Source organism: Halodesulfovibrio spirochaetisodalis (assembly GCF_001672295.1).
Lineage (GTDB): Bacteria > Desulfobacterota > Desulfovibrionia > Desulfovibrionales > Desulfovibrionaceae > Halodesulfovibrio > Halodesulfovibrio spirochaetisodalis.
The window spans coordinates 57672-115342 of record NZ_JXMS01000007.1 but is presented as its reverse complement, the minus strand read 5'-3'; the positions used below and the strand labels follow the sequence as shown (position 1 = coordinate 115342).

Annotated in this window: 39 protein-coding genes and 6 tRNA genes (1 of these 45 only partly in view); 7 read left to right on the top strand and 38 right to left on the bottom strand. The window is 47.8% G+C overall.

The annotated features are described in order from the left end of the window. The 3 genes from SP90_RS05755 to SP90_RS05745 all read left to right on the top strand — a co-directional run. Nucleotides 1-2745, top strand: partial view of an AIR synthase-related protein gene (locus SP90_RS05755; RefSeq protein ID WP_066853501.1) — the 3' portion only. The gene continues 237 nt to the left of window position 1, outside the view; the window shows 2745 of its 2982 coding nt (coding positions 238-2982); the start codon falls outside the window, past its left edge; its stop codon occupies nucleotides 2743-2745. A gap of 294 nt (nucleotides 2746-3039) precedes the next feature. Further along, nucleotides 3040-4098 (top strand): threonine aldolase family protein, encoded by a 1059-nt coding sequence (locus tag SP90_RS05750; protein ID WP_066853499.1) that lies wholly within the window; start codon nucleotides 3040-3042, stop codon nucleotides 4096-4098. A 59-nt stretch (nucleotides 4099-4157) separates the two neighbouring features. Next, nucleotides 4158-4961, top strand: a complete 804-nt coding sequence (locus tag SP90_RS05745; protein ID WP_066853497.1) for an AraC family transcriptional regulator — start codon at nucleotides 4158-4160, stop codon at nucleotides 4959-4961. A gap of 334 nt (nucleotides 4962-5295) precedes the next feature. Here SP90_RS05745 and SP90_RS05740 read toward each other — a convergent pair whose 3' ends face one another. The 15 genes from SP90_RS05740 to SP90_RS05665 form a co-directional block, all read right to left on the bottom strand. Then, nucleotides 5296-7020 (bottom strand): methyl-accepting chemotaxis protein, encoded by a 1725-nt coding sequence (locus tag SP90_RS05740; RefSeq protein ID WP_066853496.1) that lies wholly within the window; start codon nucleotides 7018-7020, stop codon nucleotides 5296-5298. Nucleotides 7021-7356: 336 nt separating this feature from the next. Beyond that, complete coding sequence (gene trpA, locus SP90_RS05735; protein WP_066853494.1) at nucleotides 7357-8118, bottom strand: tryptophan synthase subunit alpha; 762 nt, start codon at nucleotides 8116-8118, stop codon at nucleotides 7357-7359. Nucleotides 8119-8127: 9 nt separating this feature from the next. Then, the gene (gene trpB, locus SP90_RS05730) at nucleotides 8128-9303 is read right to left on the bottom strand and encodes a tryptophan synthase subunit beta (RefSeq protein ID WP_066853492.1); all 1176 of its coding nucleotides are present in this window, start codon (nucleotides 9301-9303) and stop codon (nucleotides 8128-8130) included. A gap of 45 nt (nucleotides 9304-9348) precedes the next feature. Further along, complete coding sequence (locus tag SP90_RS05725; protein ID WP_066853489.1) at nucleotides 9349-9984, bottom strand: phosphoribosylanthranilate isomerase; 636 nt, start codon at nucleotides 9982-9984, stop codon at nucleotides 9349-9351. Between the two features lie 17 nt (nucleotides 9985-10001). After that, nucleotides 10002-10763, bottom strand: coding sequence for an indole-3-glycerol-phosphate synthase (locus tag SP90_RS05720; protein WP_066853487.1), 762 nt, complete (start codon nucleotides 10761-10763; stop codon nucleotides 10002-10004). Then, complete coding sequence (gene trpD, locus SP90_RS05715) at nucleotides 10756-11748, bottom strand: anthranilate phosphoribosyltransferase (RefSeq protein WP_066853485.1); 993 nt, start codon at nucleotides 11746-11748, stop codon at nucleotides 10756-10758. Before trpD ends, SP90_RS05720 begins: the two co-directional genes overlap by 8 nt. Before the next feature lie 292 nt (nucleotides 11749-12040). Further along, on the bottom strand, nucleotides 12041-12634 hold the full coding sequence (locus SP90_RS05710; protein WP_066853483.1) for an anthranilate synthase component II: 594 nt from the start codon (nucleotides 12632-12634) through the stop codon (nucleotides 12041-12043). A gap of 149 nt (nucleotides 12635-12783) precedes the next feature. Continuing rightward, complete coding sequence (locus SP90_RS05705) at nucleotides 12784-14199, bottom strand: anthranilate synthase component I family protein (RefSeq protein ID WP_066853481.1); 1416 nt, start codon at nucleotides 14197-14199, stop codon at nucleotides 12784-12786. A 104-nt stretch (nucleotides 14200-14303) separates the two neighbouring features. Beyond that, entirely contained in the window at nucleotides 14304-15113 is an 810-nt protein-coding gene (locus tag SP90_RS05700) for a prephenate dehydrogenase/arogenate dehydrogenase family protein (protein WP_231895535.1), read from the bottom strand. Then, entirely contained in the window at nucleotides 15083-16405 is a 1323-nt protein-coding gene (gene aroA, locus SP90_RS05695; protein WP_066853479.1) for a 3-phosphoshikimate 1-carboxyvinyltransferase, read from the bottom strand. Before aroA ends, SP90_RS05700 begins: the two co-directional genes overlap by 31 nt. Before the next feature lie 30 nt (nucleotides 16406-16435). After that, entirely contained in the window at nucleotides 16436-17605 is a 1170-nt protein-coding gene (gene pheA / locus SP90_RS05690) for a prephenate dehydratase (protein ID WP_066853477.1), read from the bottom strand. Nucleotide 17606: 1 nt separating this feature from the next. After that, nucleotides 17607-18578, bottom strand: coding sequence for a 3-dehydroquinate synthase II family protein (locus SP90_RS05685; RefSeq protein WP_066853474.1), 972 nt, complete (start codon nucleotides 18576-18578; stop codon nucleotides 17607-17609). A 24-nt stretch (nucleotides 18579-18602) separates the two neighbouring features. Further along, nucleotides 18603-19403 (bottom strand): 2-amino-3,7-dideoxy-D-threo-hept-6-ulosonate synthase, encoded by an 801-nt coding sequence (locus SP90_RS05680; protein WP_066853472.1) that lies wholly within the window; start codon nucleotides 19401-19403, stop codon nucleotides 18603-18605. Between the two features lie 638 nt (nucleotides 19404-20041). Beyond that, a complete protein-coding gene (locus tag SP90_RS05670) occupies nucleotides 20042-20551 on the bottom strand; it encodes a nitroreductase family protein (RefSeq protein WP_066853468.1) in 510 nt (169 codons plus the stop codon). A 71-nt stretch (nucleotides 20552-20622) separates the two neighbouring features. Next, on the bottom strand, nucleotides 20623-21126 hold the full coding sequence (locus SP90_RS05665; protein ID WP_066853466.1) for a lactoylglutathione lyase family protein: 504 nt from the start codon (nucleotides 21124-21126) through the stop codon (nucleotides 20623-20625). Between the two features lie 144 nt (nucleotides 21127-21270). On the opposite strand from SP90_RS05665, the gene SP90_RS05660 reads away from it, so the two are divergent. Then, nucleotides 21271-21615 carry a winged helix-turn-helix transcriptional regulator gene (locus SP90_RS05660; protein WP_066853464.1) on the top strand — a complete coding sequence of 115 codons (345 nt, stop codon included), beginning with the start codon at nucleotides 21271-21273 and terminating at the stop codon, nucleotides 21613-21615. A 74-nt stretch (nucleotides 21616-21689) separates the two neighbouring features. Next, nucleotides 21690-23090 carry a class II fumarate hydratase gene (locus SP90_RS05655; protein WP_066853462.1) on the top strand — a complete coding sequence of 467 codons (1401 nt, stop codon included), beginning with the start codon at nucleotides 21690-21692 and terminating at the stop codon, nucleotides 23088-23090. Between the two features lie 72 nt (nucleotides 23091-23162). Here the strand turns inward: SP90_RS05655 and SP90_RS05650 are convergent. The 10 genes from SP90_RS05650 to SP90_RS05605 all read right to left on the bottom strand — a co-directional run bounded on the left by SP90_RS05650 (nucleotide 23163) and on the right by SP90_RS05605 (nucleotide 30740). Next, a tRNA-Phe gene (locus SP90_RS05650) sits at nucleotides 23163-23238 on the bottom strand. A 70-nt stretch (nucleotides 23239-23308) separates the two neighbouring features. Continuing rightward, nucleotides 23309-23384: transfer RNA gene (locus SP90_RS05645), tRNA-Phe, on the bottom strand. Nucleotides 23385-23454: 70 nt separating this feature from the next. Further along, nucleotides 23455-23530 (bottom strand) — tRNA-Phe (locus SP90_RS05640). Nucleotides 23531-23600: 70 nt separating this feature from the next. Further along, nucleotides 23601-23676: transfer RNA gene (locus SP90_RS05635), tRNA-Phe, on the bottom strand. Between the two features lie 70 nt (nucleotides 23677-23746). Then, nucleotides 23747-23822, bottom strand: a tRNA-Phe gene (locus tag SP90_RS05630). A gap of 70 nt (nucleotides 23823-23892) precedes the next feature. Next, nucleotides 23893-23968 (bottom strand) — tRNA-Phe (locus SP90_RS05625). A 146-nt stretch (nucleotides 23969-24114) separates the two neighbouring features. Beyond that, entirely contained in the window at nucleotides 24115-26178 is a 2064-nt protein-coding gene (locus SP90_RS05620; RefSeq protein WP_066853537.1) for an HD-GYP domain-containing protein, read from the bottom strand. Between the two features lie 14 nt (nucleotides 26179-26192). Then, nucleotides 26193-27059, bottom strand: a complete 867-nt coding sequence (locus tag SP90_RS05615) for a transglutaminase-like cysteine peptidase (RefSeq protein ID WP_231895534.1) — start codon at nucleotides 27057-27059, stop codon at nucleotides 26193-26195. Continuing rightward, nucleotides 27060-28388 carry an HlyD family type I secretion periplasmic adaptor subunit gene (locus tag SP90_RS05610; RefSeq protein ID WP_066853460.1) on the bottom strand — a complete coding sequence of 443 codons (1329 nt, stop codon included), beginning with the start codon at nucleotides 28386-28388 and terminating at the stop codon, nucleotides 27060-27062. A 12-nt stretch (nucleotides 28389-28400) separates the two neighbouring features. Then, nucleotides 28401-30740 (bottom strand): type I secretion system permease/ATPase, encoded by a 2340-nt coding sequence (locus SP90_RS05605; protein ID WP_066853458.1) that lies wholly within the window; start codon nucleotides 30738-30740, stop codon nucleotides 28401-28403. 580 nt (nucleotides 30741-31320) lie between these two features. Between SP90_RS05605 and SP90_RS05600 the strand changes: the two genes are divergently transcribed. Next, complete coding sequence (locus tag SP90_RS05600; protein WP_066853456.1) at nucleotides 31321-32637, top strand: TolC family outer membrane protein; 1317 nt, start codon at nucleotides 31321-31323, stop codon at nucleotides 32635-32637. Between the two features lie 83 nt (nucleotides 32638-32720). Here the strand turns inward: SP90_RS05600 and SP90_RS05595 are convergent, their stop codons facing one another. Together SP90_RS05595 and SP90_RS05590 are read right to left on the bottom strand one after the other, a co-directional pair. After that, the gene (locus SP90_RS05595; RefSeq protein ID WP_066853455.1) at nucleotides 32721-34148 is read right to left on the bottom strand and encodes a HAMP domain-containing sensor histidine kinase; all 1428 of its coding nucleotides are present in this window, start codon (nucleotides 34146-34148) and stop codon (nucleotides 32721-32723) included. Then, entirely contained in the window at nucleotides 34148-34837 is a 690-nt protein-coding gene (locus SP90_RS05590; RefSeq protein WP_066853453.1) for a response regulator, read from the bottom strand. Before SP90_RS05590 ends, SP90_RS05595 begins: the two co-directional genes overlap by 1 nt. A gap of 475 nt (nucleotides 34838-35312) precedes the next feature. Here SP90_RS05590 and SP90_RS05585 point away from each other — a divergent pair, with 475 nt between their 5' ends. Continuing rightward, entirely contained in the window at nucleotides 35313-36200 is an 888-nt protein-coding gene (locus tag SP90_RS05585) for an NAD(P)-dependent oxidoreductase (RefSeq protein WP_066853451.1), read from the top strand. A 228-nt stretch (nucleotides 36201-36428) separates the two neighbouring features. On the opposite strand, the gene SP90_RS05580 is transcribed toward SP90_RS05585, so the two are convergent. The 11 genes from SP90_RS05580 to nifJ all read right to left on the bottom strand — a co-directional run bounded on the left by SP90_RS05580 (nucleotide 36429) and on the right by nifJ (nucleotide 57372). Beyond that, entirely contained in the window at nucleotides 36429-38246 is a 1818-nt protein-coding gene (locus SP90_RS05580; RefSeq protein WP_066853449.1) for a methyl-accepting chemotaxis protein, read from the bottom strand. A 737-nt stretch (nucleotides 38247-38983) separates the two neighbouring features. Next, nucleotides 38984-40801 carry a methyl-accepting chemotaxis protein gene (locus tag SP90_RS05575; RefSeq protein WP_066853447.1) on the bottom strand — a complete coding sequence of 606 codons (1818 nt, stop codon included), beginning with the start codon at nucleotides 40799-40801 and terminating at the stop codon, nucleotides 38984-38986. Nucleotides 40802-41178: 377 nt separating this feature from the next. Beyond that, the gene (ldhH, locus tag SP90_RS05570; RefSeq protein ID WP_066853445.1) at nucleotides 41179-43323 is read right to left on the bottom strand and encodes an L-lactate dehydrogenase (quinone) large subunit LdhH; all 2145 of its coding nucleotides are present in this window, start codon (nucleotides 43321-43323) and stop codon (nucleotides 41179-41181) included. 2 nt (nucleotides 43324-43325) lie between these two features. After that, nucleotides 43326-43922, bottom strand: coding sequence for a lactate utilization protein (locus SP90_RS05565; protein WP_066853443.1), 597 nt, complete (start codon nucleotides 43920-43922; stop codon nucleotides 43326-43328). 319 nt (nucleotides 43923-44241) lie between these two features. Continuing rightward, nucleotides 44242-45315 carry a DRTGG domain-containing protein gene (locus tag SP90_RS05560; RefSeq protein ID WP_066853441.1) on the bottom strand — a complete coding sequence of 358 codons (1074 nt, stop codon included), beginning with the start codon at nucleotides 45313-45315 and terminating at the stop codon, nucleotides 44242-44244. A gap of 114 nt (nucleotides 45316-45429) precedes the next feature. Then, nucleotides 45430-46632, bottom strand: a complete 1203-nt coding sequence (locus tag SP90_RS05555) for an acetate kinase (protein ID WP_066853439.1) — start codon at nucleotides 46630-46632, stop codon at nucleotides 45430-45432. A 26-nt stretch (nucleotides 46633-46658) separates the two neighbouring features. Next, nucleotides 46659-48773 (bottom strand): phosphate acetyltransferase, encoded by a 2115-nt coding sequence (gene pta / locus SP90_RS05550; protein WP_066853437.1) that lies wholly within the window; start codon nucleotides 48771-48773, stop codon nucleotides 46659-46661. Nucleotides 48774-49019: 246 nt separating this feature from the next. Then, nucleotides 49020-50315 (bottom strand): (Fe-S)-binding protein, encoded by a 1296-nt coding sequence (locus tag SP90_RS05545; RefSeq protein WP_066853435.1) that lies wholly within the window; start codon nucleotides 50313-50315, stop codon nucleotides 49020-49022. Nucleotides 50316-50319: 4 nt separating this feature from the next. Beyond that, the gene (locus SP90_RS05540) at nucleotides 50320-51705 is read right to left on the bottom strand and encodes an FAD-binding oxidoreductase (protein ID WP_066853433.1); all 1386 of its coding nucleotides are present in this window, start codon (nucleotides 51703-51705) and stop codon (nucleotides 50320-50322) included. Between the two features lie 184 nt (nucleotides 51706-51889). After that, complete coding sequence (locus tag SP90_RS05535) at nucleotides 51890-53575, bottom strand: L-lactate permease (protein ID WP_066853431.1); 1686 nt, start codon at nucleotides 53573-53575, stop codon at nucleotides 51890-51892. Between the two features lie 143 nt (nucleotides 53576-53718). Next, nucleotides 53719-57372 carry a pyruvate:ferredoxin (flavodoxin) oxidoreductase gene (gene nifJ / locus SP90_RS05530; protein WP_066853429.1) on the bottom strand — a complete coding sequence of 1218 codons (3654 nt, stop codon included), beginning with the start codon at nucleotides 57370-57372 and terminating at the stop codon, nucleotides 53719-53721. Nucleotides 57373-57671 lie beyond the last annotated feature (299 nt).

Below are 57671 nucleotides of genomic sequence, written 5' to 3'. Positions count from 1 at the left end.
TGGGTACTCGAAGTTGGGTTCCGTCCGGGTGTAACAGATAACGAAGGCCGCACAGCGCGGGAAACCATTGCTATTGTACTGGAACTTGAAGATCGCGAAAGCGTATCTGTATATGTTGCAGACCAGTACCATATTTATGGTGATTTTTCTGAAGATGCGATTGCCTCCATTGGTCGTGATGTGCTGGCGAACGAGCTGATTCAGCGTTTTGAATACAAAAGCAAAGCAGACTGGCAAAAAGAGCCGGGTTTTGCTGCTGTTGCTGCACGGGTTTCCGGTCAGGCTAATGACGAAGTCGTCAACCTGCCGTTCTCTACTATGTCTGATGATGAACTGATGGCATTTTCCCGTGAGAATACGCTGGCACTGTCTCTGGAAGAACTGCATACCATCCGTGATTACTACGCAAACCCTGATGTGGTTGTAGAGCGTGTAAAAACAGGATTAAGCGCAGAACCAAGCGATGCTGAAGTAGAAGTACTTGCGCAGACTTGGTCAGAGCACTGCAAACATAAAATTTTTGCTTCCAAGATCGACTACACCGACACAGAAACCGGTGAGAATGAGGTTATCGACAGCCTCTACAAAACATATGTCATGGGCTCCACTAAAACTATCCGTGAAAATAAGGGCAAAGAAGATTTCTGTCGCTCTGTGTTTAAGGATAACGCAGGGGTTATTGACTTCAACGAGACCCATGATGTTTGCATCAAGGTGGAGACACACAACTCTCCATCCGCACTTGATCCATACGGTGGAGCGCTTACCGGTATTGTAGGCGTAAACCGTGACCCTATGGGAACAGGTATCGGTGCTGACCTTGTATGTAACACCAACGTATTTTGCTTTGCGTCACCGTTCCATAAAGGAGAACTTCCCCCGCGCCTTTTACACCCGCGTCGTGTTCTTGAAGGCGTTCGCGAAGGTGTTGAACACGGTGGCAATAAATCAGGTGTCCCTACCGTTAACGGCTCCATTGTTTTTGAAGAACGCTACCTCGGTAAACCGCTTGTATACTGCGGTACCGTGGGTATGATTCCGAAAGTTGTTGCAGGCAAACCGGGCTATGAGAAAGCTGCTAAGGTAGGCGACACCATTGTAATGGTCGGCGGACGAATCGGTAAAGACGGCATTCACGGTGCAACCTTCTCTTCTGAAGAGTTGCATGAAGAGTCTCCGGCTACAGCGGTTCAGATTGGTGACCCGATTACACAGCGTAAGGCATATGACTTTATTATGCGTGCGCGTAACAAAGGGCTGTATAACGCAATTACTGATAACGGTGCAGGCGGTCTTTCTTCTTCTGTGGGCGAAATGGCAGAAGATACCAACGGCTGTCGTCTGGACTTGTCCAAAGCTCCGTTAAAGTACGATGGTCTGCGTCCTTGGGAAATTCTTCTTTCTGAGGCACAGGAGCGTATGACTCTTGCAGTTCCTGCTGATAAGCTCGAAGAGTTTATGGCGCTTGCTGAGCGCATGGATGTTGAAGCCTCTGCGCTTGGTGAATTCACAGACAGCGGCTACTTCCATGTGACATATGGTGACAAGCCGGTTGCATTCCTGAGCATGGACTTCCTGCACGACGGTGTTCCGCAGATGCAGCTCAAAGCTGTTTGGGAACGTCCTGAGCATAAGGATGAGTCTGTAACTGTGGCGGATGCTGAGCAGGGCAATTTGCTCAAATCCATGCTTGCACGCCTGAACATCTGCTCTAAAGAATACGTTGTGCGCCAGTATGACCATGAGGTTAAAGGCGGCAGCGTAATCAAGCCGATGGTCGGTGTTAAGTGTGACGGCCCGTCCGATGCTGGCGTTGTGCGTCCTATCCTTGATTCTGACAGTGGTATCGTTCTTTCTCACGGTATTAACCCGACATTGAGCGATTACGACAGTTACTGGATGATGGCGAACGTAATTGACGAAGCTGTCCGTAACGCTGTTGCTGTTGGTGGTGACGTGGACTTCATGTCCGGTGTGGATAACTTCTGCTGGTGTGACCCTGTGCAGTCTGAAAAGACTCCTGATGGTCATTACAAGCTTGCTCAGCTTGTTCGTGCTAACAAGGCACTTGCCGATTTCTGTACCGCGTACGGCGTACCGTGTATTTCCGGTAAGGACTCCATGAAGAACGACTACACCGGCGGTGGTGTAAAGATTTCTATCCCGCCGACTGTTTTGTTCTCAGTCATGGGCGTTGTGAAAGATGTGAATAAAACAACCACATCTGACTTTAAGCAGGACGGCGACAAGATTTATGTTCTCGGTGCAACAGCCAGAGAACTGGCTGGCTCTGAAGTTGCTGAAGAGCTTGGCATCAGCGCTGCTGCATTCCCTAAAGTGGATGCTGAATCTGCACTGGCACGCTACCGTGCTGTTCATAAGGCCATTGGCGCAGGCGCTATCAATGCGTGTCACGATTGTTCTGATGGCGGCCTTGGAGTTGCTCTCGCAGAAATGGCGCTTGCAGGTCGTACCGGTGCACTCATCAATCTTGATGCTGTTCCGGTGACAGAAGAAATGAATGCGACAGAAGTACTGTACTCTGAATCTGCTTCCCGTCTGGTTGTTTCCGTACCGGAAGACAAAGTAGAGGCTTTTGAAGAAATATTTGCCGGACAGGCTTATGGCTGTCTGGGTGAAGTTACAGGCGACGAACAGTTCGTTATTGCTTCCGGTGCAACAGTACTGGTTGCTGACAACTGCGAATCGCTTGCTCAGTCCTTTAAGGGCACACTCAAGTTTTAAGCAATAGCGTTTATGGGAACACTATAGCTTAGGCTTGAGTTCTGGTGCGGCAAGATTATTCGGGACTTGCTGCGCACAGATGGTTTTGGTGAGAAAAGCGGGTGAACTGGAGTTCACCCGCTTTTCTTGTTTTTTGATTCTTCAGTTTGTGCTGTGTCTGTAACTTATTGTTTTATAAGTGGTGTTTTTTTAACGTACAGGTAGAGTGCAATATTTTACAATGCAGAGACAGGAGTATTTTGCATACTCAGGTTCTAATTTCATTTATTTTGGAATCATGAGGAGCAACCCCCCGTGTCTACATATAATACTGCCTTTACCAGCGATAATATCGCAGGTGTTTCCCCGCAAGTTTTAGAAGCTATGGCTCGCTGCAATAACGGACAGGCAGATCCGTACGGCCGTGATGAATGTTCAAAACAGGCAGAGCAGATGTTGTCTGATGTGTTTGAGAAAGATGTCAGTGTCTTTTTTGTCACAACCGGTACTGCTGCTAACTGCTTATCTCTTAGCGCACTCACTCCTCCGTGGGGTGCTGTGCTTTGTCATCATGACGGCCACATCAACCATGACGAATGTGGTGCTCCTGAATTTTTCAACTCCGGCGCTCGCGTACTCACACTCGATGGTGCAGATTCCAAGATTGATCCTGAAGCTCTGAAATGGGGCGTACGCCACAGAGTCGGGGATATGCACTCCTCACAACCGGCAAGCGTAAGCCTTACGCAGGCGACAGAAACCGGCACAATCTACTCTGTGGATGAAATTCTTAGAATAGGCGCTATCACCAAAAACTCCGGTTTACGTATGCATATGGACGGTGCCCGTTTTGCCAATGCTCTGGTCGCACTGGGATGTTCTCCTGCGGAAATGACATGGAGATGCGGTGTCGATATGCTGTCCTTCGGGGCGACGAAAAACGGCACTATGTCCGCAGAGGCTATAATTGTGTTTGATAAAACGCTCGCACACGAAATGGCATTCCGTGTAAAGAGATCAGGACAGCTTGGCTCAAAGATGCGCTTTATGGCAGCCCAGATGCTGGGGTATCTCGAAAATGATCTCTGGCTGAAGAATGCGCGTCAGGCAAACGCCATGGCGGCAATGCTGAAAAACGGGCTGGAGAAAATCTCACAAATTTCAATAATCGGCTCTCCGCAGGCAAACATCATTTTCTGTAATATGCCGCAGTACTGCATCGACAGACTGCTTGAGCAGGGCTTTAGTTTTTACCATGACAGATGGGAACCGGGCGTAGTGCGCTTTGTGACTTCATTTGCGACAACCGAGCAGGATATTCAACACTTTTTATCCGCAGTGCATCAGGCTGCCAGCTTTGCAAAGGCTGTGTAAGGACTGAGCCGATAGAGTTTTGACAGGGACACTGTGTTGCGGGTAGGTAGGCAGACGTTATGCAGGATACTGTTCACTATTTTCGTGCACCGGATGTACCGGGGCTTGTGCTAAGCGACGGGCACTTTTCCACGTTCAGTTTTGAGCGTCACTTCCACTTGGACTATCATATAGGGCTGGTGGTGGAAGGAGTGCAAAAGCAGAGTGCATTCGGAACAACGTCCCTCATTGGGCCTGGGCGGGTCTCTGTCCTGTCTCCGGATGAAATGCATGACGGTTCCGGCTATGAAAATAGTGAATACACCCTGAAAACATTCCGTATTCCTCCTAATATTCTTACAGAAGAAATGGCGGAAGCCGTGGACTCTGCTCACCGGATTGAGTTCGGCAGCACTGTGCTTGATGACAAAACGTTGTGGCACAGAGCGCATACCCTGCATACCGTTCTGCAGCGTGGTGATGCCACATCGATGTTTGTCGAAGAGCAATGGCTCGGACTGATAAAGCAGCTGCTTGGGCATGTGGATGTATTGTCCGTTGATACTTCGAACAATCGCCTTGGTCGCCCTCACTGGAAAGAAGTGCGCGATTACTGCCACGATAATCTTTCGGAAAAAATTACGCTGGAGCAGCTTGCTGCCCTGTGTAATTTGAACCGCTATCAGTTCCTGCGCCGATTCAAATCAACTGTCGGGGTTACACCGTACAACTGGCTTAAACAACTGCGGTTGGAATATGCATGTGCTTTGCTGAGCAAGGGCGAGCGGGTTTCAAGCGTTGCTGCGAGCGTCGGGTTCTATGATCAGAGCCATTTTGTGCACGCATTTCGCAAAGCGTATGGTGTCCCACCTTCTAAATATTAAGGGTCGTTCGGGTAGGTTGCACTGTTTTTCATATTGATGGGAAGACACACAGCGTGATGCGTAAGCCCCTACCCCTTGCATCCCTACTCAGGGGCTAAGTCCTCTTTCAGATTGATGACAATCAGATGATGTGGAGCATCCGCAGGGTAGTGAGCTTCGTGGAATGTGCGTGCGCTGTAGGGCGTGGTGTGTTTTTTTCTGCCCGTAATAATCTGGCAGGGTGCGCTGTTGTCCGCAATCGTAAAGGGGGCTTGGTCCCGTCTGATTCAGTCGTTATAAAATGTAATAAAACCCCGTGTTGAAGTTTTCAGCACGGGGTTTTTGTATGCAGTTATTAGTTTGAAACGACAGCTTCTTGCTGCATATCTGACAGCAGGCTGTCGAGCTTGGCTGTGAGTGAGGAAATCTCTGTGAGCTCTCCCGAAGCCTTTGCCATGCCGTCTGCTGTTTCTTCGGCAATGCCGGTAACAGTATTTACCGCGTGCTCAATCTGGTCAGAAACAGCAGCCTGTTCTTCTGATGCTGTGGCGATGGACGTAATCTGATGTGCTGTATCATATGTCATGGAAACAATTGTCTCCATGGATGTTCCGGCAGCTTCAGCAGCTTTTGTTGATGCTGTAATTTCTACTGCGGCGCTTTCAACCGCTTCAATATTAGTATGAGCTTGTGTTTGTATGAGGGTGATTGCGTCGCCCACATCACGGGTGGCATGCATGGTTTTTTCTGCAAGTTTGCGCACTTCATCCGCAACTACAGCAAAGCCTTTACCTGCTTCGCCAGCTCGTGCTGCTTCAATGGCGGCATTGAGTGCCAACAGGTTTGTCTGATCAGCAATGTCGTTAATGACTTCCATAACCTTTGAGATAGAGTCCGTCTGGCTGCCCAACTCAAGCATGGATTCTTTCAATTCCAGAATGCTCTTCTGGATAAGCTCAATGGAATGCACGGCCTGACGTACGCCAGTTGCCCCTTCTTCCGCATGCTCTTTTGAGTTGTTTGCTAATTCTGCAGCGTTGGAAGCATTGTGCGCTACTTCTGCAACCGTGGAATTCATCTGCGTCATGGCAGTGGCGGTTTCGATCATACGCTCGCGCTGAACATCAACCCCGTTGTTCACCGTATCTACCTGAACGCTGAGATTGCTGATGGACTCATCTACATGTGCAGAAATATCTTTTGCTTTTTCAGCAACAGTGCGGATGGTTCCTACAATGCGGGATATGCGGCGCTCTTTTGTTTGTGCTTCCTTAAGGGCTTCTTCAGTGCGTAATGCACTGTGTCTGGCTTCTTCACTGGCATCTTCCGCCTGCTTCATTAGCGCATTCAGCTTTGTCACCATCGAAACTGTATCATTTTTTAGTTTTTCAAACTCAAGCAGGTAGGTGGCATTAATCGATGCATGAAGATCACCCTGGGAAACCTTGTTTGCGAATGCCCGCAGGTCATCAAGCGGGGCAAACAGGTGTTTTCGCAGGTTCAGAAGAACAAAGTAGAGCAGTGCTGCCCCTAAAATAATAAAGGCGGTTTGCAGCATCAGCAGCATTTGAACTCGCTGGTCTGCTTCGTGCTGCAGCATGCCTACAGCTTTGTTCATAGCTTTAAGCACCATCATGCTTTGTGTTGTGATGGAATGCAGAGCGCTCTCGTTTCCTTTGCGGGCTTTTTCTACAAGCGCTTTGTAATCTTTCCAGATGCTTTCAACATTAAGAAGCTGCTTGCGCACATCTCCTTTAGCCTCAGGAAGATACGCGGTTACTCCGGTAGGACTCAGTGTAAGCGGTGCATAGCCTGAATTGATAAGTGCTCTGAGTGTGAGGTCGAACACTTCCTCCGAAGCACGTAATTCAGTTTCAGCTGCGGCTCTGTCTTTTGCAAAGGAGAGTGTCATGGTCTCTTTTGCTATTTTTTGACTGAGCATTCGTTGTCTGCCGGATAGGTTGATAACAAGTCCGTCACTTTTTTGTAGGCTTGTGACGTAGTAAGTGCTCGAAAACATGGCAACAATAACCATGAAAATAGAAATAAATGACCAAAGCATACGTGCTTTCAAATTCATACGTGATCCCCCCCTGTTAGGATGCAGCGTCGTGTGAGCAGTGAAAACAATAAGAATAGATCGTAAACAACAGAACATGAATGCATGTTCTGCTTGTTGGTAAGTACTATCTTTGTATTGAGTAGGATGGAGTGAAAGACTGGTAGGTAAATTATGCTATGTGATGAAAGCAGTGTCCTCCTCCGTATTATGGGTTCTCTTACTTGTATCTATCGGCACAAGAGTTGAATTCATTATAAGGAAAAATAGCAGTCCATATTTATTCTTGCAGTGTAAATAAAAAAACTCCCTTAGTTTCCTAAAGGAGTTTTACGGTAATGCTTTGTTAAGAAAAGGTTATTTCCAGCGCTCCATAAATGGTACTGCTGTTCCTTTTTCTTCAATGTCCGTGATGAGTGCGCTGCCAAAGACAACCGCGTCAATGGCATCTCCAAACGGCTCGAGCTGCTTTGGTTCTTTGATGCCGAAGCCAAGAGCCAGCGGGATATTAAACACTTCACGTGCTTCCGTAAGCGTTTTTTTCAGCTCAGGGGGAAAGGCAACGGCTGCGCCGGTTGTTCCCATATAGGAGACAACGTATACATAGCCCTCTGCATTGTCGGCGTATTCCTGCATACGTTTTTTAGGAGTGTTCAAACCAATGAGAGAGATAAGCGCAATTCCATGCTGCTTCAGAATTTTTTTGAACTCGCCAGACTCATCCAGAGGCAGGTCAGGAACAATCAATCCGCTGACTCCGGCGTCAGCAGCATCTTTTGCAAATTTTTCAAATCCGTACTGGTAAAATGGGTTAATGTATCCCATGAGAACCAGTTCTGCCTGATACTGCCCTTTGCGTTTCGTCAGTTCTTCAACAATCCATTGCAGGGTTACACCCTGCTCCAAGGCTTTGAGAGAAGCAGCTTCAACCACGGGCCCGTCAGCTGCAGGGTCTGAAAACGGGACACCGATTTCGATGATATCCGCACCATTGGAATCAAGTTCTTCCAAATGCGTGAAAAAGTCATTTTTTGTGGGAAATCCGGCTGTAAGAAACGGGATAATTGCTTTGCGGCCTGCCTGCACAGCTGTGTTAATACGTGTTGTAAGTGATGTCATGACTGCCCCCTAATCAAACAGCTCGGTGTATTGTTCAACAATGTCCATGTCTTTGTCGCCGCGACCGGAAAGGTTTACAATCACATTGCAGCCTTTCGGGAACTTGTCCTTATTTTCAAGAACATACGCAACAGCATGGGAGCTTTCCAGAGCAGGCATAATACCTTCAGCACGGGTAAGCGCTTTGAACGCATGCAGTGTTTGCATATCGTTCACCTTCACATATTCAGCCCTGCCGCAATGGTGCAGGTGTGCATGCTCAGGCCCGACACCCGGGTAATCAAGACCACCAGCAATGGAATGAGACGGCATGATCTGTCCGTCTGCATCCTGTAGAAGCATGGTCTTTTGTCCATGCAGGATACCGGCAGTGCCAAGGCAAAGCGGTGCAGAGTTGGTGCAGCCTTCTTCGCCTGTGCCTGCAGCTTCTACGCCGATCAGGTTTACAGAGCAGTCATCCACAAAGCCTGAGAAAATACCGATGGCATTGGAACCGCCGCCTACGCAGGCAATAACGGAATGAGGCAGTGCGCCTGTGCGTTCAATAATTTGCTTACGGGCTTCTTTGCCTACCACAGACTGGAATTCACGAACCAGTGTCGGGAATGGATGCGGGCCGGCAGCAGTACCGAAACAGTAGTGGTGTGTTGCCTGTTTTTTGATCCAGAAACGAAGTGCTTCGTTAATGGCATCCTTAAGGGTCTTGGAGCCTGCTTCAACTGGCACAACAGTAGCACCAAGCAGTTTCATGCGGCGCACGTTATGGGATTGCCTTTCAACATCCACAGCACCCATAAAGACAATGCAGTCCATATCAAGCGCACGGGCAGCAGTTGCTGTAGCAACCCCGTTCATTCCGGCGCCTGTTTCTGTAAGCAATGCTTTTTTGCCCATGTGCTTTGCAAGCAGAGCCTGTCCGAGCACGTTGTTAATTTTGTGTGAGCCTGTGTGGTTCAAATCTTCACGTTTGAGGTAGAGATTAAAACCAAGGTCAGTAGAAAGTGTAGGACAATGCGTCAGTGGGCTTTCGCGTCCTACATAGTTTTTGAGGTAATCTGAAAATTCTTTCTGGAACGCTTCAGAAGGAACAATGTTTTCTAAAGCGTCTTCCAGTTCTTTAAGGGGCGGAATAAGAAGTTCCGCTACAAATTGGCCACCGAACTCGCCGAAGTATCCTTTGGACATGGTTATTCTCTCTTTCAGCAGCCTTACGCCAAAGGCTGCCGTGACTTATAAAATGGGGGCGGTCAGTGCCTCCATAACGATTCGCAGTTTCACCGGATCTTTTTTGCCCGGTGCGGATTCTACGCCTGAATTAAGATCAATGCCGCAGGGGGCGCACCCTTGAAGCACTTCTTTTACGTTATCAGGGCCTATTCCACCGGCTACAAACCATGATTTGTGGCCGCGCAATCCGTTAAGGAAGCTCCAGTCCTGCGTTTTTCCGTGTCCGCCGCCGGATGTGCCGGCATCCATCAGGAAAAAGCGGGAGCAGTCCGTAAACTTTTTCATTTCTGCCTCAAGTTCTTCCCGTGTGTCGTAACGGGCAGGCCAGAACACTTTCATGACTTTTTGTTTGCCGACTCTGGCAGCAAACGCTGTGTCCTGATCCCCGTGAAGTTGAGCAAGGTGCAGTTTAGCACGCTGCATTATCAGGCGCACTTCGTCTGCGGTATGGTGGGTAAAAACACCTACACGCATGACGTTTTCTGTCTCAATGGCTTTAACTTGTTCCACTGTCATAGCTCTGGGGCTGTTTTCGTCGAATATAAATCCGAGCAAATCTGCACCCAGTTCGATGCATAAATCAGCATCCTGCTGTGAGGTGATGCCACATACTTTCACAAAGGATTCTTTGTGCGCCATTAATGCTCTCCTTGAGGTTATTCGAGTAGCCGGTTAAGCGCCTTTTGCGGGTCTCCACCCTGCATAAGAGCTGTGCCGACCAGCATCGCATCGTATCCCGCCGCTTCAACGTGGCGTCGTTGCGTGGACGACGAAATACCGCTGGCCGCTATCCATACTTCGGCAGTTCTGCGGTGAGGAATCATACGCTCGCATATTGCAAGGTCAGTTTCCAGTGTATCCAGGTTCCTATTGTTTACCTGAATTATTGTAGCGTTTGCAAGCCTGGCTAGCACAAGATCCGAATGGTCAAAGATCTCTACAACGCTTTCAAGTCCAAATGAATTTCCAAGTTCAATTAATTCAGCAAGTTCTGTTGCTGAATTAAACATGCGTGCAATGAGCAGTTGAGCAGATGCAGGAGTCGAAGCCGTTTCAATTACTTGCAAAGGATGTACGATAAAATCTTTGCGCAGCATCGGAAGTCCCACAAATTTCATACGCTCAATATATTCAAGCTTACCTTTAAAGTATTTTTCTTCAGTAAGCACGGAAAGCGCTGTTGCTCCCGCTTTTGCATATTGTTCTGCCACATCTTCAGGAGAAAGGTGTGGCGCGATATCACCGCGTGATGGAGAAGCACGTTTGTATTCCGCAATGCAAGCCAGTCTGTTTGCACGTAATGCTGCAGCAAAAGGAAGTCGTTCCCCTTTGTATGGAGCAGGTAACGCATCTTCTTTCTGGAGTTTTACAAGTCTTGCAATTTCAGCATGTTTTGCCGCGAGAAACTTATTAAGCATGGAGGACTTTCCTTCCGACTCCTGCAGCAACGGCTTCCCTTGCTCGTTCCATACAGGTTTTAAGTGGTTCATTAGTTATAAGGTGTAATGCCATGCCCGTATTTAATGCCAGCATATCCAGCATTGCCTTAGGGCCTTTCCCTTCAAGCAGTTCTCGTAGAACAGCCAGTCCTTCCTCTTTACCGTGTACTGCCAGTTCTTCTTCGGCACACGGCTCAAAGCCGAACTCGGATGGATCAAGCTCCGCATGGCGTATTGATCCGTTCTCAACATAAATAACTTTTGCAATGCCATTGGTGGTCAGCTCATCATATCCACCAGCACCGTAAACCACAGCAGCATGCTCAACGCCTGCCTGTGCGAGTACTTCTGCCATAATTTCCATATACTCTGTCTTGGCAACACCAAGCAGCATATGTGTCGGACGTGCAGGGTTCAGCAGCGGGCCAAGCAAATTAAACAGGGTACGGTAACCAAGCTCTTTGCGTACCGGCATCACATGCTTAAAAGCAGGGTGATAGTCCGGTGCAAACAAAAAGGCGAAGTTACGCTTGGCCAGCTCTGCCGGAACATCTTTGGGTGCAATACGCAGGGGCAGCCCTAATCCCTCAACCGCATCAGCACTGCCGCATGAGGAAGAAACCGCGCGGTTTCCATGCTTCGTTACAGTGTATCCCATACCTGCCAGCGTTAGTGCAGTAGCAGTGGAGCAGTTAAAGGAGTTTTTTCCATCGCCGCCAGTTCCCACCAGATCAATAGTAGCGCCTTTGATAGGCTCAACAGGTGTCGCGCGCTCAAGGCAAACCTGAACAGCAGCATGAATCTCTTCAGCTGTTTCACCCTTCTGGCGAAGCCCCATCAATAAAGAGCCTGCCTGTCCTGAGGTCATTTTCCCGTCCATAAGCTGAGTAAAGACGCAGTGCGCCATGTCTCCACTCAGATGTTTGCCATCCGCAAGCTGGTCTAAAATATGTACTGTATTCATTGAATTGTTCCTTTTTGTCATGGTGTTGTCTCTCCGTTGGCCTGAGTCTGTTTGTTAGCCTCCGGCGGCGCTTGCCAGCGGGGCTTTAAGAACCTTTTTTGAGAAAAAGGTTCTTAAAAATCTCCAAAAACTTTTATTAGGCGAGGTAAGCCCGTTCGTTATGAACCCTGCGGCTTACTAATACTGACTTGAGTGCCCTGTGTTTTTGTGAGTTATGTTTTTCTGTTGGGAGGGATTCTTGTGTTGGAAGAACCCCTCAGCAACTGCGCTACAGGCCTTTTAGGTAAAGAAGTTATGAGCTGCCTGCTGTCACTTTGTCCGGAAAGTTTTTCAGCATGGCCTCACCCTGTGGTGTCAAAATTGATTCGGGATGAAACTGGACACCAACCCAAGGGCGGTCGGCATATGCAATGCTCATAATCTCCTCTTCTCCGTTCGGTGTCTGTGTGGAGGACGTTGGAACAAGTACTGTGTCATCACTGTGTGTGATAATAAGCGAGTGGTAGCGTGCCACTTGCATAGGGGATTTGAGTCCCTCAAAAAGTCCTTTGCCGTTATGAACGATGTCTGAGTGTTTGCCGTGCATGATACGTGGAGCAATATCTACGGTGGCACCGGCAAAATGGGCGAGAACCTGATGCCCTAAGCAGACTCCCAGCACAGGAACTTCTTTAGGGAGCAGGTTGAGAAACTCTAAACACAATCCTGCATTTTCAGGCTTGCCCGGTCCCGGAGAAATGCACACCATTTCCAGTGTTCCGCTTTGTGCAAGCTCCAGCAGTTCCGGATTGTCGTTACGGACAACATGCGGATAACGTCCGGTCTTTTGAAATGCCTGCACCAGATTAAAGGTAAAGGAATCGTAGTTATCGATAAGAAGAAACATATGATCTCCATTGCCAGCCCGTTTTTCCTATGAGGCATTCACCGCCTTGTTGATGAAGAAACGTTCTCGCAAATAAAAGTTTTAGGAAGGGGGTCTGGGGGAGAACCCTTTTCCAAAAGGGTTTCCCCCAGCCGCCGGAGGCAAAAAAATTACCGCCCTGAGAATACGTCCGCTTGCCCTGTTGAATTCAGGGTCACTTTGAGCACGCGGGCTTTATTGTGGCATTCTTCCCATTCTTTTTCCGGAACGGAGTCATGCACTATGCCAGCGCCGCACTGCCATTGGACAGTATTGTCTTTGACCCACATGGTTCTGATAAGGATGCCGGTATCAAGGTTCACGGAGTCCTTATCCAGTCCCAGCCAGCCAATGGTTCCTGCGTAGGCGCCTCTGGAGATTGCTTCTGTTTCTTCAATAATTTCGATTGCACGGATCTTCGGTGCACCGCTTACGGTTCCTGCGGGGAAGGTTGCGCCGAGCACATCCAGTGCGTCGTATCCTTTTTCAAGTTCAGCCTTCACGTATGATGTCATGTGCATGACGTGGCTGAAGCGTTCTACCTGCATAAATTTATCAACGGAGACGGTGCCGGCCTTGGCAAGGCGCCCCACATCGTTTCTTCCAAGGTCGACGAGCATGACATGCTCGGCACGCTCTTTTGGATCAGCGAGCAGATCCTCAGCAAGCTGGGCGTCTTCGGTATCTGTCTTGCCGCGCTTACGGGTTCCCGCAATAGGGCAGACTTCTACAATATTGTCCTGACAGCGCACCATTGTTTCCGGTGAGGAGCCGATAAGCGTGATGTGCGAAAGTCGCATGAAAAACATGTATGGTGACGGGTTAATCTGTCGCAGTCTGCGGTAGAGAATAAACGGGTCACCTTCGAAAGAAGCTTGAAAACGGGTAGAGAGCACTACCTGAATGGCTTCACCTTGCCTGAGCTGTTCTTTTACCTTCTGCACGTTGCGGATGTAGGAAGTCTTATCCGGTATTGTGGTGATTTCCCCGATTGTCGGCGCTTCCGGCTTGCGTTCAACAGCTGTTCTGTCCATTTTGATAGGCAGGTTGTCAGCAAGGTTGAGCATGCAGAGTTTGTTGTAGAGATGGTCGAAAAGAACGATGGTGCCGGGAAGCATGAGACATGCGTCGCTGTTTTCCGGCGGCAGTACCTCTTCCAATTTCTTTTCGAACATGCCGATGGTGGTGTAACCGAAGTAGCCGAAGAGACCGCGGGCAATGGCAGGGAGTTCTTTCATATCCCCTTGCGGTTCAATGTGAATGGCCTCCATTACCTTTCGTGCACCTTCAATAAAATCCATTCCCTCGTATTCTTTAAGCGGGTTGAGTCTGCTGTCACGGGAAGCTACTTCGAGCTTACCGTTTTTACAGCCAAGACGCAGGAGCAGGTTGAAGCCGATAACGCTGTATCTGCCGCGTCTTCCGTCAACCTCTGCGCTTTCGAGGAGAAACCCCTGACTGGTTCCAACGAGTCCTAAAAAGAGGCTTATGGGGGTCTGAATGTCTGCTGCCAACCACTGGCCTGTCTGTTGTAACTTGATGTTCATGGCATTTGATCTCTCGTTTAATGGTTCGGGGTCATAAAAAAAGCCGCACTTCTTGGAGAAGTGCGGCTTAGTACTCAGCTTAGTATAAGGGGTACAATAGTAGTCTATTGATGCACTTCTCCCGTAGAATCCGTAAATCGCCACCACCAAAGAGCACGCTCAACGATAACGTTGATGTCGCCACCAGCAGCAATGTTAAGGATAGAACGATAGGAGCGCACAGCGTCCTGAGAGCTTGGGTTGGCTTCGAACAAGCCTTCAAAGAGTTCAGCATCTTTGGTGATCATTTTTTCAGCAGCTTTCAGGCGGCGTTCAAAAGACGGAGTAAGGTACGGTATCACGTTTTCTTTATCTGCCAGAAGGGCAAGGTAGGAAACGGATGTAACAAAGTTCAGACCTTGGATGAGCGCAGCGGCTTTATCGTGTTCCTCTGCAGAAGAGCAGAAGGGTTCACAGCCGATGCTGGTGAAGAGGTCTTCAACCATGCGTGCAGACTCGGCATCACACCCTTCGGAAGGGGTGATTGCAACGCGTACGTCATCAACTTTCGGCTCAGGGCCGAAAAGTGGATGTGTCCCTACTACGGGACCTGTGTAAGCTTTCTGCATCTGCATCATGGGTTGAACCTTTACTGAAGTAATATCCGCCAGAATCTGAGGCGGTTTCATGTGTGCGGTTACGCGTTTAACTACATCGTTAAATACGGCTGCCGGAACACATACCAGCACAATTTGTGCTTCTGCTATGTTTGCCTGTAAAACGTCGTCTGTCAACGGTTGATCTATTTTTGCAACCTCAAGACCTGCATTGGCAAAGCGGGTGCAGAACATGGCACCCATTTTTCCGGTAGCACCGACAACGGCAACTTTCTTGAGTCTAAAGTCTATCTCCTGCATGGTGATACCTTCTTCCATTCTTCCCAGAATGTCGGGAAGGATTTGGCAACACATGCTTTATTATCAAGCTCAATTTCACCGAGGGCAAATTCAAGCAGTGAAAGGCTCATTGCCATACGGTGGTCGTTGTAGGTGCTGAACACAGTATCCGCAGGTGCTGTGATATTTTTTCTGTCAGGACGGATGATAATTCCGTCTTCTGTAACTTCCGTGTTGACGCCGGCTTTGCGTAATTCCGCTGCCGGTGCTGCAAGGCGGTCACATTCTTTAATTCGCAGATGCGCAACGTTGCGGATGGTGGTTTCACCTTCAGCATATGCGGCAAGTGCGGCAACTGTAGGGACAAGGTCAGGGCAGTTGCCCATATCCACATCAACACCCTTCAGTTTGGATGGATGTACGGTTACGCCGTTGGCATCCATTTCCAGTGTAGCACCCATTTGTTGCAGGATTGTGAACATTGCCTTGTCACCTTGCAAAGAATTTGCACGAAGGTTGGCAATGTGTATCGGCTCAGTGCCGAGAGTGCCTGCAGCAAGGAAGTATGATGCGTTGGACCAGTCGCCTTCTACTGTGTAGTCACCGTGGCGGTACATACCCGGTTTAACAATGAAGCGGGTTTTATTCGGGACGGCGGTTTCAAATGTGCGCCAGTCTTTTTCCACCCATTCGGAACCTTCCAGCATTTCAACGCTGAATGTGATGCCGAACTGCTCCATAGCGTCCAGTGTGAGGCCTACGTATGGCCAGCTCACTGCTTTGTTACCGACCAGATTAATGGTCAATCCGCGGGTGGATGGTGCCGCCAACAGCAGACCGGAAAGGTACTGGCTGGATTCTTCCAGCGAAATGGCTACTTCGGTTCCTTTAAGTCCGTCAGTGTCCAGAACAACAGGTGGGCAACCGTCTTCGCCTTCGTAGGTTACAGCTACGGTAAGGCTCTGGAGTGCGTCTGCCAGTTCTTTAATCGGTCTTTCATGCATACGCGGAGCACCGTGGATACGGAACTTACCGAGGCCTGCCGCCAGTACGGCTGTCAGGAGTCTGCATGTTGTGCCGGATTCATGTACATCGCAGGAAACAGGTTCTTCCATGCCGCCTGCAGGAGTACCGCAGCAGCCGGAGACGGTATATTCGCCTGCGCCCTTACGATAGATTTTTGCGCCGCAGTCGTTAAAAATTCCGATGGTGCGGGCAAGATCTTCACTTTCAAGTACGCCTTTCACTGTAGAGTCTCCGGCTGCCATAGCGGCGCCGATGATCATACGGTGGGATACTGACTTAGAAGCGGGTGCATTGATGGCGATCATTGGGTGTCTCCGATTAACTGTATCTATATATTATTTGTTCTGCTCATCCATAACTGTGGCGATATCGCTGCCTTTGGTGAAGTCCATATACTGTCCGGCAGGATAGCTGCCGAGGATGCGCAGTGACTGACATTCTGCATGCAGCTCGTTCATCAGCTGTTCGTATTCTTCGCTGGAAAGGTCGCTTTCGATATCAACAAAGAATACGTAGCGCCATTTTTCACCGCGCATCGGGCGCGATTCGAGCTTTTTCATGTTCAGGCCTTCGCGTGCCATGATGTTAAGCACATTTGCGAGGGCACCAGGTTTATCCGGTACTGTGAAGAGCAGGGAGGTTTTGTCCTGTCCTTCGCCGTCGCTCGGCTTGGAGCCGATAATGACAAAGCGTGTCCAGTTGTCCTGCATGTCTTCAATGTGTTCAGCCAGAATGTTCAGCTTGAGTAAATCTGCAAGGCTTCCGTGTCCGATGGCTGCTGTACCTTCTTCTTCCTGTACTCTGCGTGCTGCTGCCGCGGTGCTTTCTGTCGGAATGATGCGGGCATTCGGCAAGGTTGCGCGAAGCCAGTGTGAGCATTGTCCAAGAGGCTGCGGGTGAGAGTATACAGTATGAATATCTGCAAGCAGTTTTTCGCGGGTCAGCAGGCTGTGGCTGATGCGGCAAAACACTTCTGCTTCAATATACAGGTTGTGCTCCATAAACAGATCAAGACTTTGTCCGACCGAGCCGTGCAGGGAATTTTCAAGCGGGATTACACCCAGTTCACATTCCTTGTTGGCTACAGCGCGGAACACCGCGTTGAGATCTTTTTGCGGCGTGAAGTCTACAGATCGACCCAGAAATTCAACTCCTGCAAAGTAGGAGAAGGTGCCTTCCGGCCCGAGATACGCAACGCGCTGGGGGCGCTGCAATGCACGGGAGGAAGAAAAAATTTCGCGGTAGATGAAGCGCAGATGCTCAATAGGAATCGGTCCTGTATTGTTGGAGCGAAGATTATCGAGCACTTCCTTTTCACGGAACGGCTTAAATACCACATCCTGTTTGCCGCGCTTGAGCTTTCCAACTTCAAGAGAAAGTGACGCGCGGCGGTTAAGCAGTTCAAGGAGCTCCAAGTCAGTTGCATCGATTTCCTTACGAACCTCTTTGAGGCGCGGCAGATTATCTACGCAGTTTTCTGTGTCTGCTTTTTTTTCTTCAGACATGTTAGCCTTCCTTGATCTCTTCTTCGATACGCATGCCGAAGTGACGGCCTGCAACATCGGTGTGGACGAGAATCTCGTCACCCTTTTTCAAGTTAACAACACTGATCGGGGTACCTTTTGTGTCTACAACACGGATTGTTTCTGCGTTTTGCAGGAACACCGCACCTTCAACACCATTCACTTCAGCTTTAATCAACAGCATTGGACGTACTTCTGTTTTGCAGCGTCCGATAACTGCGATGGAGGTGGAACCGTCGTGGTTGACGATGAGTACTTCGTCGCCGGAAGCGAGTTCTTCAAGGTATGTTGTTTTATCATGCGGCAGCTGTGTGTAGGCATGGACAGCACCAGCATTAATACGGAACGGGCGGGCAGCCACGTACTCGTTGCTTTCTGTTTCAGCATGGACAAGAAAGGTGAACGCGGAAGAATTTCCCACGAGCATTCCCTGACCGCGTTTGAGTACGGAGAGTGTGTCTACACAAACACGGTGACCCAAACCGGATGCACGAACTTCGGTAACGGTTGCCGGAACAAGATCTACGGTGCCCATGGAGAGTTTGCACTCCGCTACTATCTGTTTCAATTGAGTAATTCCGTCTGCTGTTACAACAATGCCGTCAACGCCTCGCTCGAGGATGCCGAATGCAAGGTGCGCTTCTTCAGTCGTGTTGGCTTCTACCAGCACGTTATCTGACTGCGCTAATAAATTTTCTATCGGGATAATTTCCCATCCGTGACCGATAATGATCTGCTCGCCTTTTTTCAGACGTTCTGCTGCCTCTTCTTCGACACTTTTCTCGGTAAGCGTAAGGACAGGCATAGACTCTGCTGCGAGCACGGTGCAGCGGGACAGGCTGGCTACTCCATCCACATTTTTTTCAGGTACGATGATACCGTCAACGCCTGATTCCAGAGCGAGTGTGACGTGATCTTTATTGAACGGTACGCTTGCGAAGAGAACTTTTTTCATTTTTTAGTCCGGATATAAATCGGGTTAATCGTTTCCAACAAGTTCCATTGCCTGTTCAACGTCCCAGTCTTCATGCACTACGCCACGAAGCGCTTTAACGAGCATTGCACTGTTTTTGTGCTGGAAGACGTTACGTCCCACAGAGAGGCCTGCGCCGCCTGCGCGTACAGAATCGTGAACCATGGTGATGAATTCGCGGGTGGAGTTCATTTTTTCGCCGCCTGCGATAACAACAGGAACACAGCATGCTTCCACTACGCGGGAGAAGGAATCAATGTCGCCAGGGTAGGACACTTTTACGATGTCTGCACCTAATTCTACCGCAACACGGGCACAATGGGCTACATTCGCAGCGTCGAAAGAATTATGAATGTGCTGACCGCGTGCGTACATCATGGCGAGAAGCGGGATGCCCCATTCATTTGCGATTGCGGAAACTTTCCCAAGGTCTGCAAGCATCTGGCTTTCAGTTTCATCGCCGAGGTTGACGTGTACTGAAACACCGTCTGCGCCATGCTTGATGGCATCTTCAACGCTTGCAGTTAAAATTTTTGCGTTGGGTGAAGGGGAAAGGGAGGTTGAACTGGACAGATGGACAACAAGTCCAACGTCACGTCCGCCAGCGCGGTGACCGCAGCGTACAAGACCTTTGTGCATAAGTACGGCATCTGCTCCGCCTTCTGCAACATTGCTGACAGCTTCACGCATGTCGACAAGTCCATCAATCGGGCCAACGGAAACGCCGTGGTCCATAGGAACAATAATGGTTCGTCCGGTCACTCGGTTGATGATGCGCTCCATGCGGATCTTCTTGCCAATTTCCATCATATTCTCCTTAGCGTGTACTCGGTAAAGCAATCACCCTGTAGGTTCGAATGCACTGTTGTTAGCATATATGCAGCAAAAAATATCGGTTTGTTTTGCTTGCCCGATCTTTTATCAATCTTTGGGCGTTTGGCATAGTTGCTAAATTGTCATTTTCTTGTGGGATTGCGTACCGTTGTTTCTGGTTAGTCCGCCACAGCTTGCGCAAAAAAAAGAGCCGCAGGCTGTGTGCCCGCGGCTCTATGTTTTCTAGTTGGTGTCGAATCGTTTACTTATCGTAAGGCACCAGAAAACAGGCCACGGGCTTTGCCATAGCTAAAGAAAAACCAAAAATAAAAGTTGGTTTCAAAAGAAGCAGGTTTGGCAAAGATTGCGTTCATGGTGTTTTCTATTTCCTTTACAAGTTTGTTAAATTCGATGCTGAAGCATAGAGACGAGATATGATTTCTGTCAATACGAAATTTAAAAAATGCACAAAATACACAAAGGTTGCACATTAACTTGTTGAATTTGAAAGATATAAAAAAGACTAAGTAATAGGCAGGAGAGTTTTGGGATGGAGTTTTGCGTTAGCCTCCCCTGCCTACTACTCAAACGTTTATTCAGTAGCCGATTACTGAATAAAACGTGTGCTCAGGTTACCATGTATTTTTGCGAACACGGGATGCGTCGAATCTGTCTTGTGGTTTCAAGTCCTGATCAGGGTGCCCAAGTACAATCACAGCGAGTGGAATAACGTTCTGCGGTGCATTCACCAGTTCACGAGCTGCTGCCACTCGGTCTTCTTCCGGCCAAAGGCCGCACCAGACTGCACCGAGTCCTTCACTGTGCGCTGCAAGCAGAAGGTTCTGAATAGCAGCGGAGCAATCCAGCATCCAGTTGCCCGGATATTTTTCCACTTCGCGGTCACCCATTACCATGATGGATAACGGAGATTTGGCTGCCATGCTGATGTACGGGCTGAGTTTTGCAGTTTTTTCAAGAACTGCTTTGTCATCGATAACAATGAACTGCCAAGGCTGTTCGTTGCCGGCACTTGGTGCTGCCATGGCAGCTTTCAGCAACGTTTCAATAGTTTCTTCGCTGACAGCTTCTGAAGTAAATTTGCGGATAGAGCGACGGGTTGCAATGGCTTCAAGTACGTTCATGTTTTCTCCTGAAAATTATCTTTTTACCAGAAAGTTATCTTTTTGATTGAGGCGAAGCGTAAGGACAACTGTTACAACTTGTCCTGATATGCTCCGGCAGAGTAAGTCAGTTCGTAGCTGTGGCTGTAGATTTCAACCAGATTTCCGAACGGATCTTCGCAGTATACCATGCGGTACGGTTTTTCGCCCGGATAGTATTCGCGAACCGGCATACGCTGCTTTCCACCGTGTTCAACGATTTTTGCGGCAAGTCCTTCCACATCAGGGTCTTGCACGCAGTAATGGAAGATGCCTGTTTTCCAGTATTCAAAATTATTTTCGCGGCGTTCAGCCTGCGGAAATTCAAAAATTTCCACACCGATTTTATCACCGGTGGAAAGGTGCGCAATTTTAAAACTGCCCCAGCCCTCACCGAACACGTCGGTGCACATAACGCCGATGGCAGATTCATCCTGTGTAATTTCGGTTGGCGGCATAATAAGGTACCAACCCATAACTTTTGTATAAAATTCAACTGCCTTTTCAAGATCAGTCACGCTGAGACCGATGTGCGAAAAATTTCTTGGATATGTCATAGGGAAACTCCTTTCAATGTCATTTTGCTTCACGCTGAAAGTATAACCTGTTATTTTTTCCGCACAAGAAGGCACTTTTTTCTCCACTGCACACTTTCTGGTAAGTTTTATTGGGAACAGCGGAGTTTCGAGGAATAGTATTGTATGATTAGATGGAATGGAAAAGAATATCGATGCCCTGTGGAAGTGGGCATGGATGTTATAAGCGGAAAATGGAAAAGCCTTATTTTGTGGCATCTGCACGAAGGGGCTAAGCGGTATAAAGAGCTGGAACGGATAGTTCCGGGCGTAAGCCAGAAGATGCTGACCCAGCAGTTAAAGGAAATGGAGCGGGACGGATTGCTTATTCGTACCGTGTATCCTGAAGTCCCCCCGCGTGTGGAGTATGCGCTGACAGAGTTGGGGCACAGTGCGTTTCCGATTTTGAAAATGATGCACGACTGGGCAATCGACGAGCTTGGTTGTGAACATTCGTGTGAGAGAGGATAGTGTTATTCACTGGCTGGATACTGAACTGCTTTTACTGCATGGAATGACATGTACCATTTGAGAAGGGAGTAACCATGACACAGGGTATGCGGATAGAATCTGATTCAATGGGGACTGTTGAAGTGCCGGAAGATTGTTACTGGGGAGCGCAGACCCAGCGTTCCTTGCAGCATTTTGCCATTGGTGTTGAACGCATGCCCCTTGAGGTCATTGTTGCTCTTGCCCATATTAAAAAGGCTGCTGCCCATGCCAATGTAGAGTTGGGTGTGCTTTCAGAAGATATTGGCAGACGTATCATTGAAGTGGCGGATGAAATAACTAACGGCGGACATGATGCCGAATTTCCGCTGAGTGTCTGGCAGACCGGCAGCGGCACTCAGACCAATATGAATATGAACGAAGTCATTGCGAATCGAGCCAATGAACTTGCCGGTTCTTCGCTCGGGAGCAAATCCCCTGTGCATCCCAATGATCATGTAAACCGTTCCCAGTCTTCCAATGATGTTTTCCCGAGCGCCATGAACGTGGCGGCAGCCATTGCCATTGAGTACTATCTTATTCCTTCAGTTGAAGGGCTGATGAATGCTCTGGGAGAAAAGGCTGAACAATGGTCGGACATTCCCAAGCTTGGCAGAACGCACAGGCAGGATGCTGTACCTATGACAGCGGGGCAGGAGTTTTCAGCCTTTGTATCACAGCTTGAGGCGGATGTGCAGCGTTTGGAACAGGCATTACCGCAACTGCATACACTGCCGTTGGGTGGAACAGCCGTCGGAACCGGCTTGAATGCGCCTAAAGGGTTCGCCGAGCTCGCAATAGGACATCTCGGGGAGTATTTGGGGATTCCGTTTGCTCCCAAGGCCAATATGTTTGCCGGTCTTGCATCCAGTGATGAAATTGTTGCGGCATCCGGTGCAATACGTACGCTGGCGTGCAGTCTTTTTAAAATAGCAAATGATATTGCCATGCTGTCATCAGGCCCGCGTGCCGGACTTGGTGAATATATTTTGCCTGCCAATGAGCCGGGGTCTTCCATAATGCCGGGAAAAGTTAATCCCACACAGTGTGAAGCGTTGGCAATGGTATGCGCGCAGACAATGGGGCTGGATTCCGCTGTGGCTGTTGCTGGTTCACAGGGGGTAATGCAGTTGAATGTATATCGCCCGTTGATGATTTATAACTTGTTGACTTCAATACGTCTGCTTTCAGATTCCATACGGATGTTTACTGAACATGCGGTAAAAGGGCTGGCGTTGAATGCCAGAAGAATCAAGGGGCACCTGACGACATCACTGATGCTTGTTACAGCGTTAACGCCGGTAATTGGATACGACAAAGCTGCAGAGGTGGCAAAAATAGCGTTTGAAGAACACAAGTCTTTGAAAGAAGTGGTGCTTGAACAAGGGCTGCTGGATGAGGCGGAGTTTGACGAAGCGTTGGATTATATGCGTATGGCAAAACCGCATAAAGAGTAGGGCGGTGTTTGTTTCCGGCAGAAATTAGGCAAAAAAAAAGACCCGCCAAAAAGCGGGTCATAATTTTTAAAGTGGTGCCGCGACACAGAATTGAACTGCGGACACGGGGATTTTCAATCCCCTGCTCTACCAACTGAGCTATCGCGGCACGACGAGAAAAGTATCTACAGGAAGGCGGCTTATGTTGCAAGTAAAAAATTGCAGCCATCTTAAGAAGATGGTGCCGCGACACAGAATTGAACTGCGGACACGGGGATTTTCAATCCCCTGCTCTACCAACTGAGCTATCGCGGCACGACGAGAAAAGTATCTACAGGAAGGCGGCTTATGTTGCAAGTAAAAAATTGCAGCCATCTTAAGAAGATGGTGCCGCGACACAGAATTGAACTGCGGACACGGGGATTTTCAATCCCCTGCTCTACCAACTGAGCTATCGCGGCACGACGAGAAAAGTATCTACAGGAAGGCGGCTTATGTTGCAAGTAAAAAATTGCAGCCATCTTAAGAAGATGGTGCCGCGACACAGAATTGAACTGCGGACACGGGGATTTTCAATCCCCTGCTCTACCAACTGAGCTATCGCGGCACGACGAGAAAAGTATCTACAGGAAGGCGGCTTATGTTGCAAGTAAAAAATTGCAGCCATCTTAAGAAGATGGTGCCGCGACACAGAATTGAACTGCGGACACGGGGATTTTCAATCCCCTGCTCTACCAACTGAGCTATCGCGGCACGACGAGAAAAGTATCTACAGGAAGGCGGCTTATGTTGCAAGTAAAAAATTGCAGCCATCTTAAGAAGATGGTGCCGCGACACAGAATTGAACTGCGGACACGGGGATTTTCAATCCCCTGCTCTACCAACTGAGCTATCGCGGCACAGGTGGAAGGTTTAGAGAAAGACCGGCTCGTTGGCAAGCACTTTTTTTAAAAAAGTGCATTTTTTTTAGAAAAAGCTCTAAAAGACCCACAGCACGGGTTCTCTATATGGTGCAGACCGTTACAACTGACAGTGTGACTGTTGGTTATGCTGCACTCACTTCCTCAATAAATTTCTCCCCGAAACGTGTACTCAGCAATCGTTCGAGTGCTGCGATCATTTCCGGATCATAGAAATTCTCCATATCCCGTAAAATTTCAAATGTTTTTTCAATGGACAATGCAGGGCGGTATGCACGCGGGCGTATAAGCGCGCAGAATGTGTTTGTCAGGCCGAGCAGTTTTGCAGGAGCAATAATGGCATCGCCTTTCAGGTGGTGCGGGTATCCGGAGCCGTCCATTTTTTCAGTCATTTGAACAACAGTTTCCACAACAGGCAGACCGAAATCAATATTGCTGAGAACCCGCTCTGCGTGCAGTGCATGCTGCTCAATTTCCCGTTTTTCATCGGTAGTCAGCGCATCCGGTTTAAGCAGAATTTCTCTTGGAACGAACAGTTTACCAATCTGGGAAAGGTTGGCTGCGGCTTCAATGGTTGCGACTTCGGCATCGTTCATGTTGAGGCTGCGCGCCAGTTCAATGGAAAGTGCCTCAAGCATGCGAGTATGTCCGCCAAGGTACGGATCAATATGTTCAATGGTGCTTGCCAAAGCTGCAATCGTCTGTTGCTCGGTTGCTTTTCGTTGTTCTTCTGCTTCCACAGCGGCAGTAATATCTCTGAATACTGATACAATGCCGGAAACAGCACCGTCTGCATTGAAAAACGGCGCCTTGGATATCTGCATAACATATCGCTGTGACTGCAAAAAGATTGTTTCCGTGGTGTTGATATGCTCTTCGGACATATTGACCAACTGGTCAGAGGACGCAAGGCGGTTTGCTGTTGCGTAGCCGAAGATTGCTGTATCATCCAGCCCTTTCATTTCTTCAACAGTACGCCCTACAGCCGTGGCAAACGCGGGGTTCACATACTGGTATGTGCCTTCGTTGTCCTTCAATGCAATATAGTCCGGAATCGTATCGTTGATGGAATCAAGGAACATTTTTTGTTCTTTGATGGTCATTGCAAGTTTGCGGAAGTTATCGGCAACCTTCTTTGTATCCTGTGACACAAGCAGACGCCAGAGCAGTACAAGAATAAGAGCGAACGCACCTGTTGTCAGCGCAGCAATAACAAGCGTTGTTCTGATGGTGGAAGTAAGTTCCGCACGGGCGGCATCATAGCTGATCTCTTCAACAACCCACCAGTCGATGTTAGGAATTTTGATACCATAAGAGTATGCACGCCCTGACGTCGTCAGGTTGTTGCGTACTGCAAACGGCAATGTGTCCGCGCTGAGCGTTGCAAAAGAGGAGTTTACAGCAATAAGTCCGTCAGGCTGCCACGGAAGGATATCCTGAAGCATATTTCCTTTTTTCTGAACCAGATGTGTTGTTGTATTTTGCTCTGCCAGCGGTGATGAGGAGATGATTTCTGTAATTTTACCTGAGACAAGCTTGGAGAGCATGAGCACAGAAACAGGCTTTGTTGTGTCTCCTTCAAACTCAGGCGGGTATACAGGCAGGAACATGTCAAATGTCAGGCCGTTACTGCTGTTGTGCACTGGTGAAAAGTATACGTCCGGCTTTGTCAGCACTTTATTAACAAAGTTGAGCTGCTGCTGGCTGAGGGCAGACACATTGGCGTTGGTCGCAATGTAGGTTTGCCCGAATCTGTTGATAATACGACCGCCGGAAAACCCTGCGTAAGTGGAAAATTCGTCGAGCAGATTGCGCATCATAGGCAGCTGCTGCGCAAGAGTAGAGTCATCCGGTTGTGTGGCCTCTTCAGCATACAGGCTGCCGATATTGTCCCCCAGAAGGTTTACCTCGGAGGCAAACAGGCGGAACAGGTCTGCATTAATAAGGCGCTGACCCTGATCTGCCATGGCTTGCAGCCAGTTATTGATGGCCTCCTGACGTGAAGTTGCCAGCAGTTTTTGTTGTTTTTGAAGGCGTACAGAAAGCCCAGCTTCTTCGTTATGAATATGGAAGAAGGACAATGTCGCAGTAATAACAACAATAGCGGAAAGCACAGCGATGCCGAACCATTTAAGACGTGAGCGTTTATCCTGCGTAACGGGAAGCTCATAGTCATTTGTTTTAGGCATTTTCAGCTCCGGAATCATTTTTTCGGCTTGGAAGCCGGTTGATTTTTTTTCACCGGGATGTGCGCCCAGCGATTAGTTTCATTTACAGAGAACTGAGGAACATAGTGTGAGAACTTAGAATGAGAGAGTACAAGTTTTGTTTGGTTATCCAGTACCCATGCATCGCCATTCAGGTACACAACCAGTACGGCGTGTCCAAGACGGCGGATATTATCCATAAGTGCCACAATACGCATAGAGCTTGCAGACAGCCCGAGCTCGCGCAGCGCATAGTATTTGGCGATGGCATAATCTTCACAGTCACCGGATTTTTTGACGAATTCGGGCGGTGATGCCCAGTACTCTTGCTTCCCCCAGTTTTCTTTATCCAGCCGGTACGGCCAGTTATTAAAGTAGGTGTTAACCTTACGTAATTGCTGCATTCGTGATTTGGAAACAACTGTGCTTTTGAATTGTTTCCATCGCTTTTGCTGGTTCTTGCCAGACGTGGGCAGCGAGTTTGAAAGATACAGCTGCTTGTGGACAGCCATTTTATCTACAATGCGTTTCCAGCGGGCGAGGGTTTTGTTTTTCCCCTTCAGCTCAATGGTTCGGAACAGGCGTATGTTCCCTTTTGTATCCTTGAGCGGGCCTTTGCTGGCAGCAACTCTTTTTCGTGGCTTTGGTGCTGATTTCTTTATCGGGGGCGGTTTGAACAGCAGGCGAAATGCTGATTTTTTCTTTCCTTTGGAAAGAGAAGCCCCTTTTGTACTGACAGACGGTCTGGATGTATTCTTTGTATATTCAGAAGACGCTTGTATGGGCTGTGCTGCAATAACAAGACTGCAGGCAAAGCAGATAAGCGTTACACGAAATACTGTCGAATGTGTCCAGTGGCGCAATTACCGTTCTCTCAGGGCGTTTTGTTTTGCTTTTAAAATTGGCTTCAGCAGGTAGTCGAGAACAGATTTTTTACCTGTAAGAATATCTACCGAAGTTGTCATACCGGGGATGATAGGCAACTTTTCTCCCCGATAGACTATAGTATTTGTTTTTGTGCGCAGTTTGACAAGATAAAAGCTTTCCCCTCGCTTATCCTCAATGGTATCCGCACTAATTTGTTCTACAGAGCCTTCAAGCCCTCCGTAAATAGAAAAGTCGTATGCTGTGACTTTTACCATGGCTTTTTGTCCGGGATGGAGGAATGCAATGTCAGCAGGGCGTACACGTGCTTCAATAAGCAATGTGTCATCAAGTGGAACGATCTCAAGGATGGTATCCCCCGGTCGGATAACGCCGCCCAGTGTGTTTGCAGCAATCTGTTTTACAGTACCGCGTACAGGTGCGCGCAGGTCTGTTCTGGTAACGCGGTCGTTTCCTGCGGCCATTGCTTCTTTCAAGGAGCGCAGCTCAACACGGCGCTGGTTGATTTCGCGATGCGCTTCATTTTTAAATTCGGCAATGCGCTGTTTGGTTCGTTCTCCGGCTTCTTCAGCAGCCTTACGAATACGAGGGATTGCCAGAGACAGTGCTTCAATGTCGCCCTGCAACTGAATAAGGTGTTCTTCCAGCTGCAGGTAGTCGATTTTAGGATATACATTCTTTTCCATGAGCGGGCGGGCAATATCCCTGCGCTCTTTGGCAATCTTGTGGCTGGAGATAAGCTGCTTGCGCTTGCTTATCATTTCTGAAATTTCCTGATCTTTCTGAAACTTCTGCGAAGAAAGTACGCTGAGTTCACTTTTTAACTGAGTTTTTCGGGCATTGTAGATCGCCTGTTGATCTGCAACCATCTGCGGTGCTTTCTTTTTGAGCTCTTCTGGAAATTCCAGCGGTGTTCCTTCGGTTTCAGCGAGCAGACGGATAATGGCGACTTCATGCTCAAGAGATTTTGAGGCGGCATCACGCACAATACTTTCTGCCTGTGCATTGTCGATACGGACGACAATTTGGCCTTTGTCTACAATTTGTCCTTCTGTGACCAGCAGTTCGCTTAGGATACCACCTTCGAGGTTCTGTAATTCCTGAATTTTACGTGAAGGAACGACAACGCCGGTTCCTCGGGTCACTTCGTCCAGTACAGCGTAATGTGCCCACACGAGAAAGGCGGCAAATACGAAGAAAATAAAGACAGAAAGCAGGTAGGCTTTAGGGTGTCCCCGATGCCGCAAGGCAGCGTCCACCTCGCTCATGAATTCGATATCTTCAATGCGGTATTGTGTTTTTTTCATGATGACGGGCTCCTACGCTGCTCTTGTCGGTGCTTTTTTTATCTGATCATTCTTTAACGCTTCAAGAACGGCAGCCTTAGGGCCGTCAGCAACAACACGGCCGTTATCCATCACAATAAGTCTGTCCACAACATCCAGCATACTGAGCCTGTGGGTAATGAGCAGAAGGGTTTTCCCCGTAACAATATGTGACAGCTTTTTCTTGAACGCATGCTCTGAGCCGTTGTCCATGTTGGAGCTTGGTTCATCCAGAATAATAATGTCAGGGTCTGTGAGAAGAGCGCGGGCAAGGGCAATGGACTGGCGTTGCCCACCTGAAAGTGCCATGCCGCGTTCGCCCACCTGCATGCCGAACCCGGCAGGGTGTGACTGAACAAAGTCGGTGACTCCTGCAATGGCAGCTGCACGCAGGATTGCATTTTCGTCTGCCTGCGGGTTACCGATGGCAATGTTGTCACGCACGCTTCCGTAGAAGAGGTAGTTGTCCTGTGAAACATAACCTGTGCGCGAGCGAAGATCGGCAATGTCCATCTGGCGGATATCAACACCGCCGAGTTTTACAGCGCCTTCTGTCGGGCGATAGAGCCCCACGCACAGCTTCCCGAAGGTACTTTTGCCGGAGCCCATTCTGCCGATGATACCGACGCGCTCACCTTCACGGATTTTTAAATGAATATCCTCAAGGGCAAAACGTTCTGCATTGGGGTATTTAAAGGCAAGTGAATCAAAGGTGATGGAGGCTTCCAGCTTTTCGTAGCTGATGCCTGTGTATTCATCCTGAGCTTCGGTAGGCAGCTGCATGATGAGATCAAGCGACTTGAGTGCCATGCGTGATTGCTGCATGCGTGAAAGCATGCCGGCAATCTGGCTTAACGGTGCCATGGCTCGGCCTGCAAGAATGTTACAGGCAATGAGTCCGCCCATGGTCAATTCGCCTTCACTTATGCGGTATACGCCCACAACAATAATGAAAACGGAAACAGCCTGTGCGGCAAACATGGTGAAGGTCATTGAAAAGTTTGCAAGCCGTTTTGCATGGTTGCTGGACTTGGCGCTCATGCCCACAACTTTTTCCCAGAGCTGCTGCATGTGGCCTTCAGCCATACTTGTTTTTACGGTTTCAATACCGTTGATAATTTCAATAAGCAGAGCGTGTTTTTGTGCCCCTTCTTTGTATCCTGCCTCAATTGCCCGTTGAAACGGGTATTGCAGCAGTAGTCCCACTATGATGACCAGCGGCACGGCGATTGCCGGAATAAAGACCATGGGGCCGCCAATGAAGTGGATGAGCGCAAGAAAAATAAAGAGGAATGGCAGGTCGATGATTGCCAGCAGGGTTGTTGAACTGAAGAATTCACGCAGTGATTCAAACTCACGCAGGTTGTTTGCCATTGTTCCTGTGGAATCAGGCTTATCATCCAGACGCAATGCCATGATGTGCTGCATGAGGCGTGAGGCAAGAATGACATCGGCATTTTTCCCCGCCACATCACAGAAATAACTGCGCAGGTTACGCAAAATGAAATCAAAAACAAGCGCAATGCCGATACCGGCGGCAAGCACCCAGAGGGTGTCCACGGCGTTGTTTGGCACAACCCTGTCATATACATTCATAAAGAACAGAGGGGAGGCAAGCGCCAGCAGGTTGATAATGATGCTGGCAAGTCCCACATGTTTATATATCGGGAAGAAATATAGAATGGTATCCCAGAACCAGCGTTTGGTTTTCAACAGTTTGAGTTCACTTGCACGCTTGTCCAGCCGACCGTTGATCTGACCGAAGATAACGTATCCGGCGTATTCCTCATTAAGCTTGTCCCGCAGTACGGATATGGGAGTATTTCCCATTTCCGGAAAAATAACCTCTGCATGGGTATCAGTAAGGGAAGTAAGAACACCAGCCCCTTTGTTTTTAAGCAGGATAATACACGGAAGGGTCAGTGTGGAAATTTCAGAAAGGGAATTGCGGCGAGTAACCTTGGCATGCATCCCAGCCTGGCTTGCTGCACGCAAACAGGCTGAGGTGTGCGAAGGAACGCCGTGTTCTGGTAAGCCGGATTTAAGTTGTTCAAGTGTAACCGGCCTTCCTAATATGGAAAAAAGATGCACAAGAGAGCGCAGGAGTGGTGATTCATAGTCCACATCGGAAGGCAGCGGGGCGTCCACTCTTGTTCTGGGGTCAGCCTGTTGCGAGGCGTTTGCTGCCTGTTTTCTGGAGTCTGTAGATGGAACCTTGCCGGAAGCCTCCGGCGTTGACGATGTATTGTCGTCTTGAGAAGAGCTTTCCGTAGTCTCCGGTTCCAGCGACGCAGTTGTCCCCGATGCGGGCTGTGTTGGTTTAGAATCAGTCATGAGCACCCCCTATGGCCATACTTCCCTGAACAATGAACAGTGAAATACTGATAACGTGTGGTAATATTTCTTTTCTTATTTCCACAATTCTGCTGAAAAGTATAGGCAGAGTAACGCTCGGGAAGGGGCGTGAATTGTATATCCCCACGTTGTAAACAGAGTTTAACAGACAATTATTTTGTGTATAAAATTATCATAGGTTCTCAGAAAGATTGTGGGTAGGGAGAGGTGTTATTTCTTCAGGTATATCTGTTTAAAATATATGCAAAAATACAACATAAAAAGCATTATGTATGATGCAAAGGGGATGTCTTTTTATGTAGTTGTAGTTTTAAAAGCAGTAGGTGAAGAAATATACTGTAAAATCATGGGGATGTGTCAGGTGATTGTTGCAATAAGTGCCACTGTACACACAAGGTGGTGTATAGTGTAAAAACTGTTTTTTCTTGAGAAGTTATGTTGAAAAGCGTATACGCTATGAGTTGTGGATATGATATTGAGGGACAAACAATATTATGTCTTGTAGTAGGGGGGCTTGCTTTTGATTAAGCAGGCAAGTGAACAATTCAGGAGTGGTTTAATGAAAAAAATGTACGCGTTGTTAGCAATGACTACGGTACTGTTTGGATGTGTAAGCATTGCTTCGGCAGAAATTTCGCTCAAAGATAGTGTACTTGCAACGCTGAAAACATATCCTCGCATTGCTGCACTGGAAAGTGAAAGTAAGGCTGCAAAGCAAGAGCACAGATCTGCATGGGGCGGATATCTTCCTGATCTTGATGCAACAGGCTCATACGGTCCGACAATGCATAACAGCGCCGGCACTCGTAGTGACGGAACTGAAAATGATTGGCGCGGAGCCTTTGACGGTTCTGTTTCTGTCTCTCAGCTTATTTATGACGGCAGATTTACCCAGAGCCGTGTCGAGCGTACAGAATCTGCCTACAAATCTTCACTCAGTCAGGTGCTGGATGCTGGTGAGCGTTTTGGTCTTGATGCGGTTATCGCACACCTTACTGTTATCCGTAACAGAGCACTGGTTGAACTTGCTGAAGAAAATGCTCAGCAGTACCGAGATATTCTTGGTTCCATGCAGGAACTGGTTGATGCTGGCGGCGGAAGTATTTCTGACCTTACCCTTACGCAGGGTCGTCTTGCCCGTGCACTTGCCACTCTTGCGGAACAGCGCAGTGCACTGGAAATTGCTGAAGCAAAATACAAGCGTTTAACAGGTGTTGAGCCAGAGAAGCTTGAAGACGTGGAAGTTTCCACCTCTGCTCCGGCAGATCTTGAAACTGCATTCAGAGCAATGCGGAGCAAGAACCCGGGACTTGATACCCGCAGATATGAAATCGAAGTGGCTGACGGTCTTGTGAAAGAACGTGAAGCTACTTATTACCCGAAAGTGACCGGTGAAGGTTCTTACCGTTACACTGAAGACATGCTCGGCGTTGATGATTACACCGCTGATTTGCGCTTTGCAGTTGTTGGTCGTTGGAATTTGTACAATGGCGGCAGTGACCTTGCCTTAACCCGTGCTGCAAAAGCCCGTAAGGCGAAAGCGCGTGAAGAATTCCGTGATACCGAAGATGAACTGTACCGTCAGGTGGCGGCAACCTGGAGTGAACAGGAAGCTGCATTTGATCAGGTGGAACAGTACAATAAGGCTGTAGGATTCAACGTAGAAACCCGTGACGTGTACGCACAGCAGTTTACTGTTGGACAGCGCACATTACTGGATGTTCTTGATGCAGAGAATGAACTCTTTGTTACCCGTGGCCGTCTTGTTACCGCCAAGGTAAATGTTCTTATCGCATCCTACAGACTGCTGGCTCTTGGTGGCGGTCTTGTGAATTCCTTTGGTTTGAATCCAGCCGACTACATTGCTGCTGACTAGAATTAGATACTAATGGTAATAAAAAAGGAGAGATGTTCGCATCTCTCCTTTTTTTTGTTCTGAGTCTTGAATTGGTTCACAAGTTATACAGTGTGTTGTTTCCTGACATTTTCGTGGGATGCCAACACACGTGGAAGCGTGAGCGTGAACAGGATTCCGCCTACTTGGTTTTGCACTGTTACGCTACCTTCATGCTGTTCTGCCACCTTGGCAACAAGAGCCAGTCCCAGTCCTGTTCCAGGAATATTTTCCCCTTCAGCGCGGGCAAAGGGCTCAAAAATGGCGACCTGCTCCGTTGTGCTGAAGCTTCTGTAGAACGTGTTGAATACTTCAATGCTGACTGTCTGCGGGTTGGAGATGGTGTTAACCCGTATCAATCCTTTTTCCGGTGAAAACTTGAGCGCGTTTGAAACCAGATTGCTCAAGGCTAGATTCACCATAGGGTAATTGCAGGTGATAACGCAGTCATGCGAATAATCGGTCTGCACATTTAAATGCTTTCTTTCGATGATCGGCGCATTTTTTCTCATAAGCCGACGAAGCGTGTTGGTAATATCGCACGCACCAATTTCGCCGATCTGCGTATTCATTTCCAGCTTTGACAGCTTTAAAATCTCTTCGATTAATCCATCCAGTTCAGCAACTTCGGTTCGTACAGCATGCAAATGTTTCTTTACGTTGCTGTAGTTCTCTTGTTCGCAGCTTAAAAAAGCCAGTTCTTCGGACATTTGAATACGAGTGAGCGGACTCCTGAGTTCGTGGGAAATGTTAGCCGTAAGTTCATGCCTGAAGCGTGTCATCTGCTCAAGGTTGTCCGCCATCATGTTGAACGTGCGTGAAAGACGTCCGACTTCGTCGTTGTGAACAGGCACAGCTCGTTCTGATAAGTCTCCGGTAGCAAAGTTGATAACTGTTGCTTCTAGTTCTTTGAGCGGACGTAGTGTTTTGAAGATAAGCGGCAGAACAAACAGGCCGATGAGCAAACCTGTCCCTGCAGTCGGGACGAGGAAATCCAGAAGGATTTTGTGGGAAGGCCATGTGGGATGCTGGACAATGACCACGGTTGTGGGTTTTCCTCCCATGGTCAGGGGGAAAAGTAGAGCTTGAAGCTCCTCGGTGTGCAGCGATTGAAAAACGGCAAGCTTTGTCTTTTGGCACATCTCTTTTACGATGGTGAGATGGTGTTCTGGAATTACGGCGTTCTTTGATTTGATGATTGAGCCGTCAGTGCGAACAACCCACATATAGTCAGCTTGAAGAATTTTCTTCAATTTGGGAATACGTTGTGCAATTTCCGCTGTAACCTCTGCGTTGTTTACATCAGGAGGCGCAGTGATGCTTGAAAATTCTGTTTGCAGAAGCGTTACTATCATCGGGAGCGAACGTCTTGTAGAACGTTCAGCATCCCGATGCATTGTAATCGAAAATAAGATGACATAAAACGCCAGACTGAGTGCAAGAATAAAGATAAACGTTGCAGTCAGTTTAGCGGAAATTGACTTGAGTAGCATTAATCGCTCAGGAACATGTACCCTTTGCCCCAGACTGTGCGGATACGGTGGGCATGTTCGTTGTATGGTTTTAAAATATTACGCAGTTTTGAGATGTGCACATCAATGCTGCGGTCATATGCGTTGAATTCGCGACCCCATACTTTAGTCATAAGGTCATCGCGGGAAAACTCATGGTTAGGCTGTCTCATAAGCTCTGCCATAAGCTTTGTTTCGGTCGGAGACAGCGTAATCTGTTCGTTGTCGATTATGAGAATTTGTCTGCTTGCTTCAAGAGCAATGCCTGCACATTCAATTTGATGTGAACTTACTTTGGTTGTGCTGTTGTCAAAGCGGCGTAAGATGGCTTTAATACGGGCAAGAAGTTCACGCGGGTTAAACGGCTTTGAAAGATAGTCGTCAGCGCCGAGTTCAAGGCCTACAATGCGGTCAGCGTCGTCGCCGCGTGCAGTAAGCATAATAATCGGGACAGTAGATTCCGTGCGGATATCGCGTAGGACTTCAAGTCCGTCTTTGCCGGGGAGCATGACGTCAAGAATGATGAGGGACGGAGCAACATTGCGTACATTGGAAAGTGCTTCCTGTCCGTTAAGCAAGGATGCAACTTTAAATCCTGAATTTTCGAGATATTCAGTTAAAAGGTCTTGCAATTTTGCATCGTCATCGATGATTAAGATAGTTTGTTCCATGGATAGTGCACTTGTTATGTTGTTTCGTGTCTTTTAAACACACGTTTGCGATGAAAATACTGATGTTAAAGTCGTCTTGTGATGTGTGAAGAGTCGTTCGGGGAATATCAATTGGTGACTCATGGACGATAATATCAGTCTGTAAGTGTAAAAATTAATTTATAGATGATGCCCAACGGTAATAGTTGGTGATGACTATTTTTTGAATCGCATGATGAATTTATAAAGTGTGGCATCAGATAAATTGTTTCTGGTTTATATAAGAAAAAAGTACAGAAATAAACATTCGAACCGCAATTGTATTAAAAACATTGTAACGTAAGAATATAATTATATCTTATGAATCAATGAAAAATCATGTTTGTAAACAGCGTTCCTTTTAAGGGATAACTCGTGTGGTTTCAACAGGATACATGTCCTGTTGTCGTTTAAGGGTTAAAGATACGGTATATCAATAGTATACAGTGGAGGAAGGATGAGTATTGCTTCAAAACGCATCGGATGGATTGGTACAGGCGTAATGGGTAAGTCTATGTGCAAACATTTGATTACATCTGGTTGCACTGCCTTTGTGTACAATCGAAGCCCGGAAAAGACAAAAGAGCTTACAGATCTTGGTGCTACGTTATGCAGTTCGCCTGCTGAAGTTGCAGCTAACAGCGATGTTGTCTTTACAATTGTCGGTTTCCCTCAGGACGTTGAACACGTCATTCTTGGAGAAAACGGCGTGATTGCAAATGCAAAAGAGGGCACGGTTATTGTTGATATGACAACTTCAACGCCGTCTCTTGCTAAACGTATTGCACAGGAAGCTGCTGCCAAAGATATGGCTGCGCTCGATGCGCCTGTTTCCGGTGGAGACTTGGGTGCCAGAGAAGCTACTTTGGCAATTATGGTCGGTGGCGATTCAGCAACATATTCTTCAATGCTTCCATTTTTTGAAGTTATGGGCAAGAACATTCAGCGCATGGGCGACGCAGGTGCAGGTCAGCATTGTAAGATGGCAAATCAGATTTTGATTGCCGGAACAATGATCGGCACAGTTGAGTCTTTACTGTATGCGGCCAGAACCGGAATGGACCTTGATCAGGTTATTGATGTGATCGGCAGCGGTGCTGCAGGGTCGTGGTCCATTAATAACTTAGGCAGACGAATTGCAAAAAATGATTTTGATCCGGGATTCTTTATCAAGCACTTCGTAAAAGACATGGGAATTGCCCTTGAAGAAGCTGCACGAATGAATCTGTCTCTCCCAGGGCTTGCAATGGCTAACCAGTTTTATGTGGCGGCAAAAGCTCAGGGCTTGGAAGATCTTGGAACACAAGGTCTGTATAAAGTCTTTGAGACTATGAATCAGGCATAATGTGTTCTGAGGATAGTTAATAACTATTTTTGTCGTTCGTAACTGCTTTACTACAGTAAACGATAACTCGTAGTTTTTTTTAAATCAATATGTTGTCATTAATATTAAGAAGGCTGTCCTTTTGTAAGGACAGCCTTCTTTTTTATGTTACGTAAAAACAAAAGAGAGTAACACTCTTATTGTGCGTATGTATAATTGTGGTGTGAAGAAAATAACGCTCCGTACAATCTATCGTGCTGCTTCATCTTTGAGTTCAAAAATGATTTCTTGAAGATTTTTTGCCTCATCATGGAGTGATGATACACTTTGTTCAGCATTTCCAGCCATTGCACGGGATTCTTGCGCAATGGCGTTAATTTCTTCAATAGAACGTGTAATTTCTTCAGCTGCGGCTGATTGCTCTTCCGCAGCTGTGGCAATGGATTGTACCTGTACAGCAGCAGCGTCTGCCATTTCTACAATAGATTCAAGCACTTTTCCAGAAACCTTGGAACGCTCTGCCGTAGTTTGCATGGCTTCTGACGATTTTTCCATTCCCTGAATATTGATTTGCGCAAGGTGCTGAATCGTACTGATGCTGTTTCCAACTTCGCTCGTTGCACCCATAGTTTTTTCTGCAAGCTTACGGACTTCATCGGCAACTACGGCAAAGCCTCGTCCTGCCTCTCCAGCACGTGCAGCTTCAATTGCAGCGTTAAGGGCAAGCAGGTTTGTCTGGTCAGCAATATCGTTAATAATGGTCATTACCTGCCCGATTGCATCTGACTCCTTACCAAGCTGATTCATGTTGGTGTGTAATGTGGCTGTCATTTCACGGAGCGTATCAATAGAGCTGATGGTTTCGTTTACAACTGTCTGTCCTTCTGCCGCCTGCCTGCGTGAATGTTCTGTTCTGTCTGCGGCATCTCCTGCGTTACGGGCAACTTCAAGAACGGTAGCATTCATTTCTTCCATAGCAGTTGCAGTTTCGCTTATGCGCGTAAGTTGAACCTCTGCCCCTTTTTCCAGCTGGCGACTGGTCGCGGACAAATCTGTGGAATTTGCATTAATACTTCCCACAAGACCGGTAAGTCGTTCTGCAGCAGTATTGATTCCCTTGCTGGTTGCCACTGCTGCCTGTTGCTTTGCTTCTTCTGCTCTGGCAGCAGCCTCACGGGCAATTGCAGCCTGCTCAAGTGCTTCCTGCTCCTTGGCTGCCATCTCTTCAGCATTATTACGAAGAGTCTCAGCCATAATGCCCAAGGATGATTGCAGTTCAGAAATTTCGTCATTTCCTTCAACGCTGATGGCTACCTGAAGGTCGCCGCTGGCGATTTGTTGCGCAACATTGTTAGCTTGTGCAACAGGTGACACAATAGAACGGACAAGGAACAGGCAGAACGGGGCGAAGATGAAAAGCAGAACCGAACAGATGATGGAGAGCTGCCGGAACAGGTTTTCTTTCATTGCGCTTTCATTTTCGATGCGCAGAAGCTTTCCTTCCTTATCTATGTTGTCAATATATGCTCCTGTGCCTATCCAATAGGGCGTATCAGGAACTTTTTCTGCATATGCAAGCTTGGGCTGTTCTCCTTGTCCGGGTTTGTTGAAGATGTACTCGACAAAGTCACCTCCTGCGTTTGCGGCTTTATGCAGGGCGCGTACATAAAATATGCCGTTTTCATCCTTTAAGGACCCCATGTCCTTGCCGACGAGGGACTTTTTTGTGGGCAATGCGACATTAACAGTGCCTTCGAAAACAAAAAAATAACCTGAACTATCTTTTTTGAACCGTATGTTTTCAACGGTCTCCTGAATAATTCTGCGTTGTGTCTCTTTTTCTTCTATTCCTTTTAGCTCCGCGCTGATTGCAAGTGCCATGGAATGCGTTGCAACTTTGAGTGTCTCCTTTTCACCTTTTAGCATGATGGATTGTAAGTGAACGATGTTCGCTTCATTTGACTGCATTGTGAATCGTGTATTTGTTAACAGTATGCCAGCGATAAACAGTAAAATTACTGAAAGCAGTAACAATACACGAGTACGAATTGTAAGTCGTCTAAACATGTTGTCCCCTTTGACTATACGTTCGTTACGTCGTTGATATATCCTTATCGGCATAACAAGCTAAGTAATAGATTTTTGATAGCTAAAAATTGTTAAAAAACAGATAGTTGTGTATTTTTAGTTTGAAAAACAAATAAATGCTTGTGATTGAGGTCCATATATTGGCAGCGTATGATATTTTGTGAAAATTTTATTCTTCATTACTTTGTAAATAAGAAAATAGCGCAATAATTCTAAAATAAAGACATATATTGAACGACATACACTCTTTACCAGTATCTAAAAGAGAAAATGCTTTGAAGGGTACGGAAGGGAATACAAAGAAAATAAGAAAAAATCTGGTTCAACATACAATCAATGTGTCATTGTAAAAAAAGTATGTAACCGTTTACGTTTTTTTAATGCAGTGTCACTCAGCTTGGGTGGTGCAATGTGTTTTTTGAGAGCTGCGTTACAGCGAATGGGTGTGTGCTTTAGCAAAATGAAGCTTCCGTACCTGATGGATCAGAATAAGAAGGTACTGGGTTGGTACGTTGCGGGTAGGATAGTCGGCATGTCACGCGTCTTGTAATAAAACAGGTCGCCCTTTTGGAGGGGCGACCTGTTAGTGCAGCGGCTAGCTGAACCACAACAGTTGTTGTAGTAATTTTCTATAGCTTTTCGGAGCATCCTCCTGCCAATAAGCAGGGCGATCGTCCCGTTGTTAGTGACAGTCGCTTGGGATGCTGAATTGTTGCTTAGTTCGCAGCTTCTTCTTTGAGCTCAAAAATGATCTCTTGAAGGTTGCGCGCTTCATCATGCAATGCAGAAACACTTTGTTCGGCATTTCCTGCCATTGATCTTGATTCCTGCGCAATTGTGTTAATTTCTTCAATAGAGCGGGTAATCTCTTCTGATGCAGCAGACTGTTCTTCAGCTGCTGTGGCGATGGATTGTACCTGCGCTGCCGCAGCGTCAGCCATCACTACAATGGATTCCAGCATTTCACCTGATACTTTGGAGCGCTTCGCAGTTGACTGCATGGCTGCAGAGGACTCTTCCATTCCCTGAATATTGATTTGCGCGAGGTGCTGAATTGTACTGATGCTGTTTCCAACTTCGCTGGTTGCTCCCATTGTTTTTTCCGCAAGCTTGCGTACTTCATCGGCAACCACAGCAAATCCACGTCCTGCTTCACCAGCGCGTGCGGCTTCAATTGCAGCATTAAGGGCAAGCAGGTTTGTCTGGTCTGCAATGTCATTGATGATGGTCATAACCTGACCGATAGCATCAGACTCTTGCCCGAGCTGATTCATGTTGCCCTGTAAGGTCGCTGTCATTTCGCGAAGTGTATCAATAGAGTTGATAGTATCGTTAACGACGGCTTGCCCTTCCGCAGCCTGCCTGCGTGAACGTTCTGTTCTGTCTGCAGCATCCCCCGCGTTACGGGCAACCTCAAGAACAGTCGCATTCATTTCTTCCATGGCGGTTGCTGTCTCGCTTATCCGCGTAAGCTGAATGTCCGCACCTTTTTCCAGCTGTCGGCTGGTGGAGGCAAGGTCAGTCGAACTAGCATTAATGCTTCCCACAAGACCGGTGAGGCGCTCTGCAGCAGTATTGATTCCCTGACTGGTTGCAACTGCGGCTTGCTGTTTAGCTTCTTCCGCTTTTGCAGCTGCTTCGCGAGCAATAGTTGCCTGTTCAAGTGCTTCCTGCTCTTTAACAGCCATGCTTTTCACATTATCCCGAAGTGTGCTGGACATGGTTTGTAACGAGCGCTGCAAGGTGGATATTTCGTCCTTACCTTCAACAGTAATATTTACATTAAGGTCTCCACCGGCAATTTGCTGTGCTACCTTGTTCGCTTGCGATACCGGTGAAACAATAGAGCGGACAAGGAACAGACAGAACGGTGCAAAAACAAGCAGCAGCACTGAAAGAATGATTGTGAGCTGCAGGGTCATGGTTTCTTTCATGGCACTTTCGTACTCTGAACGTAACGCTGCACCTTCGCGTTCAATATTATCAATGTAGACGCCGGTTCCTATCCAGTAAGGCGTGTTTGGAATAGCTTCAGCATAGGCAAGTTTTGGTGTGTCACCCTGTCCGGGTTTATTAAAGATATATTCTACAAAACCACCACCTGAGTTTGCAGCTTTGTCTAATTCTTTCACAAAATAGATTCCGTTTATATCTTTGGCTTTTCCAAGGTCTTTGCCGATAAGCGTTTTCTTAGTGGGAAGCGCTACGTTGACAGTTCCTTCATACACAAAGAAATAGCCGGATTTGTCTTGCTTAAACCGTATGTCTTCAACGGTATCTTGAATGATTTTGTGTTGCTCTTTTTTATCTGTAACTCCAGATAACTGCGCACTTAATGCGACGGCAAGAGAGTGCGATGCAACTTTGAGTGTCTCTTTCTCACCGTTGAGCATGACCTCTTGCAAATGAAGTACGCCATCTTCATTTGATTGCATGGTCGACCGCACATTGACTGATAATATCCCTGCAATGAACAGCAGGAACACACCCAGCAGGATAAAAACCCTTGTTTGAATTGTGATTTTCCTGAACATGACTACCCCCTTAATTGTAAGTCGATGTCTGCTGTTGATAGAAACTTATCGGCAGAATAGCATTATTTTAAAGAGTCTAATAGATAAAAATCAATAAAAGCAGCGTATTGTGGCGATTAGAAAATAGTGTCGACCGGTAGTGTTAAAAATAACACAAGTATAGTCAGTACCTACTTATATGAGAGTATCTTGCAAGTGTTGCAGTGAAGGTGGAGATAATAAGTATGTAGCTATAACGGGTTGCAGTTGTATTCAGGTCGTACAATGTGTTTTTGAAGTCTCTGAAAGAGCTAGTGCATGAACTGGCACTATAACAAATAAAAAAGGAGGGCACATATGTGCCCTCCTGTATTCTTCGAAGAGATCTTTTTTACAGATTACTTAAGGTTTTCTGCAAGAAGTTCTGCGATGTGGGTTACTTTCATGCCGTTTTCACGAACATTGGAGCCACCGCGGAGATGCAAGAGACAACCCGGGCAGTCTGCAACGAGGCGCTTTGCACCGGTTGCTTCAATGTTGGTAAGTTTTTTGTCCAGAAGTGTGGAAGACAGTTCTGGGAACTTAACGGTAAAGGTACCACCGAAGCCACAACATACATCTTCTTCTGCGGAAGGAGCGTATTCGCCAGCCATGTCGATGAGGTTACGAGGCTGGTCAACAACTTTGAGTTCACGGCAGAGGTGACAAGATGCGTGGTATGCAACTTTTTCGCTGGACTTGTTGAAGTCTTCTGTGCTTACGCCGAGTACGTCGTGTGCGTAGGAGGAGAAGTCGATAATTTTAGCAGAGAAACGTTTTACTTTTTCTTTGTATTTACGATCGCCTTCAAGCAGTTCAGCGTATGCTTCTTTGAGGTGGGAAGCACAGGAAGCACAAAGTGTTACGATGTAATCGCAGTTAGTGCCTTCAAACGCATCAACGTTCTGTTTAGCAACGTCGATGGTAGCCTGTTTTTCACCCATCATCTGTACAGGGAGACCACAACAGCTCTGATCCATAGGGAAGTCGATTGCAACGTTATGACGAGCCATAACTTTTACAGCTGCTTCCATCTGCTCTGGGTATACAAAATCCTGAACACAACCGGAGAAGAGAGCCACGCGGTGTGAAGGGTTGTGAACCATTGGTTTGATCTCTTTAAAGCGATCACGGAATGGTTTGTCAGCAATGGATGGGAAAGAACGGAAGCCCTGATCTTTCATGAACATGAGCGGCAGGTGACGAAGGTATGGACCTTTCTTCACTGGAGTCTGAGCCCATTTACCGAAACGGAGCAGGGAGTGGAACAGCTTGCGGTTTTTGAGAACTTTACCAAGGAGGTTGGTTTCCATTGGCATGCCGTTGTCTTCGTTAAGACGTGCACGGAGCTCTTTGATAAGACCCGGAAGATCGATACCACCTGCACAAATGCTCTTACAAGCGCCGCAGTTGATACAGTTGTGTACGAGGTTCTTGGCTTTTTCTTCGCCGTGGTAGAAGTAGGTGAGGATAAGGCCGATAGCACCGATGTAGATGTGACCCATCTGGTGACCACCAACGAGGCGGTAAACAGGACAAACGTTTGCACAAGCACCACAACGTACACAGCGGAAGATCTGGGAGAACATTTCATCTTCAGCGATCTTGGAACGACCGTTATCAAGGAAGATGATGTGCATTTCTTTTTTGTTGTCTTCGCCGATAGCGCATTCGTTAGCACCACCGATCCATGTTACGTAAGAAGTCAGAGCCTGACCTGTTGCGTTACGTGGAAGAGCTTTAAGAGCAGTCAGAGCGTCAGTAAGCTTAGGAACGAGTTTGTCGATACCTGCGATTGCAACGTGAACACGAGGAGCAGTAGTAGTAAGACGAGCGTTACCTTCGTTGGTTGCAATACCGATGTGACCGTTTTCTGCTACACAGAAGTTTGCACCGGAGATACCCATGTCTGCGTCTGCAAAGTCACGACGAAGTTCACGACGTGCAACTTTAGTCAGTTTAACGGGGTCGGAGTCGAGCTTTTCGCCAACACGTTCGGAGAAGAGATCCTGAACTTGGTAACGGGAAAGGTGAATCGCAGGCATAACCATGTGGGATGGACCCTCATGGCGCATCTGGATGATCCATTCACCAAGGTCAGTTTCGATTACGTTGAACTTCTCGTCTTCGAGGTAGTGGTTAAGAAGAGTTTCCTCAGAAGTCATGGATTTTGACTTAATGATCTTCTTAACGTCGTTATCTTTTGCAATCTTAGCGATAAGAGCGTTTGCTTCTTCAGCGTCTTTTGCAAGGTGAACTTTTACACCGCGCTTTTCAGCTTCTTCGGTGAACTGCTGAAGAAGAGCTGCATTGTTTTTTACAGCGTAGTCTTTGCAGTCAGCAATTTTTTTGATGAGCTCTGTTTCATTGATATCAGCAAATGCTTTAGCGCGGTTTTCACGGTAACCTACAGCAAAAGCGTCCATGGATTTACGCAGAAACTCGTTATCAAGAGCTTCCTGCATGTCTTCGCGGTATTCTTTGAGATTCTCAGCGTTATGCATGATTAGTCCTCCAGGAGAAGAATGTGGAGTTCGAGTGGGCCGTGTGCACCGATAGCGAGTGTACGTTCGATGTCAGCAGTACGGCTTGGGCCGGTGATAACAGCGGTGTATGCTACGCCGCTCATCAGTTCGAGCAGAAGCTTTTCTGCTGCGATGGAGTCCTCGAAGATTTTGGAAACAGGGAGCACTGCAATGTGTGCTTCTGAAACCATGGTTGCGAGGCGGAGTTCTTCTCCGTTGGACTGCTGAACAATAGAACCAGTTTCAACAAAACCTGCATCACAGATAGTGAAACCAGCATCGATGCCTGCCATGAGATCACGCATACCGGACTTGATGAGCTTTACGCCTTTAGCTTCACACTCTTTAGCGAGAGCTGCGTACTGGTCATCAGAAAGTTCTGGAGCAGCCATAATTTTTTCTTCTAAAAATTCAGGCTGTGGTGCATCCGGGCTGGAAGGGATAAGAAGTTCGCATGGATTTTTTTCTGCAACATATTTTGCAGCGTAAGCAAAAGCTTCATCCATGGATTTGATGTCGGTAACTTTAGCCGCTACCAATTCTGCTTTTTCGCGAAAAAGCTCTTTGAGGTCGCTCATGTGACACTCCTGAAACTATGGTACCCAATGTGAATACCGCTGAGCATGTCGTTCACCGCTGCATCCTGAAAAAAAATCAGGCGGTTTCAGCGCATGCAGAACAGCAACCGTAATGGTTGTAGAATCTCCTCAACGGGTGAATGCCGTACAGAATTCGGTCTTCCGGACAAATTCCGCAAAGCGGCAACAGAATGCTTTGCGAGTACGGTATCCATCTCTTCTACCAATATCTAGAATGGCGGCAGAAAAGAAATGCATATGCAGAAATGCAATCCGTACTTGTACAGTGGCAACTGATTCGGGTGGGTAGGGCTAGTCATTATTCAGAATTTTGTGACAGCTTTTGACAAAGCTTGTTGTAGTCAAACGCATTATCCACCAGTTCAGCACCGCGTTTGATTTTTACAAGCTCTCGAAGCTTCTGGCTGTTCAAAATCAACTCCATACGTCTTGCGACAGTATAGGTATCTTCTGAAACCTGTATAACAGGTACGCCCAGCTGTTCTGAACGTGCACGCACAATCTCGTTAGGAGTGATGTTGCCTGTCACGATAAGACAAGGGCATCCACCTTCCATAGCGATAAGCTGCAGGTCCGTTCTGTCTCCACCCACGATAGTGGCAAGATTGGCTGACTGGCGGAAATACGTCATGAAGTTTTCCACCTGCATTGTACCAATCAGGAAGTTCTGAATAATCCGCTGGGATTGTGAGTTCCCGGAAATAATTTTCCCTTTCAGGCGCCATGCGAGTTCAGATGCTTTGATGGCGTTGAGCATCGGATCCCGTGGAACCGTACCGAAGACGTCTACGCTGTTTTTTTCTAAAAACGGGACGAGGATGTCTTCTGCATCGCGAGAAAAATCTTCAGGAACATCGTTAAATAATACTCCGAGCATATCATCGCCGAGGGTCTTCTTGATGTTGAGAACAGCATCATAGTTGAGCCTGTTCCGGCGATAACGGTCTACGAGTAAAGTTTTCAATCCAAGCTGCTTCGACAGCGTAAGTCCATCCACACCCCGATGGGTACCGGTATACTGGATAGAACCGCATCCGCCGACGAGCATCACATCTTTGTCTTTGGAAATGGTGTTGTAGGCACTCTGGATGGCGGCCAGAGCGTCTGTTTCATCAGAGAGGGTAGTGGCTCTCAGGTTATCTGGAATGATTACCGGAGTCAGTACATCGGGAGCAATCTCAAGGCCGAGAAGCTCCTGAATGACGATGGCGTCTTCGTCCCCGATTGCATCATCAATTCGCTTAGGAATGGAACCGACTGGCTTCATATACCCTACACGCATACCGCGTCTTTGCATTTCAAGCCCGAGAGCCATCAATACAATGTTTTTACCCGCAAATGCGTCTGTAGAGCCTATGTAAAGTCCAATCATGTAATCCCTCTCGAAGAAGATGCTTCGGGATATACCGCTTTCGGTAAAATGGCAAATTCCGGAGCAGAAACCGGCATGTTCCTGCTCCGGTATATATTCATATCAGCTGAAATACTAGCCGAGTACTTTAACAGTAGCCTGCGCGATTTCGAGCTCTTCGTTGGTAGGGATGATGAGCACTTCAGTCTGGCCGCCAGCGTTCAGGGAACGCTCGGTACCGCGACGAGTTGCGTTTTCTTCGAGATCAATTTTGATACCGAAAAGTTCCATGTCAGCACAAACCATTTCACGAACGATATCGTCGTTTTCACCGATACCAGCGGTAAATACGACAGCGTCAACATTGCCGAGTGCAGCAATGAAAGAACCAACGTATTTTTTGATGCGGTAAACGAACATGTCGAGAGCGGTTTTTGCTTTTGCGTCACCTTTTTCTACTGCTGCGTGGATGTCACGCATGTCGCTCATGCCGCAGATGCCGAAGAGACCGGACTGCTTGTTCATGAGGTTGTCAACTTCAGCACCGGTGAGACCTTTACGATCCATGATGAACGGTACGAGAGCAGGGTCGATGTCACCACAACGGGTACCCATCATGAGGCCTTCAAGAGGGGTGATACCCATGGTTGTATCAACACACTTGCCAGCTTTAACAGCAGACATGGAACAACCGTTACCGAGGTGACAGATAACGAGGTTAACGTCTTCAGGTGCTTTACCGAGGAACTTAGCTGCCTGTTTAGCAACGAAGCGGTGGGAAGTGCCGTGGAAGCCGTAACGACGGATTTTAAGATCTTCGTAGAGATCGTAAGGAAGCGGGTAGAGGTACGCTTTCTCAGGCATGGTCTGGTGGAATTCAGTATCGAATACACCAACGTTAGGAGTACCTGGGAGAAGAGTTTCACAAACTTCAATGCCAGCAAGGTTAGCAGGGTTGTGAAGAGGTCCGAGCGGAATGTATTTGCGGATGATTTCTTTTACGTTGTCATCTACTTTAACGGATTCTTTAATCTCTTCGCCGCCGAGGAGTACACGGTGACCGATTGCACTGATCTCTGCTTTATCTTTGATAACACCGTCTTTCTCGTCGGTGAGCAGATCAATAACGCGTTTCATTGCAGTTTCGTGATCCGGGAACGGAGCATCGATAACTACTTTACGTTCTGCGTCTGTGTCTGGAGCAAGTTTGTTAACGAGTTTGCCCATCTCCTGACCAATACGTTCTACGAGACCGGAACAAAGAGCGGTTTCGTTTTCCATATTGATAAGCTGGAATTTAAGAGAAGAAGAGCCGGCGTTAATTACGAGTACGTTCATCTAAATTATCCTTTAAAATGGCTTGGCTAGATAAGCCCTTTTTCTGCCTGTGCCTGAATTGCTGTAATGGCAACAGTGTTTACAATATCTGGTACGGTACAACCGCGAGACAAGTCGTTAACAGGCTTATTGAGTCCCTGCAAGACCGGTCCAATTGCTACTGCATTTGCAGCACGCTGTACAGCTTTGTAGGTGTTGTTACCAGTGTTGAGGTCAGGGAAAATAAATACTGTGGCCTGACCGGCAACTTCAGAATCAGGAAGCTTAGTTGCTGCAACATCTGCATCAATAGCAGCATCATACTGGAGTGGGCCTTCCAGTTTGAGCTGAGGAGCACGTTCCTGCGCAATCTTGGTAGCTTCAATAACTTTCTCTACGTCTGCACCTTTACCGGAAGAGCCGGTGGAGTAAGAGAGCATTGCAATGCGTGGGTCAACATTGAAAATGCGTGCAGTATCTGCAGAGCTGATTGCGATTTCAGCAAGCTGTTCAGAACTAGGGTTAGGGTTAACCGCGCAGTCACCGAATACGAGTACACGGTCTTTAAGACACATGAGGAACACGGATGAAACAATAGAAGCATCCGGCTTGGTCTTAATGAATTCAAATGCAGGGCGGATGGTGTGGGCCGTGGTGTTTACTGCACCGGAAACCATGCCGTCTGCATCGCCTTTTTTAACCATCATTGTGCCGTAGTATGTGGTATCACACATGGTATCACGGGCGTGTTCCATGCTGATGCCTTTTTTCTTACGTGCTTCGAAGTAGGTTTCTACATAGTCTTCGAAGTTAGGCGCAAGTTCTGGCTGAATGATTGTTACATCAGAGAGTGCAAGACCTAAGTCAGAAATTTTCTGCTTAACGATCTCGAGGTTGCCAAGAAGAATGATCTCAGCAACACCGCGACGGTTGAGCATTTCTGCTGCACGCAAAATACGCTCTTCCTGACCTTCAGGGAGAACAATACGCATTTTGTTGGCTTTTGCTTTCTCAATCAGGTTGAACTCAAACATCTTCGGTGTGATTTTAGAAGACTTACGGGAAATTACACGGCGGGAAATTTCCGCTGTGTCCACGTTGTCTTCAAAAATACCGAGAGCAGTCGCAACGCGGCGGCTGTCCTGAGGGTCAATGCGACCGTAAAGCTGGTTGAGAACCTGAATAGCAAGGTAGGTATGCTGTTTTACGCTGATTACAGGAATCGGCGCAGCAGACCAGCCTTCCACAAGGCGACGTACGTTAGGTGCCATCTCAAGACCACCGGTCAGTACGATACCTGACACATCCGGGTATGTGGAAGACATACGGGAAGCGAGAGTGGAGATGATGATGTCAGAGCGGTCACCCGGGGTGATAACAAGGCTTGCTTCTTTAACGTAGTCAAGGAAGTTGCCAATCTGCATTGCTGCTACACACAGGTCGTCTACGCGGGTATCGAGGCGGTCTTCGCCGTAGATAACGTCACCGTCGAGCCACTGTGCAACGTCCTTCATGGTCGGTTTGCTCAGGGTTGGCTCTTCAGGGATGATGTAGACAGCAAGCTCTTTGTCTGCACCTTCTTTGGTGCCGAGCTGAGAAATAATGTCAGCACAGTGCTCAGAGGTTACTTCCGCACGGTTGATGATGGAAGCAACAATGTCGAGACCTTTGTCTTCAAGGGAGTCGAGGGTGAGCTTGGTGGAGCTGATGATTTCTTCGCAGTCCTGTTTCTGACCGTTGATAACAACAAGAACAGGGGAGCCTAAGTTGGCTGCGATGTCTGCGTTGAGGTCGAATTCGAATGCTGCGTCTTTACCGAGGAAGTCAGTTCCTTCACAAAGAACGAAATCGTATTTGTTGGTGAGCTGAGTGTACTTATTAAGAATATTTTCAAGCAGGATGGAGCGCTGACCGTTGTTGATCAGTTCGCGTGCCTGATTGAGTGTGTACGCATAGGTATCTTCGTACGGGATCTCTATGCCGAAGTATTCAAGAATCAGGTTGATGTCGTGGTCTTTGGTGCCGTTTTCATCATCATTGATGATAGGGCGGAAGAACGCGACGTTGCTGATGTCTTTTTTCAGCAACTGCATCATGCCGAGCACAACGGCAGATTTACCTGTTCTTGCTTCTGTGGCTGTAATGTAAAGGTTTTGGGACACTATGGACTCCTTGCATATCCATTAATACTAGCCGATTTTATCGAGCCTGCATCCTCAGAACCGCTTCCTGAGGAATACTTCTGCAGACTGATGACAAACCCGTACACTGCGCAGTGGCAGCGCAAATTTCAAACCTGACGTGGGCGATCACGTTCCGGTAAGATATATTCCGCAGTCGGCAGTGTACGGATTTGATTCAGTCTGTAAGTTCAGGACGTTGTCACTGAACTGTAAATCGCAATGCGATTACAGGGTTTCAGCGTACAGTTCGATGCTATGTTTTACTTCCACTTCATCTCTGTTCTGTGAAAGCATGTCATTCATCTGCATCATACAGGCCGGACAGCCTGTAGATACAATCTGAGCACCGGTATCAACAATGTTGTTACGCTTACGTCCACCGATCTGTTTGGACAGATCGTAATGGTACAATGTGAAGGTACCGCCGCATCCACAGCAACGGTCAGCTTCGTTCATTTCTACCAGCTCGTAGTTTTTGTTCAGGCGGATAAGGTCGCGTGGCTGTTCTGCTACGCCAAGACCCTTCTTCAGGTGACAAGAGTCATGGAAGGTTACCTTTTTACCGCCCTTAGGAGCGTCGCCTTCAGGCTTCACACCAAGAACATCTACGAGGAATTCGTTGATATCCATAGCCTTGGCAGCAATTTTTTCAATTTTTGCCTGCACGTCAGCCGGATATTCTTTACCGTACTTAGGCCAGTATTTCATGATGGTGGAAATACAGGAACCGCACGGGGCAACAATATAATCGTATTCGCCCTCTGCAAAGATTTCTGCATTGTATTTCACCATCTTGTCATAGGCTGTTTTATCGCCTGCTGAGAGAGCAGGGATACCACAACATGCCTGTGTTGAAGGCATCCACACACCAACGCCGTGGTGTTTGAACACTTTCAGACATGCTTCACCCATGTTGGTGTACATTTTATCAGCTACACAGCCCGGGAAGAACAGAACACGCAGACCGGATTTTCCAGCAGGTGTATCAATTGTACCGTACTTAGCGTGCAGCGATTTCGTAGCAACCGGATTAAAGTGACGGTTACCGATAAATGGCTCGAGTAAAGGTGCCCGGCGGGTTCCCTGCGCGTCAGATGCTTTTGCAGTCATCAAGTTCTGGAACTTGGAACCGAAATCAAGAAGCATGTTGAACAGCTTAGGGTTACCTACCATACCGCGCAGAATAGCTTTTTTCACCGGGGAAAGTCCCATGTACTCGTTTACGATGTTACGAGCTTTGATGAAAATATCGCTGATCTGTACGCCGGACGGACAGTTTGCGCCGCAGGAACCACAAAGCAGACAACGGTTCAGAGCTTCCTGAACACCTTCTGCATCGTTAATCATTTCTGCTGCAAGACGCTCGAGCAGGGCAATTTTACCACGGGTTACGTCAGACTCCCTCATTGTCTCGGAGAAAACTGGACAAACAGCCTGACACATGCCGCATTTCATGCAGGCAACCATCTGGTCGTCCAACTCCTGAAGAAGCTTCGCAAGTTTAGTAAGATCTGCTGACATACTACTAACCTGCGATGATTTTACCAGGGTTGAGGATGTTGTTAGGGTCGATCGCACGCTTCATATTGAGAGAGTAGTCAATTGTTGCGCGGGAAGTTTCCTTCTCCATCCACTTTGATTTTGCCATACCGATGCCGTGTTCGCCGGAAAGGGTACCTTTAAGAGAAAGTGCTACGTCAAAGATTTCGTCAACAGCTTCCTCTACACGATGGAATTCTTTTTCATCACGACGGTCGCAAAGGATAGTCGGGTGCAGGTTACCGTCACCTGCGTGACCGAATGTACCAATAGCGAGGTCGTATTTTTTCGCAATGTCATTGATCGCTGCTACCATTGCAGGGATCTGGGAACGAGGTACTGTTGCGTCTTCGAGAACTGTGGTCGGCTTAGCACGTGCAAGAGCCGGCAGAGCGTTACGACGAGCTTCCCAAAGCTTGAATTTCTCATCAGCATCTTTAGCAACGTGAACAGCGGTTGCACCTGCTTTAGAGAGACATTTTTCTACAACAGCAGCTTCATCAGCTACCTGTCCCGGGTGACCGTCAACTTCGATAAGCAGAATAGCTGCAGCTTCTACAGGAAGACCTGCTTTAGTGTATGCTTCAACGTGCTTGAGCGCAGCCTGATCCATGAACTCGAGAGTACAAGGAACAACGTGAGCAGCGATGATAGAAGCAACAGCTTCAGAAGCTTTGTTAACATCGTCAAATACAGCCATCATAGCTTTGGAAGCTGCTGGTGGCGGAGTAAGTTTGAGGATGATTTCGTTGAAGATACCAAGGGTACCTTCAGATGCAGCCATCAAACCAGCAAGGTTGTAGCCGGTAACACACTTAACAGTGCGGGAACCGGTTTTAACGAGCTGACCGTTTACGTCGAAGAAGTCCAGCCCCATAACGTAATCTTTAGTTACACCGTATTTAAGACCGCGAAGGCCGCCTGCGTTTTCGGCAACGTTACCACCGATGGTGGAAACAGCCTGAGAACCCGGATCCGGTGGGTAGAACAGACCGCGTTTTGCAACTTCCTGTGCAAACTGTGCAGTTACAACACCCGGCTGAACAACAGCGTAAAGATCTTCTTCGTTAATTTCGAGGATCTTGTTCAGGCCGTTTGTGAGAATAACAATACCGTCACGTTTGTCCGGAATGGTGCCACCGGAAAGGTTTGTGCCAGCACCGCGTACTGTGATCGGACAGTTGTTTTCGTTACAAAGCGCTACAACTTTGCCTAATTCTTCGGAATTGGTCGGGCGAACAACCAGCGCTGGGGTTACAGGGTCCAGCACTGCTGAGTCATAAGAGTATGCCTGACGCTCCGGCTCGGATGTAAATACGTTTTCTTTGCCGACTACGGCTTCAAATTCTTTAGTTAAGGACGCACTAATCACGGAGATCTCCTCAATAATCATGTTGTCTAAAAATCGGTACTCAATCTGTTCTTAATAACCGGCAACGAACAAGATTGGCCGAACCTCTAAAAAACGGGGCACACTTCCGCAGCAGCCCCGTTCTTCAATACACTAGCTAAAAAGCTGGAGACAGCCGCAAGGGCTGTCTCCGGCAAGTATACGTTTAGAAGAGGGTTGGGAACATTACGATGCAAGTTGATACAACGATACCAACGATGATGCCGTAGAGGAGGAATGGACCGGAAGTACGACGAAGGATGGCGCCTTCACGACCGGAGAGACCTACTACAGCACAAGCTGCAACGATGTTGTGGATACAAACCATGTTACCCATACCACCACCAACTGCCTGAGCAGCAACGATCAACTGACGTGGCAGGTCGAGCTGAGTTGCCATACCCCACTGGAATTCAGCGAAGAGAAGGTCAGATACGGTGTTGGAACCAGTGATGAATGCGCCGAGGCCACCAACAAAGGAAGCAAACATTGGCCATGCACCACCGAAGATGTTAGCTGCAACTTCCGCCAGTGCCAGAGGCATGGAAGGAAGACCTGCAGGGTTGTTCGCGGAAAGACGGAAGATAGATACCAGAGCTACTGCGAATACGAGAGCGATGGTAGGGTTCTTCATCTTAGCGATAGCTTCAGTCCAAGCTTTCTTGGTGTTTTCACCGCTCATGCCGTGGAGGCCGATTGTGATGATAGCAACAAGAACGAATGGGATTGTACCTGGGAGGTAGAGGTACTTAATAGAGTTCTTAACTTCTGGGTGGCCAAGGAAGCCTGCGTCGAAGCCAAGAGATACGCCAGCGAGCATGCCTTTAAGGCCGAGTTCAGGAATACGGGTAACAACAAGGATTGCACCGATAAGAACGTATGGGAGCCATGCGCGGAACTGGGACATGTGAGCAGTAAAGTTGGTAGAACCACCACCTTTAATTTCGCCAGTCCATTCTGGATCCCACTTAGCGGAATCACCGAAGTCGAAGTGATCGCTAGGCATGCAGAAACCGTTTTTAGCACCAAGGATGATGATACCGAGACCTACGAGACCACCGATGAGGGATGGGAACTCAGGTCCGATCATCCATGCAAATACGAGGTAAGGTACGAGGAACGCGGTTGATGCAAATACACAGAATTTCCATGCGCCAAAGCCTTCTTTCCAGCTGCGGTTAGGACCGAAGTAACGGGTGATGAAACCGAGCATGAAGATAGGAAGGATGTAAATCATTGGAGTGTTGTAAACAGTTGCCCACTGGCCGATTACTGCGTTGAACTGGTCAACGGAAGCAAAGTTGAGGCCTGGGATACCGGCTGCAACAGCCTGGTCAACGAGAGGGCGAACGTACTTAAGACCGAGGATAATCGGAGTACCAACAGCACCAAAGGTTACAGGGAAAGAGTTAAATACGAGACAAAGAACTGCTGCTGCAAGCGGCGGGAAGCCGAGAGACAGAAGCAGAGGTGCAGCGAGAGCAGCAGGAGTACCGAAGCCTGCAGCACCTTCAATGAATGCAGCGAACATGAAACCAATGATGATTGCCTGAACGCGGCGGTCACCAGTGATCTGCTGCATACCGTACTGAATTGTTTCCATACCACCACTGTACTGCAGTGTGTACAGAATCAGGATAGCACCGAAAACGATGATGAGTACGGAGATTGCTGTAATGAGACCGTGGAAGGACATAGCGGCTACGTAGCCGGCATCAAGGCCCCAACCTGCCATCGCACCGAGAACAGCACATGCCCAAGCAACAGGCATAGCCTTAGTTGCAGGCCAGCGAAGGCCTACCATCAGAATAAGAGCTGCCAGAATTGGCAGTACAGCAAACATTGCTAACATAATAAAACGCTCCTCATTTAGGTTGTTAGCAACCGTATCCGTTTTTCCACCATTAAAACGGATACGATTGAGTAAAAAGGTTCCCGGCTCAGGCTTCCGCTCCCTTACCGGGAACCTTTAACAGCTTATAGTATAGCTACGACTTATTTACCGTCGCGGCCGTCGTTGCAGGCGTCACCAACGCCGTTTTTACCATCGGTCTCAGCGGTTGCTGCGATTTCGCAACGACCTTCACCGTTACCTTTGGATGCAACAGGTGCACCTGGAGCTGCTACGTCGATGCCCGGGAGATCGCTGAGGGACTTGAAGTACTCGTAGCGCTTCATGTAGTCCTGTTCGATCTGAGCACGGAGGCGCTTGGACTCTTCAGGTGCGAGTTTTTCGAGCAGAGCGTAACGGTTTTCACCGGAGAGGAACTCCTGAATCTGACCGTTAGGTGCTTTGGACTCGTAGATGAATGGGTTTTTACCTTCGTCAGAGAGAACTGGGTTGTAGCGGTAAAGCGGCCAGTAACCAGTTTCAACTGCGATTTTTTCTTCTTCGATGGATTTGCCCATACCTTTACGGATACCCTGGTTGATACAAGGTGCGTAACAGATAACGATGGACGGACCGTCGAATTCTTCAGCTTCTTTGAATGCCTTGAGAACCTGGTTCATGTTAGCACCCATGGATACGGATGCTACGTAAACGTAGCCGTAGGACATTGCGATAAGACCGAGGTCTTTTTTGCCAACTTTCTTACCGGAAGCTGCCATTTTCGCGATGGAACCAAGCGGGGTAGCTTTAGAAGACTGACCACCGGTGTTGGAGTATACTTCGGTATCCATTACGAGAATGTTGATGTCTTCGCCGGAAGCGAGAACGTGGTCAACACCGCCGAAGCCGATGTCGTATGCCCAACCGTCACCACCGAAGATCCATACGGATTTCTTGGTGAAGAGGTCAGCCATGGAGTAGAGCTGATGTGCCATTGCACTGTGGTCTACGCCTGCTTCGATGAGTGCGAGGATTTCTTCGCCAGCTGCTGCTGATGCTTCGCCCTGATCTTTCACTTCAAGCCATGCCTGAAGAGCGTCTTTGAGCTGTGCATTCTCAACGGTGTCGATAGCTTCTTTCACTACAGCTTCGAGTTTGTTGCGACGCTGTGTGTAAGCCATGCCCATACCGTAACCAAATTCAGCAGCGTCTTCGAAGAGGGAGTTACCCCAAGCCGGACCGTGGCCGTTTTTGTTTACAGTGTATGGTGTGGTAGGTGCAGATGCACCCCAAATGGAAGAACAACCGGTTGCGTTAGCGATGATCATACGCTCACCAAACATCTGGGTGAGAAGTTTTACGTATGGAGTTTCACCACAACCTGCACATGCACCGGAGAATTCCATCAGAGGCTGCTGGAACTGAGAGCCTTTGAGGGAGTCGCGGGACATGAGAGAATCTTTGATTTCGATTGCTTCTTCTGCGAAAGCAAGGTTAGCAGCCTGATCTTCAACCTGAGTTTCGATTGGCTTCATAACGAGTGCTTTTTCTTTTGCAGGACAAACGTTAGCACAAGAACCACAACCGAGGCAGTCTTCTGCGTAAACCTGCATGCGGTACTTGAGACCTTTTACCTCTTTGCCTTTAGCTTCGAGGGTAGTGAAGGTTGCTGGTGCTTCAGCAAGTTCTTCATCAGTAGCAAGTACAGGACGAATTGCAGCGTGAGGACATACGTAAGAACAGCGGTTACACTGGATGCAGTGTTCCTGTACCCATTCTGGTACGAGGATAGCTACGCCGCGTTTTTCAAATGCTGCAGTACCAACTGGGAAGAGTCCGTCCGGTTCGAAAGCGGAAACAGGAAGTTTGTCGCCTTTCTGTGCAAGGATAGGACGAACAACGTCGGTAATGAATTCTGGAGCATCGCCAGTGCAAGCACAGTCATCAGATGCGTTTGCCCAGTCTGCAGGAATTTTAACTTCAACAAGAGCGTCAGCAGCTTTATCAACAGCCTGAACGTTCATGTTAACGATGTGATCACCTTTCTTGCCGTATGCTTTCTTAATGGAATCTTTAAGGTAAGCTACTGCCTGATCGAAAGGAATTACGTTTGCAAGCTTGAAGAATGCAGTCTGCATAACCATGTTGATGCGACCGCCAAGACCTACTTCAGATGCAATCTTAACTGCGTCTACGTTGTAGAACTTGATGTTCTTTTCAGCGAGAGTGCGCTTCATGGAAGCTGGGAGATGTTCGTTCATCTCTTCTGGTGACCAGTTGGAGTTCAGTACGAAGATACCGCCGTCCTTGATACCATCGAGAAGATCGTACTGGTTAACGTATGCAGACTTGTGACAAGCAATGTAGTCAGCTGCGTTAACAAGGTAAGTGGACTGAATCTTTTCGTTACCGAAACGCAGGTGAGACACAGTGAAGCCGCCGGACTTTTTGGAGTCGTAAGCGAAGTAACCCTGTGCATACATGTCGGTGTTGTCACCGATGATTTTAATAGCCTGCTTGTTAGCGCCAACAGTACCGTCAGCACCGAGACCGAAGAACTTACACTGAACAGTGCCAGCCGGTACGGTGTCGAGAACGTTGCCAACAGTAAGAGAAGTACGGGTAACGTCGTCGTTGATACCAACAGTGAAGTGGTTCTTAGGCGCTGTTACTTTCATGTTCTCGTATACTGCGAGTACGTCTGCAGGAGTGAATTCTTTAGAACCGAGACCGTAGCGACCGGAAAGGATCACTGGCATTTCGCCGTGCTCTTTGAATGCTGCGCATACGTCAAGGTAGAGAGGGTCGCCGATTGCGCCCGGCTCTTTTGTGCGGTCAAGAACAGTGAAGATTTCTGCTGTTGCAGGAACAACTTCGAGCATGTGCTTGATGGAGAATGGACGGTAAAGACGAACTTTAAGAAGACCTACTTTTTCGCCTTTATTGGTAAGGTAGTTTACTACCTCTTCAATAGCTTCGTTACCAGAGCCCATACATACGATTACGCGCTCGGCTTCTTCGTGACCTACGAATTCGAAAGGCTTGTAGGAACGGCCGGTGATGCTTTCAACTTTAGCCATTGCATCGATAACTGCTTCAGGAACAGCATCGTAGAATGTGTTACAAGCTTCACGTGCCTGGAAGTAAATATCTGGGTTCTGAGCAGTACCACGAAGATGCGGATGCTCAGGGTTCATTGCGTTCTGACGGAAAGCTTCGATTTTTTCGTAGTTAACTACTTTTTTGATGTCTTCGTAGTCGATAACTTCGATTTTCTGAAGCTCGTGGGAAGTACGGAAGCCGTCGAAGAAGTGACAGAAAGGAACGCTGGTTTCGATTGCTGCAAGGTGAGCAACGAGAGCCATGTCCATAGCTTCCTGTACGGAGTTGGAACACAGGAATGCAAAACCTGTCTGACGACAAGCCATTACGTCCTGGTGGTCACCGAAGATGGAGAGTGCATGTGATGCAAGAGCACGTGCAGAAACATGGAAAACGCCAGGAAGAAGTTCACCGGCAATTTTGTACATGTTCGGGATCATGAGCAGAAGGCCCTGAGACGCTGTAAATGTAGAAGTCAGCGCGCCTGCTGCGAGACAGCCGTGTACCGCGCCAGCCGCACCAGCTTCAGACTGAAGCTGACGGATGGAAACTGTCTGGTCAAAAATGTTTGTTCTGCCGGCAGCAGCCCAGTCGTCTGCAGCTTCTGCCATGTTGGATGATGGAGTGATCGGGTAGATAGCAGCCGTGTCACTCAGTGCGTACGCGATATGCGCAGCAGCGGTGTTACCATCCATAGTTTTCATAGTCTTGGCCATTAGAGTAACTCCTTTATGTAGCCTGAAAGCATGTGGGTCATGCTGACCTGCCTTTTCCTGGTCGTCGCAGTTACTTGAAAGTGCATGGAACGCGAGTTTATCCCCGCCCCACATTCCACGACAGGAAAAAACAGGGTGATCGGGTTTACCAATACAAAAGATATGCCACTTGTGTGATTTTTGATAAACCCAATCAAAACAATATGTTGCTGTGTTTGACTGTTGTTGCGGTCTTTCAATAATCACAGATTTGTCTGAAAAATAAGACTCGATCTAATTCACACCCACACCATTAGACG

What these genes read in the sequence shown, in the direction of transcription:
- SP90_RS05745 (WP_066853497.1), top strand. Translation starts at nt 4,158, where the DNA reads ATGCAGGATACTGTTCACTATTTTCGTGCACCGGATGTACCGGGGCTT.
- SP90_RS05740 (WP_066853496.1), bottom strand. Translation starts at nt 7,020, where the DNA reads ATGAATTTGAAAGCACGTATGCTTTGGTCATTTATTTCTATTTTCATG.
- trpA (WP_066853494.1), bottom strand. Translation starts at nt 8,118, where the DNA reads ATGACATCACTTACAACACGTATTAACACAGCTGTGCAGGCAGGCCGC.
- trpB (WP_066853492.1), bottom strand. Translation starts at nt 9,303, where the DNA reads ATGTCCAAAGGATACTTCGGCGAGTTCGGTGGCCAATTTGTAGCGGAA.
- SP90_RS05725 (WP_066853489.1), bottom strand. Translation starts at nt 9,984, where the DNA reads ATGGCGCACAAAGAATCCTTTGTGAAAGTATGTGGCATCACCTCACAG.
- SP90_RS05720 (WP_066853487.1), bottom strand. Translation starts at nt 10,763, where the DNA reads ATGCTTAATAAGTTTCTCGCGGCAAAACATGCTGAAATTGCAAGACTT.
- trpD (WP_066853485.1), bottom strand. Translation starts at nt 11,748, where the DNA reads ATGAATACAGTACATATTTTAGACCAGCTTGCGGATGGCAAACATCTG.
- SP90_RS05710 (WP_066853483.1), bottom strand. Translation starts at nt 12,634, where the DNA reads ATGTTTCTTCTTATCGATAACTACGATTCCTTTACCTTTAATCTGGTG.
- SP90_RS05705 (WP_066853481.1), bottom strand. Translation starts at nt 14,199, where the DNA reads ATGAACATCAAGTTACAACAGACAGGCCAGTGGTTGGCAGCAGACATT.
- SP90_RS05700 (WP_231895535.1), bottom strand. Translation starts at nt 15,113, where the DNA reads ATGGAAGAAGGTATCACCATGCAGGAGATAGACTTTAGACTCAAGAAA.
- aroA (WP_066853479.1), bottom strand. Translation starts at nt 16,405, where the DNA reads ATGATCGCCATCAATGCACCCGCTTCTAAGTCAGTATCCCACCGTATG.
- pheA (WP_066853477.1), bottom strand. Translation starts at nt 17,605, where the DNA reads ATGTCTGAAGAAAAAAAAGCAGACACAGAAAACTGCGTAGATAATCTG.
- SP90_RS05685 (WP_066853474.1), bottom strand. Translation starts at nt 18,578, where the DNA reads ATGAAAAAAGTTCTCTTCGCAAGCGTACCGTTCAATAAAGATCACGTC.
- SP90_RS05680 (WP_066853472.1), bottom strand. Translation starts at nt 19,403, where the DNA reads ATGGAAATTGGCAAGAAGATCCGCATGGAGCGCATCATCAACCGAGTG.
- SP90_RS05670 (WP_066853468.1), bottom strand. Translation starts at nt 20,551, where the DNA reads ATGAACGTACTTGAAGCCATTGCAACCCGTCGCTCTATCCGCAAATTT.
- SP90_RS05665 (WP_066853466.1), bottom strand. Translation starts at nt 21,126, where the DNA reads ATGACATATCCAAGAAATTTTTCGCACATCGGTCTCAGCGTGACTGAT.
- SP90_RS05660 (WP_066853464.1), top strand. Translation starts at nt 21,271, where the DNA reads ATGATTAGATGGAATGGAAAAGAATATCGATGCCCTGTGGAAGTGGGC.
- SP90_RS05655 (WP_066853462.1), top strand. Translation starts at nt 21,690, where the DNA reads ATGACACAGGGTATGCGGATAGAATCTGATTCAATGGGGACTGTTGAA.
- SP90_RS05620 (WP_066853537.1), bottom strand. Translation starts at nt 26,178, where the DNA reads ATGCCTAAAACAAATGACTATGAGCTTCCCGTTACGCAGGATAAACGC.
- SP90_RS05610 (WP_066853460.1), bottom strand. Translation starts at nt 28,388, where the DNA reads ATGAAAAAAACACAATACCGCATTGAAGATATCGAATTCATGAGCGAG.
- SP90_RS05605 (WP_066853458.1), bottom strand. Translation starts at nt 30,740, where the DNA reads ATGACTGATTCTAAACCAACACAGCCCGCATCGGGGACAACTGCGTCG.
- SP90_RS05600 (WP_066853456.1), top strand. Translation starts at nt 31,321, where the DNA reads ATGAAAAAAATGTACGCGTTGTTAGCAATGACTACGGTACTGTTTGGA.
- SP90_RS05595 (WP_066853455.1), bottom strand. Translation starts at nt 34,148, where the DNA reads ATGCTACTCAAGTCAATTTCCGCTAAACTGACTGCAACGTTTATCTTT.
- SP90_RS05590 (WP_066853453.1), bottom strand. Translation starts at nt 34,837, where the DNA reads ATGGAACAAACTATCTTAATCATCGATGACGATGCAAAATTGCAAGAC.
- SP90_RS05585 (WP_066853451.1), top strand. Translation starts at nt 35,313, where the DNA reads ATGAGTATTGCTTCAAAACGCATCGGATGGATTGGTACAGGCGTAATG.
- SP90_RS05580 (WP_066853449.1), bottom strand. Translation starts at nt 38,246, where the DNA reads ATGTTTAGACGACTTACAATTCGTACTCGTGTATTGTTACTGCTTTCA.
- SP90_RS05575 (WP_066853447.1), bottom strand. Translation starts at nt 40,801, where the DNA reads ATGTTCAGGAAAATCACAATTCAAACAAGGGTTTTTATCCTGCTGGGT.
- ldhH (WP_066853445.1), bottom strand. Translation starts at nt 43,323, where the DNA reads ATGCATAACGCTGAGAATCTCAAAGAATACCGCGAAGACATGCAGGAA.
- SP90_RS05565 (WP_066853443.1), bottom strand. Translation starts at nt 43,922, where the DNA reads ATGAGCGACCTCAAAGAGCTTTTTCGCGAAAAAGCAGAATTGGTAGCG.
- SP90_RS05560 (WP_066853441.1), bottom strand. Translation starts at nt 45,315, where the DNA reads ATGATTGGACTTTACATAGGCTCTACAGACGCATTTGCGGGTAAAAAC.
- SP90_RS05555 (WP_066853439.1), bottom strand. Translation starts at nt 46,632, where the DNA reads ATGAACGTACTCGTAATTAACGCCGGCTCTTCTTCTCTTAAATTCCAG.
- SP90_RS05545 (WP_066853435.1), bottom strand. Translation starts at nt 50,315, where the DNA reads ATGTCAGCAGATCTTACTAAACTTGCGAAGCTTCTTCAGGAGTTGGAC.
- SP90_RS05535 (WP_066853431.1), bottom strand. Translation starts at nt 53,575, where the DNA reads ATGTTAGCAATGTTTGCTGTACTGCCAATTCTGGCAGCTCTTATTCTG.
- nifJ (WP_066853429.1), bottom strand. Translation starts at nt 57,372, where the DNA reads ATGGCCAAGACTATGAAAACTATGGATGGTAACACCGCTGCTGCGCAT.